Origin of the sequence: Collinsella aerofaciens (assembly GCF_001404695.1) — a bacterium.
Taxonomy (GTDB): domain Bacteria; phylum Actinomycetota; class Coriobacteriia; order Coriobacteriales; family Coriobacteriaceae; genus Collinsella; species Collinsella aerofaciens_E.
The window spans coordinates 1-40,898 of record NZ_CZAQ01000020.1 but is presented as its reverse complement, the minus strand read 5'-3'; the positions used below and the strand labels follow the sequence as shown (position 1 = coordinate 40,898).

31 protein-coding genes are annotated in these 40,898 nt (G+C 61.3%); 9 read left to right on the top strand and 22 right to left on the bottom strand.

The window, feature by feature from the left end:
• Positions 1 to 595 precede the first annotated feature (595 nt).
• The gene (locus AQ996_RS06275) at positions 596 to 2,239 is read right to left on the bottom strand and encodes an amidohydrolase (protein ID WP_055252005.1); all 1,644 of its coding nucleotides are present in this window, start codon (positions 2,237 to 2,239) and stop codon (positions 596 to 598) included.
• Between the two features lie 162 nt (positions 2,240 to 2,401).
• On the opposite strand from AQ996_RS06275, the gene AQ996_RS06270 reads away from it, so the two are divergent.
• On the top strand, positions 2,402 to 3,865 hold the full coding sequence (locus AQ996_RS06270; protein ID WP_055252003.1) for a M20 family metallopeptidase: 1,464 nt from the start codon (positions 2,402 to 2,404) through the stop codon (positions 3,863 to 3,865).
• A 140-nt stretch (positions 3,866 to 4,005) separates the two neighbouring features.
• Here AQ996_RS06270 and AQ996_RS09820 read toward each other — a convergent pair whose 3' ends face one another.
• From AQ996_RS09820 to AQ996_RS06215, 11 genes are all read right to left on the bottom strand, one after another.
• Positions 4,006 to 5,322 (bottom strand): DUF4013 domain-containing protein, encoded by a 1,317-nt coding sequence (locus tag AQ996_RS09820; protein WP_055252001.1) that lies wholly within the window; start codon positions 5,320 to 5,322, stop codon positions 4,006 to 4,008.
• Positions 5,323 to 5,472: 150 nt separating this feature from the next.
• Entirely contained in the window at positions 5,473 to 6,495 is a 1,023-nt protein-coding gene (locus AQ996_RS06260) for a YitT family protein (protein ID WP_082435553.1), read from the bottom strand.
• Between the two features lie 206 nt (positions 6,496 to 6,701).
• The gene (locus tag AQ996_RS06255) at positions 6,702 to 7,217 is read right to left on the bottom strand and encodes an Asp23/Gls24 family envelope stress response protein (protein WP_055251999.1); all 516 of its coding nucleotides are present in this window, start codon (positions 7,215 to 7,217) and stop codon (positions 6,702 to 6,704) included.
• A 44-nt stretch (positions 7,218 to 7,261) separates the two neighbouring features.
• A complete protein-coding gene (locus tag AQ996_RS06250) occupies positions 7,262 to 7,639 on the bottom strand; it encodes a DUF2273 domain-containing protein (RefSeq protein ID WP_055251997.1) in 378 nt (125 codons plus the stop codon).
• Positions 7,632 to 8,177: an Asp23/Gls24 family envelope stress response protein gene (locus tag AQ996_RS06245; RefSeq protein WP_055251995.1), complete on the bottom strand. Its 546-nt coding sequence runs from the start codon at positions 8,175 to 8,177 to the stop codon at positions 7,632 to 7,634. The genes AQ996_RS06250 and AQ996_RS06245 overlap by 8 nt, the downstream gene beginning before the upstream one ends.
• 167 nt (positions 8,178 to 8,344) lie before the next feature.
• Entirely contained in the window at positions 8,345 to 9,151 is an 807-nt protein-coding gene (locus AQ996_RS06240; protein WP_055251993.1) for a YebC/PmpR family DNA-binding transcriptional regulator, read from the bottom strand.
• 165 nt (positions 9,152 to 9,316) lie between these two features.
• Positions 9,317 to 11,500, bottom strand: a complete 2,184-nt coding sequence (locus tag AQ996_RS06235) for a DUF6020 family protein (RefSeq protein ID WP_253274616.1) — start codon at positions 11,498 to 11,500, stop codon at positions 9,317 to 9,319.
• A 77-nt stretch (positions 11,501 to 11,577) separates the two neighbouring features.
• The gene (lgt, locus tag AQ996_RS06230) at positions 11,578 to 12,399 is read right to left on the bottom strand and encodes a prolipoprotein diacylglyceryl transferase (RefSeq protein ID WP_055251991.1); all 822 of its coding nucleotides are present in this window, start codon (positions 12,397 to 12,399) and stop codon (positions 11,578 to 11,580) included.
• Between the two features lie 110 nt (positions 12,400 to 12,509).
• On the bottom strand, positions 12,510 to 12,788 hold the full coding sequence (locus AQ996_RS06225; protein ID WP_055251989.1) for a NifU family protein: 279 nt from the start codon (positions 12,786 to 12,788) through the stop codon (positions 12,510 to 12,512).
• Between the two features lie 177 nt (positions 12,789 to 12,965).
• Positions 12,966 to 13,490: a deoxycytidylate deaminase gene (locus AQ996_RS06220; RefSeq protein WP_055251987.1), complete on the bottom strand. Its 525-nt coding sequence runs from the start codon at positions 13,488 to 13,490 to the stop codon at positions 12,966 to 12,968.
• Positions 13,491 to 13,574: 84 nt separating this feature from the next.
• Positions 13,575 to 14,426, bottom strand: coding sequence for a type III pantothenate kinase (locus tag AQ996_RS06215; protein WP_055251985.1), 852 nt, complete (start codon positions 14,424 to 14,426; stop codon positions 13,575 to 13,577).
• 192 nt (positions 14,427 to 14,618) lie between these two features.
• Between AQ996_RS06215 and AQ996_RS06210 the strand changes: the two genes are divergently transcribed.
• Positions 14,619 to 16,322, top strand: a complete 1,704-nt coding sequence (locus tag AQ996_RS06210) for an OPT/YSL family transporter (protein WP_055251984.1) — start codon at positions 14,619 to 14,621, stop codon at positions 16,320 to 16,322.
• A 202-nt stretch (positions 16,323 to 16,524) separates the two neighbouring features.
• Here AQ996_RS06210 and AQ996_RS06205 read toward each other — a convergent pair whose 3' ends face one another.
• Positions 16,525 to 19,989 (bottom strand): CAP domain-containing protein, encoded by a 3,465-nt coding sequence (locus AQ996_RS06205; RefSeq protein ID WP_055251982.1) that lies wholly within the window; start codon positions 19,987 to 19,989, stop codon positions 16,525 to 16,527.
• A gap of 307 nt (positions 19,990 to 20,296) precedes the next feature.
• Between AQ996_RS06205 and AQ996_RS06200 the strand changes: the two genes are divergently transcribed.
• Complete coding sequence (locus tag AQ996_RS06200; protein WP_055251980.1) at positions 20,297 to 21,436, top strand: DUF389 domain-containing protein; 1,140 nt, start codon at positions 20,297 to 20,299, stop codon at positions 21,434 to 21,436.
• A 373-nt stretch (positions 21,437 to 21,809) separates the two neighbouring features.
• On the opposite strand, the gene AQ996_RS06195 is transcribed toward AQ996_RS06200, so the two are convergent.
• From AQ996_RS06195 to AQ996_RS06155, 9 genes are all read right to left on the bottom strand, one after another.
• A complete protein-coding gene (locus AQ996_RS06195) occupies positions 21,810 to 26,591 on the bottom strand; it encodes a 2-hydroxyacyl-CoA dehydratase (RefSeq protein WP_148315870.1) in 4,782 nt (1,593 codons plus the stop codon).
• Between the two features lie 11 nt (positions 26,592 to 26,602).
• Positions 26,603 to 27,313 (bottom strand): TetR/AcrR family transcriptional regulator, encoded by a 711-nt coding sequence (locus tag AQ996_RS06190; RefSeq protein WP_040358972.1) that lies wholly within the window; start codon positions 27,311 to 27,313, stop codon positions 26,603 to 26,605.
• A gap of 121 nt (positions 27,314 to 27,434) precedes the next feature.
• Positions 27,435 to 28,298 (bottom strand): HAD-IIB family hydrolase, encoded by an 864-nt coding sequence (locus AQ996_RS06185; RefSeq protein ID WP_316242508.1) that lies wholly within the window; start codon positions 28,296 to 28,298, stop codon positions 27,435 to 27,437.
• A 109-nt stretch (positions 28,299 to 28,407) separates the two neighbouring features.
• Positions 28,408 to 29,670: an MFS transporter gene (locus AQ996_RS06180; protein WP_055251977.1), complete on the bottom strand. Its 1,263-nt coding sequence runs from the start codon at positions 29,668 to 29,670 to the stop codon at positions 28,408 to 28,410.
• A gap of 100 nt (positions 29,671 to 29,770) precedes the next feature.
• Positions 29,771 to 30,433 (bottom strand): TetR/AcrR family transcriptional regulator, encoded by a 663-nt coding sequence (locus tag AQ996_RS06175; protein ID WP_055251975.1) that lies wholly within the window; start codon positions 30,431 to 30,433, stop codon positions 29,771 to 29,773.
• Between the two features lie 74 nt (positions 30,434 to 30,507).
• Positions 30,508 to 30,846 carry a P-II family nitrogen regulator gene (locus tag AQ996_RS06170; protein WP_055251973.1) on the bottom strand — a complete coding sequence of 113 codons (339 nt, stop codon included), beginning with the start codon at positions 30,844 to 30,846 and terminating at the stop codon, positions 30,508 to 30,510.
• A 212-nt stretch (positions 30,847 to 31,058) separates the two neighbouring features.
• On the bottom strand, positions 31,059 to 32,336 hold the full coding sequence (locus AQ996_RS06165) for an ammonium transporter (protein ID WP_055251971.1): 1,278 nt from the start codon (positions 32,334 to 32,336) through the stop codon (positions 31,059 to 31,061).
• A gap of 198 nt (positions 32,337 to 32,534) precedes the next feature.
• Positions 32,535 to 33,554: a putative ABC transporter permease gene (locus tag AQ996_RS06160; protein WP_233505172.1), complete on the bottom strand. Its 1,020-nt coding sequence runs from the start codon at positions 33,552 to 33,554 to the stop codon at positions 32,535 to 32,537.
• A gap of 3 nt (positions 33,555 to 33,557) precedes the next feature.
• Complete coding sequence (locus AQ996_RS06155; protein WP_055251969.1) at positions 33,558 to 34,094, bottom strand: HD domain-containing protein; 537 nt, start codon at positions 34,092 to 34,094, stop codon at positions 33,558 to 33,560.
• Between the two features lie 228 nt (positions 34,095 to 34,322).
• Between AQ996_RS06155 and AQ996_RS06150 the strand changes: the two genes are divergently transcribed.
• The 6 genes from AQ996_RS06150 to AQ996_RS06125 all read left to right on the top strand — a co-directional run bounded on the left by AQ996_RS06150 (position 34,323) and on the right by AQ996_RS06125 (position 40,767).
• A complete protein-coding gene (locus AQ996_RS06150) occupies positions 34,323 to 36,104 on the top strand; it encodes a 1-deoxy-D-xylulose-5-phosphate synthase (protein WP_055251968.1) in 1,782 nt (593 codons plus the stop codon).
• Between the two features lie 341 nt (positions 36,105 to 36,445).
• A complete protein-coding gene (locus AQ996_RS06145; RefSeq protein WP_055251966.1) occupies positions 36,446 to 37,441 on the top strand; it encodes a glutamate ABC transporter substrate-binding protein in 996 nt (331 codons plus the stop codon).
• Between the two features lie 138 nt (positions 37,442 to 37,579).
• Entirely contained in the window at positions 37,580 to 38,239 is a 660-nt protein-coding gene (locus AQ996_RS06140; protein WP_022094657.1) for an amino acid ABC transporter permease, read from the top strand.
• Positions 38,236 to 39,069 (top strand): amino acid ABC transporter permease, encoded by an 834-nt coding sequence (locus AQ996_RS06135; protein WP_055251964.1) that lies wholly within the window; start codon positions 38,236 to 38,238, stop codon positions 39,067 to 39,069. Before AQ996_RS06140 ends, AQ996_RS06135 begins: the two co-directional genes overlap by 4 nt.
• Before the next feature lie 36 nt (positions 39,070 to 39,105).
• The gene (locus tag AQ996_RS06130; RefSeq protein ID WP_055251962.1) at positions 39,106 to 39,870 is read left to right on the top strand and encodes an amino acid ABC transporter ATP-binding protein; all 765 of its coding nucleotides are present in this window, start codon (positions 39,106 to 39,108) and stop codon (positions 39,868 to 39,870) included.
• Positions 39,871 to 39,957: 87 nt separating this feature from the next.
• Positions 39,958 to 40,767 (top strand): gamma-glutamyl-gamma-aminobutyrate hydrolase family protein, encoded by an 810-nt coding sequence (locus AQ996_RS06125; RefSeq protein ID WP_055251960.1) that lies wholly within the window; start codon positions 39,958 to 39,960, stop codon positions 40,765 to 40,767.
• Positions 40,768 to 40,898 lie beyond the last annotated feature (131 nt).

Sequence of the window (40,898 nt, the reverse complement as noted above, 5' to 3'; positions counted from 1 at the left end):
CGTCGCCGCACTCCTGCCAAAGCCTCGCCGCCTCGAGGGCCTCGTCGCGGCCGAGGCGCAGTACACTCTCTTCTTGGGACATCGCCTTTCCTTCCATTCGTCACCTTCATTACTCCAACGACGAATTCTAGGCGGTGTCCCCTCCCTTTCAAGAAAGGGCGGAGGCGGGGCATGCCCCGCCTCTTACACCACATCTCTGCGCGCTACCAACCCCGTCAGGACAAAAAAGCGTGCCTCGCGCCGCACCGGACCCCAAAATGACGTCGATCTCCGCAATGCCACCCGATTGCAGCGGCACCGGCAGAGCTCACGGTGCTGAATACTCCATTTTTTGCACGGCCCAGGCGGGGGTACATCAGGACCGGAAAGAACATCTCAACTTTTTTTGCAATCTGCAACTGGAAGTATGCAAAACGCTAAGAGAAAGCATCGCTGATGTCCCAATTGAGCGCGCGGAGCAGCAGCGCTTCCACCCTGCGCCCAAATCCAGCAGAGAGGGGACGCTCCTAACGAACCCCCATCGGCAAACAAACGCGGCTCGAGCGCCATCCCAAAATAGGCTGCCCGAGCCGCGTTTAACGGTACGGCATGAATATTAGCGCTCGTAGATTAAGTTGCCCGCCAGGTAGGTGGCCTGAACCTTGGTGGCCTGGAGCTCTTGGGGGTCAACGGTGAGCAGGTTTTGGTCCAGGACTACCAGGTCGGCGTATTTGCCGGGTTCCAGGCTGCCGAGGTTTTGCTCGTCGCCCGCTGCGTACGCGCTGCCAAGCGTGTAGTTGCGTAGGGCCGTTGCCGCGTCGATACGCTCGCTCGGCAGCCAGCCGCCCTCGGGCCAGTGGCTGCGGGGATCTTGGCGCGTGATAGCCGTGTAGAGCACGTTCATGCTGGTAACGGCCGTGATGGGGCTGTCGGTACCGAAAGCTTGACGGATACCGCGCTGCTGATAAGTTGCGAACGGCCACATGATGCGGCTGCGTTCCAGGCCCAGGTCGCGCTCCGGGCCACCCGGGTCGAGCGTGATGTGGCAAGGCTGGCTCGAGGCAATGACGTTGAGTTTGCGCAGACGATCGATGTCCTGAGGCAGCAGATTCTCCAAATGCTCAAGCGTATTATGGCCGTGCTGGGGCAAGCCGTAGAGCTCTGCCGCCTCTTCAAAGATATCGAGCGCAGCATGGATGGCGCCGTCGCCGATAACGTGGATGCGCACGGTGTGGCCGCGCTCGGCTGCCGCCAGAACCAACTTGCGCATGCGCTCGACAGGAACCGTCAGGCGACCCTGATCGCCCGGGAAGCGTGGATTGGTATAGGGATCAGTGAGGTATGCGGTATGCTCGCTCGACACGCCGTCGAAGAACTGTTTAAAGCCTGGCGCCGAGAGCAGCGCGTTGTTCGCGTAGCGGGTCTGGAGTTCTTCCAAGCGCGATTGGTCATCCAGCAGCGTGGGAAACAGATGGGCGCGGATGCCCAGCTTGCCGGCGGCCTGCAGCTTGTCGTAAACATCGTCGCGAATAAAGTCGCAGCCCGGCATGGGCATGAGCGACATATCGCAGATTGAGGTAATGCCTTGCTCGGCCATACGCTTCATCTGGTCGGCGTATGCGCTCGCGATGCGGTCCTCGCCCAGCCACTCCAGGCAGCGCGGCAGCAGCTGCATAGCAGCCGCCTCGTGGGCGATACCCGTAAGCTCGCCATTTGCATCTTTGTCGTAACTGCCACCCGCCGGAGGCTCGCTGTCGCGCGTAACGCCGAGCGCCTCGAGTGCGCGGCTGTTAAGCCACAGCGTGTGCCCGTCGCCCGAGTACATAACGCAGGGACGATCGGGAAATGCCGCATCGAGGGAGGCCTTGGTAGGGTGCTCGGGCGGATCCCAGCGGTAATCGCGCCAACCCTGGGTCACGACCCAGGCGTCATCTGGCAAGCCTTGGGAAAACTCGAGCGCATGCTGCACCAATGCTGCCTCGGACGTGCCCATATCTATGAGCATGTACGGCGAGGAGCCAACCGAAGTATGGAAGAAATGCAGGTGCGCATCGTGGAAACCGGGGCAGACAAACTGCTCGCCGTAATCGACCACCGGCGTGGCGGCAGGTGCGGCGTCAATCACGTCATCGGGCGCGCCGACTGCGACGATGCGATCACCCGCGATGGCAATCGCCAGCTCGCGGGCGGTATCGATGCCGTCTTGCGCGGTAAAGACGTTCTTGGAGCGGATAATCCGATCGATATGTTGCATGGGCATCCCCATCTCTGGCAGGAAATTCAACACCCCCGAGTGTACTCCCCCGCCCCTGTTACAAAACGGCAAGCGGCAAACGGCATCTTTGCCAGGCCAAGTGGCAGGTGGCATACTGGAGGGAGTCTGTACGAATTGCGCGATGGCACAGCAAGGAGCAAATCGACCATGACGAAGACCAAGGCACAGCAGATTATGGCGGCGACCGAGGCTCGCGCGGCTGACGACGTCACCGCAGCCATCAAAGATATCGCTACCGAGTTTGAACCCTATATCATCAAGCAGCGCCGGCACTTCCATAAGCACCCGGAGCTGAGCCTTGCCGAGGAGCGCACGACCTCCGACATCGCCAACCAGCTCGACGCCATGAATATCCCCTACGAGCGTCCGCTCAAGACCGGCTTGGTGGCAACGCTTCGCGGTACCGCGTCGGATGCCTACCACGAGGACGGCACGCCGCGCCGCCGCATCCTGCTGCGCGCGGATATCGACGCCCTGCCCGTCACCGAGCAGACCGGCGAGGAGTTTGCCAGCGTCAACGAGGGCTGCATGCACGCCTGCGGCCACGACTGCCACATCGCCATGATGCTCGGCACGCTGCAAATCCTGCGCCATATGACCGACGACATCCACGGCGAAGTCCGCATCGTCTTCCAGCCCAGCGAGGAAAACGGCCAGGGCGCCAAGCTCATGATCGGCACGGGCGTGCTCGACGGCGTCGATGGCGCCTACGCCGCGCACATCTGGAGTGAGGTCGACGCCGGCACCGTGAGCTGTGAGCCCGGACCGCGCATGGCCAATACCGACTGGTTCCGCATCGACGTCCGCGGCACCTCGTGCCACGGCGCCATGCCCCAGCGCGGTCACGACGCCGTTATGGTTGCCGCCGAGATCGTCAACGCTCTGCAGACCATCGTTTCGCGCGAGATCAGTCCCTACGAGCCGGCCGTCATTACCGTCGGCGAGCTGCACGGCGGCACCGCGCGCAACGTTATCGCCGGCACGGCCTACCTCGCCGGCACGGTGCGCACCTACGGAGATTCGACCCACGAGGAAATGCCGGAGCTCATGCGCCGCATCGTGGAGCATACCGCGGCCGCCTTGGGCGCCGAGGCAGAGCTCACCGACTACACCATCGCCAATTACAAGGTCGAAAACGATGCCGCCTCGAGCGAGCGCTGCCGCCAGGCAGTAATCAAATGCCTGGGCCCCACCGGCCAAGGCCATTATCGCGGCACACTCTCGGGTGAGGATTTTTCGGAGTACCTGCGCCGCGTACCGGGCGTGCTCGCCTTTGTTGGCACGCGCAACCCCCAGATTGGCGCCACGTACGCCCAACATTCTTGCTTCTACAAGATTGACGAGTCGGTACTGGCCAAGGGCTCCATGGTGGCCGCCCAATATGCCATCGACTTTTTGGCCGAGCCCACACAAGAAGAGCTCGACGGCCCCACGATTGCCGCGGTCGCCGAGACCAATCCCGACCTGGCAGCCAAACTGCGCTCTGCCAAGGCCACGGCCGCCGAGGCCCGCGACGCCATGCACGATGCCCGCACCGCCCGACACGCCGCAATCAAGGGCATCCACGACGCTCGCGCCGCCGCCCGCCGCGAGGAGAAGCACGACGAGTAGTCGATCCACGACCATCTCGCAGTCATAGCCGCATCGCGATATCAAAGCGGGGGCGGACGCTTCGGCACGTCCGCCCCCGCTTATTTGTCAAGCGCTATTTCTACCGTTTCTACCCCGTCCCCAAATGGCAGGTGGCAGGGTTACTCGTCCTGCGGGTCCTCGTCGGAGCTTGGCGCAGGCTCGGGCTCAGGTGCAGGCTCGGGCTCCGGTTCCGGCATGGGCGCGGGCTCGGGCTCAGGCACGGGCGCGGGCTCAGGCTCAGGCTCAGGCTCAGGCTCAGGCACGGGCTCGGGCTCGGGCTCGGGCGCAGGCGCCGGCGCCGCAGCGGAATCGGATACGGGCGCTGCGTCGGCGCTAAAACCAGCCGGAGCAGACTTCTTCTCAAACGGCAGCACAAAAGTCAGGACGTCGTCCTTGTCCTCGTCGGCCCACTCGCTTGCGTAGCGCGCAACCCAATAGCCAACGGCACGGTGCTTGAGCATCTTGCCAAAGACCGTGAGGAATACCGTGACAAACGCCGTCAGCACCAAGAACAATACGAGCGTGATGCCACCGCCGGTAACAAGCGCCTCAATAGCCGTAGGACGGTAGTAGTAGCTATACATACCGACAGAGGCAATGGTGCCAAAGACGAGCGTCAGGATCCATGTGACAACGTTGGCGACCAGACCCGTCAAAAACTCGGGAAGGAACGAAGCGCAGAACAGTTTGGTCTTGTTGTGCTTAAAGGCCGCCCAGACCTTATCGAGCGAAAACGCGCTCTCGACACGACCGGTCACCGCAAAGTGCATCACGGCAATGTCGGCGAACATCTTAAAGAAGACCCCCAAGACCGCCGTGACAATCATAGCCAGGACAAGCAGGCCAAGCGAGCCGAACAGCGCTGCCTCGAGTGCATAAGAGCCGTAATACGAATACGAGCCCGCGGCGCCAATTACCACGCTCTCCACCAGCGAAAGCGCCACACCGATAACGGGAATGGCAGCAATAACCTCGAGCACGACCGAGATAACGCTCGAAAAGACTCCGAGGCCAAACGACGTGGAGCGCATCAGCGGACGATCCATGCCGTCATCGACCTTAAGCGACAGGTCGCGGCCCCATTCGATGCCAAAGCCAGAACCGCATGCGCTTGCCACACAGGCAGCCAAAAAGCCGATGGCAGCCGCGATACCGCCGATAACGGGAATGAACAGCACGAGCACTGACACGACACGGATGAGCGCCGGCAAAAAGGCGATCTGGCACACGCGCTGCAGCACGCCCGGCGTCTTGGTCATGTCCTCAAACGCCTGAGCCACACAGCCCTTGGACGCATTCGCCACGGGCGGTTGCGGAACAAACTGCTGGGGCTGACCCTGAGGGGCAGGGGCTGCGGCACCGGCATTAGGAGCACCGCACGCGCCACAGAACTTATCGTTGTCGCCCATGGGGGCACCACACTGCGAACAGAACATCGAGATCATCCCTTCGTATCTTGAGCGAATCATCTGGATCGCAAACGATGTCTTTGGCATCATTATCACCCAATGTGGGGACAAATACTCCAACATGACGCATTTGCAATGCGCAGGGCGCTATTCGATTGTTTGATGAGCTCGACCGCGTTAGTTCGTTCCGCGGAAACCCTTGCCGACGATCTCGGAGCTGTCGACGATCGTGATAAAGGCACCCGGATCGATCTCGCGCGCGTAGCGACGCAGTTGAACGGCCTCGCGACGACTCAGCACGCTCATGATCACCGTCACGCACTTGCCCGAGAAAGCACCGTAGCCGCGGCTGATAGTCGCCGTACGGTTGAGATGCTTGACGATAAACTCCTCGACCTTAAGGGGCTCGGAGCAAATGACCGTGCAGACTTTACGCAGGTGAATGCTCTCGATGGCTTTGTCGACCACAAGCGTCTTGGCAAACAAGCCGAGCACGCAATACAGACCGACGCGCGGACCGTACAAGAAGGCCGCGATGGTCACGATGCCGATATCGACCAGCAGCAGGGCGCGGCCAATCTCGAGCGTCGTGCGGCGCTTGAGGATCATGGCAAGAATGTCCGTGCCACCCGTCGAGGCGCCAATATCAAAGACGATGGCGCTGCCGAGCGCCGGCAGAATCACGGCAAAGCACAGGTCGAGCCACATATCGCCCGTCATCGAGACATCGGTCGGAATAAAGAGCTCAAACAGCGAAACATAGGCGGACAGCGCAAACGAGGCGAAGACACTCCACAGGATTGCCTTGCGCTCCAAAAAGATAAAGCCCAGAACGACCAGGACCGCATTGATAATCCACATAAAGACGCCGACGGGCAGGGTCGGGAACAGCGTGGACAGAATGACCGACACGCCCGAGGTGCCGCCAAAAGCAAAGTGATTAGGGGTTTTAAACGCGACGATGGCAAAGGCCGTGAGGATCAGGCCCAAATTGAGCTCGGCAAAAAAGCGCGGAAAGCCCGGCTCCTGGCTGCGCTTGCGACCAGCGCGCTCGCCCCGCTCGATAACATCGCGATCGACCACGCGCTCCATCGGCACTACGGGAGGACGATGCACCTCCTCGGCAGCACGCGACGCCGCCTCTGCCGCAGCGGCCTCAATTGCCCATGCCTTGCTTTCTGTTTCGTGCTCGTCGGCCATTACGGCAACCCCTCGTTAACAATTTGGAAACAATGCGCCCATTAGAGTAACGCGGAACGTGGGGATTGCAACCCTTAGTTAGACGAGCGGTATGACTATATCGGGAGCGTACAAAAACGACCGGCCACGCTTTTGCTTGCGCGGTCGGCCGTTTAACGTTTTCGCAGATAAAACCTACCAAAACAAACCTGTCCCTTTTTGGAAGGTTATTCGTGCTGGCTGGTGCGGTGCTCGTACTCCTCGGGGGTGATGACGTCCTCGATACGCAGGTTGACGCCCGCCACCTCAAGGCCGGTCATCGCGGCAAGACGCTCGGTGACACGTGCCTTGACATCGTCGAAGATCGCGGGCGCATAGGCGCCGTACTCGATGATGACGGAGATGTTGACGACCACGCGATTGTCATCGGTGACCTCGACCGTCACGCCCTTGGTCAGATTCTCGGCACCAAACTGCTCCTGCACAAAGTGCATGAGGTTACCCTTCATGCCCAGAACGTGCGGAACCTCGCGAGTGGCCATGGCAACGATCTTCTCGATCACGCCGTTGGAATAGGTCAGCGAGTCCTCGGACTCGTCTGCTTCCTCGTCGTCCTCATCCGTATCGGACTCGGCCTCGACGAGAGCCTCATCCTCGAGCGTCACATCCTCAGCTTCGGCGACGACCGCCTCGTTCTCCTCGAGCTCGGTATCGGCCACATCGACCTTCGTGTTAAAAGCCATGGTTCCTCCTTATGCCTGCCACGGATGCGACAGTCGAATACATATTAGCGGCCGCTAAACAGACGGCCGAAGAAGTTAACGATACCGTTCTCGCCGTCGCGAATCTGGCCGATCACGGCGCCGATCAGCACAAAGAATGCAATGACGAGCGTGTCCCACAGGCCCAACGTAAGTACCAGCACGGCGAGGATAAAGCCTGCCACGGCGCCGAGCGTAGTGTTGGGGTGGCGCACGGCGTAGCTCCAGATAGCAGCGCCCGTACCTTTGATGAGACCCATGGCCTCGTCAAAGTCGTTGGCGGCGCTGTCGTGCTGCTCGCCGGCCTCGGGCTTGGTGTCGGCGGAGTCGCCTGCCGGCATAGCGTTCTGATCGATCGTCAGGCGCGGCGTGCGGGCGGTCTTGTCTTGGTTGGTATCACTCACCGGAAACCTCCACGGTCTGGACGGTAGTCTTGGACGGCAAAAAACGGACGCGCGCGGTCGTACCCGGCGTGCCGAGCATGGTATCGCAGGCCTCCTCGATACGCTGCTGCATCGCAGCTGCAAGGGAAGCCACATCGTGATCGTCGAGCGCGATGGCGTCGACCTTAAAACGGACGTGCGACTCGTCGGAGCCCTGGACACGCGCCTCGATATGCTCGACCATCACGCGGTCGTCGCGCTCAGCCGCAGCACGGGCACACGAGGAGAGGGCCGCAAGGGTGACCTCGATATTGCGCTCCCCCGCCGGATGCACGCAGGACGGCTCGCGGCGAGCAAACATCAGGCGGAAGAAGACCGCCAGCACGCCGAGCGCCACGACACCGGCGCACACCGTAACGACAATGCGCGGCATAGGGTCACGCATCAGCAGCATAAAGCGATAGGTATATGGCCCCCAAAACTGGCAGACCAACGTGCCCAACGCCACGACGGCGGCGGCAAGATACACGATCGCTAGGGCTCGTTTGAGCACGCGCATGCGGCGCTCCTTTCGGGTCTCGGTCCACAGATTGCAAAAAGATTCGCATCATTATAAAAGAGCCGGGTCCGGTGCTATAACGCACGCGGATCCGGCTCATCTATTCCACGAGGCTTGCATGCTCGCTTCATTATGCCCAGATATGCACGGCTTAACCCGTGCGGGCGCTACTCCTCCTCGAGGGCAGCGATGACCTCGTCGGTCATGTCCATGGTGCTGTAGACGTCCTGGACGTCGTCGAGCTCCTCGAGACGGTCGATGAGGCGCTGAACCTTCTTGGCGTCGGTACCGGAGACCTCGGTCGGGGTGGTCGGAACCATGGTGGTCTCGGAACCCTTGACCTGGACGCCCTGCTCCTCGAGTGCCTTGGAGACAGCCATGACGTCGTTAGCAGCGGTCCAGACGATCCACTCCTCGCCGGCGTCCTCGTAGTCCTCGCCACCGGCCTCGGCGATGGCCATCATGAACTCATCCTCGTCACCGGCAGCACCGTTGGCGATCATGGTCTCCTTCTTGGCGTTCTCGTCCAGGATCTCCTTGGCGACGACGATCTGGCCCTTGCGCTCAAACTGGAAGGCGACGGAGCCGGAAGTGCCCAGGTTGCCACCAGCGTGGGAGAAAGCGGAACGGACATCGGCGGCAGTACGGTTGCGGTTGTCGGTCAGGCAGTCAACGTAGACGGCGACACCGGCGGGACCATAGCCCTCGTACACGATGTTCTCGTAGACGGCGGCATCGGCACCCGAACCAAAGGCCTTGTCGATAGCGGACTTGATCTTGTCCTTGGGCATGGACTGAGCCTTAGCCTTGGCGACGGCAGCAGCGAGGCTGGCGTTGTTCTCGGGCAGCGGATCGCCACCGAGACGGGCAGCAACGGTGATGTTGCGGCTGAGCTTGGAGAAGAGGGCGGAACGCTTGGCGTCCTGCGCGCCCTTACGATGCTTGGTTGTGGCCCACTTAGAGTGTCCGGACATACGTGTCTCCTATCGGTTTCGACCTAAAGCCCAGCGTGAATGCTCGGGCAATATAAACAAACGTCGTTATGATATACCTACCGGCCTGCAAGATAAACCCCAAAATGAAGGCGTCGTGATGATGCAGCCCCTTGGCGCAAAAAGGCCTGACCCCAATGAGCCAAATTAGGTCCACAGAAGGTCGCTGCGGGTGATCGTGGCACCGATGGCAAAAGGCATGCATGCAATGACTGGGTACAGGTAGCGCATGTAGGTCGATCCGTTACATGGACCGATCAGGCACACGGCGAGCACGCCCAACAGCGGCACCCAGATCGCCAGTGCACGCCATGAATGACGACGCAGCAGGTAGACCACCACGGCAATCATGATCCACACATAGGTGGCCGAGCTCATGGTGAGCGAAATAAACGGGATGCGCTGCACCGCCACACGGTACAGGTTGATCAGATGGTCGCACCAGCGCACGGCTTTGCTATCGACCGGATGGAAGTCAAAGTACTTGAGGTTATCGGGCTTAGCCATGATCTCGGCACTGCGTGCCGTGCTGTAGACCCATGCATCACGAGCACTCGGATAGAAGTACCCGTAGTAGTTATTGACGAGTGCCGAGATATAGCACTCGGGGTCCTTTTTGAACATCTGGGCCCACACCTCAAAATAGGCGTCGATGTCCTCCTGCGAAGCATACTCGTTAAAACAGTTTTTGACGGCATCCGACTTGTCGGGGTTGTAGCGACGGCCCAGGTTCTCGTACTTAAGCACGCGATCGATCACAGCGCGCTCCTCATCGGTCACCAAGCCGTCGCAGGGAGCTTCCACGATGGTGCCGTCCTCCTTAACCGTGGGGTTGACGCCCGAGTTGAGGCCATCGTGCTTTTGGACGAAGCGTGCCGTCTGTTGAAACGGAATCGAGAGGATCTCGCGCTTGGAGCCCGGCGTGATATCGTGCGCCGGCATAAAGACCTTGGTGAAGTACATATTAGAGGCAAGGCAGAGTGCGAGCACCGCGAGGACGCCAACCCAGCGGAAGCGCGGCGTGGCGCATGAGACCGCGGTGCCCGTCTGCTTAGCCGCACGACGGGCGACATGTACATCCCATGCGCAAAACGCCGCCGCAATCACGCAGGCCGCCAACGGAAAGACCAGACCGCCATTGCGCAAAAACGTGGAACCCATGGCAGCCAGCGCAAGCAACAGCCAGTCGTGGCGCGCAAAGAGCACGGGCCTCTGTTCGCCCGCACGCTCGGCATTGGCATCACGACGGGGCAAGCCACATGCCACGAGCTTGACGGTCTGTACCAGCAGCACCAAAAACGCGTCGGCAAAGAGCACGTCTTTGGTGAGCAACGCCGCGTAGTTAGAGAACATCGGCATAAACGCAAAGAACAGCAGGATCGCACCGCGAACCGGCAGGCTCACGCCCAGTTTGCGCAGCGACGAAATGGAATAGGCCATGCAGGCAGCCGTGATGACAAATTGAGCGCAGGTATAGATGATGAGGCCCGCGTTAGCGCTGTTGAACAGCGAAAGCCCCAGTTGAACGCACGAGCCGATAATGGCCGTGTGCACTACGGGATGATGCCCGTTGAGCAGCACGTTGGGGTTGAGTAGGCGCAGGTAGTCGCTCGTGCCGTTGGGATAGTTGAACCACTGGCGAATCTGCGCACCCGTATCACCCATAAAAAGGCCGGGCAGCGAAGCGATGAGCGTGGGCGCCCAGGCGATCATAAGCACCAGGAAGGGCCCGGCAAAGGGATGGACCGAGAGCACGGCGTGAGCCACACGCCATATACGGCCAAAGTGCGCCTCGGAAAACGGGATGCGCCGAGAGCTCAGCCAATCTAGACACTCAAAAGCCAGATAGAAGGCCACGATCGCTAGGAGCATCCAGCCCGCGCCGCCAATCCAGGCGCAGATGATGCGGGCCTTGTCGCCAAGAACAATCTCGGCCGAGTCGGTGAGGTCGTAGCTGCGGCCGAACACCATGCAGATGGCGAAGAACAGCGACGGCAGAATGATCGACGGACGCCAGGTGTCGCCACGGCCAAAGAACACGTAGCGAAACGGCAAGGTGAGCAAGCAGGCAAGCGCAAGCAGCATGACCGCGTCGGTGTGGCCGGCAAACGAGAGAAGCACCTCGTAGCACACGTACAGCATGCCCGAGGCTTTGGGATCAATCGCCAAGACTGCGTTGCTCGACACCGGGGCGGGATCGATGGAAAACGCCGTGGTCGCCAACAGCGCGAGCAAAAATGCGATGAGCGTCTGCTTGGCGGGGTAGCGTTTGAACCAGACGATGCGGGCAGCGTCGCGCGCAGCCGTTGTGGAGAGGTCGGAATCCTTCACAGTCCAAAGAGCCTTTCTAGAAACCTATCAAACTCAGCAAAACCACCACAAAGGTGCCTGTGTCCCCTTTGTGGTGGTTAGGCGTCGAGGTAGATGCGCTGGGGACGGTTGCGGTGTCGCGCGAAGATGATGAGCGCCAGGCCGGCGATCACGAGCGGAAGACTCAGCAGCTGCCCCATCGTGATGACGCCGCCCAGCAGATAGCCAAGCTGGGCGTCGGGCACGCGCACGAACTCGACGAGGAAGCGGACGATGCCGTAACCCATCACAAACACGCCCATAAACGTGCCCTGGGGCAGCAGCGGCTTTTTGCGGCTGAGCACCTGCAGGATGCAGAAGAGCACAATGCCCTCAAGAAATGCCTCGTAGAGCTGGGAGGGGTGACGCGGCATATCGCCCGCAGTCCCGCCAAAGACCACACCCCAGGGCAGATCGGTCGGCTTGCCCCACAGCTCACCGTTGACAAAGTTGGCACAACGGCCCAGGCACAAGGCCAGCGGCGCGCCGATGACGGCAAGGTCTGCCAAAGTCCATGCGTCGAGCTTATACATGCGGCACACGATGATGCCGCCGATAATACCGCCCACCAAACCGCCATGGAAGCTCATGCCGCCCTCGTTGGTGGCAAAGATCTCGAGCGGGTGCGCCCAGTAGTAGCCATCACCGTAAAAGACGACGTAGAACAGGCGCGCACCGATAATGAGGCCAAAGACCACGCCGACCACGACACTCGTCAGGTCGTCAATCGTGATGTTAAAGCCCCAGCGACGCTGCGTGCGGTACATGACGACCGCCGTGAGCAGGGCGCCGACCACATAGGCCAGACCATACCAGTAAATCGTGATGGGCCCCGCCGAAATCGCGACGGGATCAAGCATATGGTAGAAGTCGTTGAGCATGTCGACCCTCCTACTCCCTACATACCAAATGCGGCCGCGGGCCTTGCGCTCGCAGCCGCATATTTGGGCGTAACGTCTATGCGGAGTATGCCGTCCGCAGCTTTCGCAGCTTAGAACGGCGCGTACTCGTCGTACAGGTCCTCGGCCTCGCCGGAGGCATTGACCTGCTCAACTCGTGTAACGCCGGGCACATGCTCCTTCAGGATGCGCTCAATACCCATGGACAGGGTCAGCGAGCTCATGGGACAGCCGGCGCAAGCGCCCTGAAGCTCAAGCTGGACGACGCCCTCGTCGTCAACGCCCACATACTCCATATCGCCGCCGTCGGCCTGCAGGTTGGGGCGGATCTCCTCAAGAACCTTCTTAAGCAGCTCTTCGTTAACAGCCACAGGGGCTCCTTTCTCACAATTACGCGGGCGCGCCCGCGGACAGAAGCTATGTTACTACAGCCGTGTACCCGCTCACGAGCCGTCCATGCGCGCAGACGCGACTTTCATGAGTAGTCAATTTGGGACGGGGCTCTTTTAGCTGCTTTTGCCGGCGCCCGACGCTAACACAGGCTGCTGCTACTGCTGAGCCTGTTCCCCGGTGCCAATGTGTACATCGACGATAACTTGGCGGTAGCTAATACCGCAGGAGTCGAGAATGCGGCGGCTGATGCGGCCGTCGTCGGTGTCGGCGTACTTGTTGTCCAGGTAGACAACCTCGCCCACACCCACCTGCGCCAAAATCTTGGCGCAGTCGTGGCACGGGAACAGCGTGACGTAGACCGTGGAACCCTCGAGGTCCTTGAGCGAGCCACGGTAGTTGAGCACGGCGTTGGCCTCGGCATGGACCACGTAGTTGTGCTTGTCCTGCAGCGGGTCGTCGCTCGTACCCCACGGGAAAAAGTCGTCGTTGAGCGCCGAGGGCGTACCGTTGTAGCCCACCGAAAGGATACGGTGGTTGGTGCTGGCGATGCACGCACCCACCTGCGTGTTGGGGTCCTTGCTGCGGCGCTGCGCGGCGATGGCCACGCTCATAAAGAACTCGTCCCAGCTAATGACGTCCAGACGCTTGCCTGACGAAGTTTGATGAAGATCGTCCGACATGGCAGACACCTCCGTAATCGCAATAGTTTGACCCATTGTAGCAAGTGAAAGGTGGAGGCGTTTGTCCCACCGGCGCCCTCACTTTTACACGCGGCGGGGCTTTTGGTTGATGCGGTAGAGCTCGGCGAGACCCCGCAGCGTCAGTGCGTCATCTACCGTCAGGCTGTGGCCAACCAACGCCGCGAGCGCCTCGGCATCGTCGCCGGTAATGACGATGGGCACGCCATCCTCCCCCGCCGCCTTGGTCGAGCGCATCTCGGCGAGCACCATGTCGAGCATGCCGTCGATGCGGGCTACCTCGCCCAGAACCACGCCCGAACGCATGGCCTCGCGCGTGTTGCGACCGATCACATGCGTGGGTGCCGAAGGCTCGACCTGCGGCAGGCGTGCCGCAGCAGCCGAGAGCGAGCGGGCGCCGAGCGCCAGACCCGGCGCGATGACGCCGCCGACAAAGGTGCCGCGCGCGTCGATGACCTCGATATTAGTCGTCGTGCCCAGGTCAATCACGATGCACGGCGATCCGTAGACGGCGCGGGCAGCCACGGCGTCGGCGATGCGGTCGGGGCCGATCTCGGCCGGATCGTCGTAGTGCACGGGCATGCCGGTCTTGAGGCCCGGCCCCACCGTGAGCACACGCCCCGTGCATGTACGGGAAAGCGCCGCCTTCCACGGGCGCTCGAGCGCGGGGACCACACAGCTCAGTACAGCAGCCGCGGGCACAAGCGCACCCGGCATGCCCGCATCGGCCGCCAGTGCGGCCATGACCTGCGCGAGACGCATGCGCGCCTCGTCGGCTGTGATGCTCAACGGCGTGGTGATCTCGCACGTCGCGAGCGGGCATTCCTGTGCCGCGGCTGAATCCTCGGCAAACAGGCCAAAGCGAATGAACGTGTTGCCCACGTCGACCGTCAATATATATGCACACCCATTAAGCATCGTCGGCGCTCCTTTCGTCTGCCCAGCAGTATATCGCCTACCTAAACCAGCCGTCCCAAAATGACTACCTTGCGGTTATACTGGTGCGCGGTCGTTTGCGAGCTCACGCGGCGGCCCTTGGTAACCCGACTTCCCGCGCCGTATCCGTAACGGCGCTCCCGGGGGAAGCGGATATACGCAAAGGAGTTTTATATGAGCAATCCCTCGAACCGCGCCTCGATGCGCGGGCAACTCATGCTGCGCGGCGTCGTCATCGGCGTCCTTGGCTGCGTGATCATCACGGCAAGCTCGGCCTACACCGCCCTCAAGATGGGCGCACTCCCCTGGCCGATCGTCTTTGCTGCCGTCATCTCGCTGTTCTTCCTCAAACTCATGGGCAACGCCAGCCTCAACGAGGCAAACGTCACCCACACCATCATGTCCGCAGGCGCCATGGTCGCCGGCGGTCTGGCGTTTACCATCCCGGGCGCCTGGATGCTGGGCTATGCCGACCAGATTAGCTGGCTCGACATGTTTATCGTGGCACTCGCCGGCACTATCTTGGGCCTTCTGGCGACAGCGCTCATCCACCGTCACTTTATCGTGGACGCCGCGCTTGAGTTCCCCACCGGTAACGCCGCGGCTCAGACCCTGCGCGCGACCGAGGCCGGCGGCAAGACCGGCAAGCAGCTCTTTGGTTCCATGGCCATCGCCGGCATCTATAGCGTGCTGCGCGACGCCCTGGGCGTGGTGCCCGGCATGCTCTGCACGCTCAATATTCCCGGCGTGACCTTTGGCATCTACAACTCGCCCATGCTGCTCTCCGTCGGCTTCCTCGTGGGCTTCGCCCCGGTCGCCTTCTGGTTTGCCGGTGCCCTGCTAGGCAACTTTGGCATCATTGTGGGCGGCACCGCTGCCGGTCTGTTCGACGTTGTGACCGCGCAGGGCATCGTCAAGTCCTTGGGTATGGGCCTCATGATGGGCTTTGGCGTCGCCGTCGTCCTCAAGGACATCCTGCCGCAGGTCGCCGGTATCGTCCGCGGCCTCGCCGCTGACAGCTCCACCGACACCGACGAGCAGTCGCTCATCTCGGGCTCCCTTAAGCTCGACGCCGGTATCATCGGCCTGGGCGCTGCCGCCATCGCCGTGATCATCGCCATCGTGCTTGACCTTGGCCCCGTTCCGGCCGTCATCGTGACGCTGTTCACCTTTGTCACCACCATCATGAGCGCGCAGAGCTGCGGCCAGACGGGCATCGACCCCATGGAGATCTTTGGCCTCATCGTCATGCTCATCGTGGCCGCCTTCGCACAGATCGCTCAGGTCAAACTGTTCTTTATCGCCGGCATCGTAGCCGTGGCGTGCGGCCTTGCGGGCGACGTCATGAACGACTTTAAGGCCGGCGCCGTGCTGGGCACCAACCCGCGTGCGCAGTGGATCGGTCAAGCCATCGGCGGCATCGTGGGCGCCCTGGTCGCCGCAGCCGTCATGGTCGCGCTCGTCACCGCCTATGGCCCGGACGCCTTTGGCCCCGACAAGAGCTTTGTTGCCGCCCAGGCAAGCGTCGTCGCCACCATGGTCTCGGGCATCCCGAGCGTGCCGTGGTTCGTTGGCGGCTTTATCGCCGGCATCGTCATGTACTGGCTCGGCATTCCGGCCATGATGATCGGCCTGGGCGTGTACCTGCCGTTCTACATGTCACTCACGGCATTCCTGGGCTCCTGCGTCAAACTCGCCTACGACAAGTGGTCCGCCCACCGCGACGCCACCGCTGGTCTTTCTGACGAGGAGAGGGCTGCCAAGGACGCCGCCTTCCAGGAACAGGGCCTGGTTGTCGCCAGCGGCCTGCTCGGCGGCGAGTCCATCGTCGGCGTTATCCTGGCGTTTGTCTCCGTGGGCTTAAGCCTGCTGGGCTAAGCTGAGCAGCTGCTCGACAGCAACCATATTGCCTGCGGCTTACCCGGTCGGTAGCTTTTGCGGCTGCCGTCCGGGCTTTTTGATACCAACGCAAAGAAAGGCCGGCGCGCTGCGTTTAACAGCGCGCCGGCCTTATTGGTTTAGCTATCGAAGCGTTCCTGCTATGAAACGAAGTTCGTTTGCAGAATCTACGCCCGAAACGCTACATCTGCTTGCGACGACGATCGCCCAGCGTCACGCCCGCGGCAACGAGCGTAATGCCGCCGATAACGAAGACCTCGCCCGCAAGCGCAGAGTCATCACCGGTCTGGGCGAGCGCGGCAGGCGCGGCCTGTTTCTTGGCAACGGGGGCCTTTGCAGCAGCCTGCGCAACCTGAGGCTTGGCCTGCGGCTCAGCCTTGGGATGATACTTGTCGTACTCGGCCTGCGCGGCAGCCAGGGCATCCTTGGCATCGCCAAGCTCGGCAAGCGCGGCAGCATAGGCGTCGTTGGCATCGGACAGCTTGGCATCGGCATCGCTCAGAGCAGCCTTGAGGCCAGCGGCGGCATCGACGGCGGCCTTATAGCGAGCGTAGGCAGCGTTCAGCTTAACCAGCTTCTCGTTGCCCGTCGTGCCCGCGGCAAGGGATGCCTTGTGGTCGACAGCCTCAAGATCGGCCTTGAGCGCCTCGTCGTTGGCAAGCTCGGCCTTGGCCTTGACGATCTCGAGGTTCGCATCGACGACGGCTTCGTTGGCGGCCTCGAGCTGCTTCTGGGCATCGGCGACACCGGCGACGGCAGCGTCATAGGCGGCCTTGGCGTCGTCGACCGCCTTCTGGGCGCCGGCGAAGCGCTCGAAGGCCTTGTTTGCGGTGGCCAGCTCGCCCTCGGCGGCCTTGGCCTTCGCCTGTGCGTCGGACAGGGCCTGCGTCTTGGCGGCAACTGCCTGCTTGGCGTCCGAAAGAGCGGTCGCGGCATGCGCGTCTGCGGCCTGAGCCTTGTCAACGCCAGCTTGGGCAGCACCGTCGGCCTTCTTGGCCTCGCCTAGCGTGCCCTGCTTGTTCGCAAGGTCCGTATTGGCGGCATCGCGCTTGGCGGTAAGGTCCTTGACCGAAGCCGTGGCGTTGTAATACGCCTCATTGGCCTGATCGGACTTTGCCTTGGCGGCATCGCGGGCGCTGCGAGCCTTCGCCTTGTGAGCAGCGGCATCGGCTGCCTTCGTCTTGCTGTCAGCAAGCGTGGCGTTTGCCTTATCGAGAGCTGCCTGGGCAGTAGCGGCCTCGCTCTTGACGGCGTCGAGCTTGGTCTTGGGCGTCTTGACGTCGATACCCTTGAGTTTTGCTTCGGCGGCGTCATATGCCGTCTTTGCGGCGGCGGTTCCGGACTTAGCCTTCTCGTACTCGCCCTTGGCGGTGTTCATGTTCGTGTCGGCCGCGGTATAGGCGTCTTGCGCGTCTTTCTGATTATTGAGAGCGGTGAGATATGCCGTATCAGCCGTTCCCATCGCCTTCTGCGCATCTGCCAGCTTGTTCTGAAGCTGCTTCAGCTGCTCCTTCTGCTCCTGCGTGCCGCCTGCATTGTAGGCGGATTCGATGTAGTCGTTGACGAGCTTCTTGAACTCGGAGACAGTGAAATCCTTCTGCCCCGTGCTCCCGCTATAGTCGAAAACGGTTACCTCGGAATCGGTATTCTTACCGCTACCGGTCGCGATGCCGATAGCCTTCGCGCCGGCATCGATGATGTTGAGATAGTGCCCGCACTCATCGTAGATTTTGTCGTCCTTGTTGTAGTGCTGGTAGATATAGTAGGAATCATATCGATGGCTTTCAAGTGCGTCGCCATATTGCTCGACGTACTTATCGAATGCCTTTTTCTCCTGGGTGTAGAGACCGGTATATGGCCAGCCAAGCGTATCCTCGGTCTCGCCTCCGGTGTATGCTCCGCCGCCGCCTGCAAGGTTCTCACCTTGATCGAAATAGCAGTTCGAGTGATCCCAAATATTCGATGAATATGAGGCGTTGAGTGCAGCTGCTGCGGTCATGCGGAGGCTGACGCTAAGCTCCGACTGGCCGTTCGCCTTGCGGAGGTTGTTCTGGGTATCGAGGTAGGTCAGGGCGTTGCGCATCTGCTCCAAGGAGAGCGGATTGGTGTCTCGAGACATGTCCTGATCGACGTAATTATCATACCAGTCCTGTTTATCTGTCGTCCCCATGAGCATCGACGCGGCAGTGCTTGCATTCGACTTCTGCGTGGCTGTGAACTGGCTGCCGCCAATGATGTAGTTCAAGAAGCCGAACATACCCTGGTTGATGACATTCTGGTCTACGGTCATGTTCGACTTGAGGTCTGCAATCTGCTGCTCAAGAGCCTCAACCTGGGCATTAGCAGCGTCATAAGCCTTTTCCGCGGCGTTCGAAGCGGCGCAGGTTGCCTCCCACTCGCTACGCTTCTGCTTGCGAACTTCGACAAGCTTATCGTACGCGGTCTTCTTGTCGGCCTCGGTCTGCTGGGCCTGCTCGTATGCCGTCTTCGCGGCGTCACGCTTACTGGCCGCGTCCTTGTACTCCTTGTTTGCCGCATCGTATGCAGACTGGGCAGATGCCACAGCAGCGTTGGCAGCGTTGGCCTTCTCCTGCGCGGCGGTGACGGTAGTCTGCGCAGCCTGCAGGTTCGCCTGTGCAGTGGCGTCTGCAGTCGCCGCGGCATCGAGCGCGTCCTGCGCGGTCGCGAGCTCGCTGGCGGCAGTGGTCTTGGCAGCCTCGAGCGCGTTCAAATCGATACCCGTGCCCGAGGTCGCGGCATCGAGTGCAGCCTGCGCCTGGTTGAGCTTCTGCTGGGCGTTATCGCGCGCGGTGGTTGCGGCTGCGAGAGCAGCAGCAGTCTCCTGCTTCTTGGCCTGGGCAGTCGTCAAAGCTGCCTCGGTATTCTGCTTTTCCTGCTGGGCGCTGGCCTCGGCAGCCTTGGCCTGGTCCAGATTGGCCTGTGCAGTAGTAACGGCCTTATTGGCGTCATCGAGCTTTGCCTGCGCGTCCTCGACGGCCTTCTTGGCGGCCTCGTACTCGTCCATACCCATGGCCTCGAGCTTGGCCTGGGCATCGTCGAGGGCCTTCTTGGCCTCATCCTGCTTTGCCTTGGCGTCCTTGAGCGCCTGGGTCTTATCCTCGACACTCTTGTTGGCTTGATCGAGCTGATCGTTCAGGTCGCCCAGCTTCTTCTGCTGCTGCTCGGTCTTTTCGACGGCGGCTTTGAGCTCGTCAATCTTCTCCTGGAGCGCGGCGACTTCTGCTGCGTTCTGCTCGATTTCGTTGTCGCTCACAGCCTGCGAGGCCTGATTCTTTTGCTGCTGCGCCTGCTTTTGAGACTGGCCCGCCGCGTCGGCCTTCTTCTGGGCGGCATCGTAGGCGGCCTGAGCGTCCTTGAGCTGCTTTGCCGACTCCTCGGCCAGCTGGGCAGCCGTCTTTACGACCGCTTGGTTACCGGCGGCAACGGTATTCTCTACAGAACTACCCCCCCCCTGAACAGAATCGCCGTTATCGGTTGACGGTGCGGCGATTGCCGCCAGCGGCGACATGAGCGGCTGAGCGATGAGGCCCGCCGTCAAAACGGTTGCGACGGCGCGGTTGGCAACGCCCTTGACGTTGACGGCCTTGGCCCGAGGCTCAAAGTGTTGTGGACTGTAGTTTGCCATGGCTTTCTCCCTTTGACACGGATGTATCCATACGTATCAAACGGTAGCTGTCGATTTTTGAATTCTGTTGCGCAACATTGGCGACCAGCGGATTTTTTGAAATTAGCGCTCTCGTGCTTCACAATTTCGTCACATATGTAGGAGCTGGTGCATCATATTCTTGCGGGATCGAATTGAGCCTGTAATTTGCATTTGCTCCCGCGTCATCCGCCCTATCGGATTCCGCATCCAACAGACACCCCGCCCGCCACGGTGTAGAGTTAAGACAACGGGCGCGTTGCGCGGACCGCGCTGGAACGAGGTGGACATGGAACTCGACAAACAACAGATCAAGCGACTACGCGAACGCCATCACCGGCGCCACGGCATCCGCCCTGCTCATAGCGAAGCCATGGAAAACATCACCCGCTTCCTCAAGCGCGCGTCCAACATTCGCGAAGGACGCGCGCCCTATCACGTGATCCGCAAGCGTTTTGTAAACGGGGCACGCCTGACCGGCTCTCACCTGTGCATCCTCATCATCGCCATGCTCATCGCAAGCATCGGCCTCGATATCGACTCGGACATCGCCATCGTGGGCGCCATGCTCATCTGCCCGCTCATGGGCTCGGTCCTTGCCATGGCATACGGCATCGCCACGCTCGACCGCGAGATTACCGTCGAAGCCGTCGCCAGCCTTGCGCTGCAAATGGCCTTTTGCCTGGTCACCTCCACGTTGTACTTTAAGCTCTCGCCCCTTGGCGCCACCACAGCCGCCATTATCGACAACTCGACGCCCACCGTGTGGGACCTCGCTGTCGCGCTCGCCGGCGGCTTTGCGGGTGGCCTGGGCAACTCGCGCGACCAGGAACCCGCCACGCTCATCGCCGGTGTGGCCGTGGCAACCGCGCTGATGCCGCCCCTGTGCGCAGCAGGCTACGGCATCGCCATCGCAAGCGGATCGCTGTTTCTCTCGGCGCTCTACGAGTTTGGCATCAACGTCGTCTTTATCGCGCTGGCGGCCGAAGCCGTATTGCTTCTTTTGCGTGTGCCGCTCAAGCGCGACCTCAACGGCGACGGCATTGTGACCGCCGAGGAAAATGCCGAGGTCGACGAGCTGTCACGCAAGGTGCGCCGCCGCATTATTGTGGGCACGGTGATCTTTGCCATCCCCTGCATCGTTATGACCGCGGGGTCTATTGGCTCGGCGCAGGCCGGCGTGCAGGACGGCTACGGCGTCACCGAGACCACGCGCGAGCTTGCCGCGGTGCTGCCAGGCTTTAAGGATTACACCGTCGCCGTCGAGACCTCGGCTGCCGAGGGCGAGGAAGAGGGCATCGTCGAGCGCGAGGTTGTCGCCCATGTGACAACGAGCGAGGCGCTCGGGGCGCACGACCGCCACGTCGCCCGCAAACTCATCGACCTCAACGCACCCGAACTCGATCGCGTGGAGTTCGATGTGAAGTGATGCGGGACGCGAGGTGGACCCGGCACGAGAGCGCGGCCGCGGGGCACAGGCACAGCCAAGCGCGGCCCTACAGCTCGTACTTGTACACGCGGTAGATATACTTTTCGGCTTCCATCTCGTAGGTGGCGATGGGCAGTCCGCAGCGATCATCTCGTCGTTTGGCAGATAGGTCACGCTGTGCTGGCCCGCGTTGAGCGAAAAATCGCCCTGGGCTTGCAGCAGCTTGTCCTCAAAGCCCGAGCCGGCCCAAAAATCGGGCAAGCCCACGGAAGGCTGTAGCAAGGTCATTTGCGCAACATATGTCCAGCAAAAACGGGTAGTAGCCGGCACGGCTACCACCCGTTTGCCTCATATCTAGCCCAAAGCAGGCCAACTACTTCTTAATGCCGCGTCCCAGACGCTTGGCGACCGATGCAACGGCCTCCTCGCTGGCCGGTCCGCAGCTCACGCAGCCATCATGGGCACGCATCTGGCCGGTGACCTCGTCCATCGCGAGCGGCGCCACCTTCTCGAGCTTAAAGCCCTTGCCGGCGCGCATGTTTTCCTTGGCAACGCTGATCATGAGCTTAATACGGTTGAGCTGGTTGACCTCGGACGCACCAGGATCATAGTCCACCGCGACGATGTTGCTCTCGGGATGCTGGCGGCGCAGCTCCTTGATCACGGCCTTGCCCACCACGTGGTTAGGCAGGCACGCGAAGGGCTGCGTGCAGATGATGTTGGGCGCGCCGTGGTCGATCAGGTCGAGCATCTCGGCCGTGAGCAGCCAGCCCTCGCCCATGTTGTTGCACACCGAAAGCACCGTGCGGGCCTTGTCGGCCATGGTGCCGATGCGCTCGGGCGCCTCAAAGCGGCGGGACTTCTCGAGCATCTCCTCCACCGGCGTACGCATCCAGTCCACCAGCTTAATGAGCGCCTGCATGCCCGCGCGCGTAGTGGCAGAGCTTCCCAGCTCGTCCTTCTGCAGCTCGGCGTTGCTCATGGAGTACAGGAAGAAGTCGAGCAGGCCCGGCACCACGGCCTCGCAGCCCTCGCGCTCGATGACATCGACCACGTGGTTGTTGGCTGTGGGGTGGAACTTGACCAAGATCTCACCGACCACGCCCACGCGCGGCTTGGTACCCTCGCCCACGAGCGGCATAGTATCGAACGCGCGGATGGCCTCGCGGCACAGCTTGGTGTAGTTGTGGCGGTTGAACTTGGGCGCCAGCTTGCGGGCGCGCGCCATGTACTCCTCGTAGAGTGCGTTGGCGGCACCGGGCGTGGCCTCGTACGGGCGGCAGCGATAGAGCATCTGCATCATCACGTCGCCAAAGAGTACCGCGTAGACTGCCTGCTTAAGCAGCGCCGGCGTAATCTTAAAGCCGGGGTTGTCCTCGCCGAGCGCCACGGCCGAAAGCGAGATCACCGGGATCTCGGGGTGGCCGCTCTCACGCAGGGCCTTGCGGATGAGTGCGATGTAGTTGGTGGCGCGGCAGCCACCGCCGGTCTGGCTGATGACCACAGCTGTCTTGGACAGGTCGTATCGACCGCTCTCGATGGCCTCCATAATCTGGCCGGTCACCAGGATCGACGGATAGCAAATGTCATTGTTCACGTAGCGCAGACCGGCCTCAACGGCGTCGTGATCGGTCGAGGGCAGTAGCTCTAGGTTGTAGCCGGCACCGCGGAACACCTCTTTGACCAGGTCAAAGTGGATCGGCGCCATCTGCGGGCACAGGATGGTGTAGCCCTCCTCGCGCATCTGCTCGGTAAAGGGCACCTTGGGCCACGCGGTCGAGGCGCTTCCACGCTGCGCCTCGAACGTGTACTTGCGGCTCGCGAATGCGGGGGCATCCTTGGAGGGAGCCACCGGCGCAGCATCGCCCTGCTCGTAGGCCTCGCCCGCGGCTGTGGCCTCGGCCAGGCGCTCGGCCTCCTGGTCCTTAAGCGCGGCCATGAGCGAGCGGATGCGGATGCGCGCGGCACCCAGGTTGGATACCTCGTCGATCTTGAGCACGGTGTAGATCTTGCCGCTAGCTTCCAGGATCTCCTGCACCTGATCGGTGGTCAGAGCGTCCAGGCCGCAGCCGAAAGAGTTGAGCTGGATCAGGTCCAGGTCGTTGCGCATCGTCACAAAACGAGCGACGGCGTACAGGCGGCTGTGGTACATCCACTGGTCGACGACGCGGATGGGACGCTCGGGCTTCACCAGATGCGCGAGCGAATCCTCGGTAAAGACCGCAAAGCCAAAGCTCGAAATAAGCTCGGGCAGGGCGTGGTTGATCTCGGGGTCGTTGTGGTAGGGACGACCGGCGAGTACGATGCCGTGGCCGCCGTGGTCCTCGACCCACTTAAGAGCCTCCTCGCCCATGGTCTGGATGTCCTCGTGGAAGCGCGCATCGGCCTCAAAGGCAGCGTTGACGGCGGCATCGACCTCGGAGCGCGTGATCTTGGGTCCGCGCACGCGGCCGCGACCAGCCTCGGCATCGGCCACGCGGTCGACGGCGAGCACCTGGTACAGGCGGCGCTTGAGCTCGGTCTTGTCGTGATAGGGCACGAACGGGTACAGGAACTCGATGTTCTGCTCGCGGATCTCGTCGATGTTGAGCGCCAGCGCCGTGGGGTAGCTCATGACGATGGGGCAGTTATAGCAGTTGCCGGCGGTCGGATCCTCCTTGCGCTCCCAGCGCACGCACGGCATCCAGATAAAGTCGACGTCACGGTCGATGAGGTTCATCACGTGGCCGTGGCTCATCTTTGCCGGGTAGCACACGCTCTCGGACGGCATGGACTCGATGCCCGCCTGGTAGGTCTTTTTGCTCGACTGGTCGGACAGCTGCACGCTAAAGCCCAGGCGCGTAAAGAACGCGTGCCAGAAGGGATAGTTCTCGTACATGTTGAGTGCGCGCGGGATACCCACGGTGCCGCGCGGGGCCTCGTCGGGACTCAGGACCTCGCGGTTAAAGAGCAGCTCGTTTTTCTTTTTGAAGAGGTTAGGGGCCTCGGTCTTTTGCTTTTTGTGGCCGGCACCCTTCTCGCAGCGGTTGCCGGTAATGAAGCGCCTGCCGCCGCCAAAGTCGTTGACGGTGAGCTGGCAGTTGTTGGAGCAACGACCGCAGCGGACGTGCTTTTGCGTCACGGTGAGGTGCGCGATGTCCTCGGCAGAAAGAATGGTCGAGGTGCCATCGGCGCCGGCGCGATCGCGGGCGAGCAGGGCCGCACCATAGGCGCCCATGCAGCCGGCGATGTCGGGACGCACGGCGTGCACGCCGGTGAGCTGCTCAAATGCGCGCAGCGTGGCGTCGGACATAAAGGTGCCGCCCTGAACGATCACCTGACTGCCGATCTCCTTGGGGTCGCGCAGCTTAATGACCTTGAACAGGGCATTCTTGATGACGGAATAAGACAGGCCGGCCGCAATGTCGCCCACCGTGGCGCCTTCCTTTTGCGCCTGCTTGACGCGCGAGTTCATAAAGACCGTGCAGCGGCTGCCCAAATCGACCGGGGCCTTGGCATGGATGGCGGCATCGGCGAACGCGCGCACGTCCATGTTCATGGACACGGCGAAGCTCTCGATAAAGCTACCGCAGCCCGACGAGCAGGCCTCGTTGAGCATGATGTGCTCGATGACGCCGTCCTTGACGCGCAGGCACTTCATGTCCTGGCCGCCGATGTCCAGAATAAACTCGACGCCGGGCAGGAATGCCTTGGCGCCGCGCAGGTGCGCAACGGTCTCGATCTCGCCGGAATCGGCCTTGAGGGCCTCGATGAGCAGCGCCTCGCCGTAGCCCGTGGTAGTCACGTGGCCGATGGTGCAGCCGGCGGGGATGTGGTTGTAGAAATCGGCCATGATGACCTTGGCCGTGCCCAGGATGTCGCCGTTGTTGTTGCCGTACCAGGTGTGCAACAGCTGGCCGTCCTCGCCCACGAGCGCGGCCTTCATGGTGGTGGAGCCGGCGTCGATGCCGATGAACACGCGTCCGGCGTAGCCGTCGAGCTTGCCCTTGGGAACGACCTCGGTGTCGTGGCGATTCTTGAACTCAGCAAAGTCCTCATCGGTGGCAAAGAGCGGATCCAGGCGCTCGACCTCAGCACCCTGCGTGTCGCCCAAGCTGTCGATGGCCTCGATAAGCTGCGGGAACGTGCTGAGCTTGTTGGACTCGTGCGCCATGGCGGCGCCGCTCGCCACAAACAGGTGAGCGTTTTGGGGCACGATACGGTGCTCCTCGTCCAGGTTGAGCGTGAGGTAGAAGCGGTGACGCAGCTCGGAGAGGTACTGCAGCGGGCCGCCCAGGAAGGCGACGTTGCCGCGAATGGGACGGCCGCACGCCAGGCCCGAGATGGTCTGGGTCACGACGGCCTGGAAGATGGAGGCGGCCACGTCCTCGGGACGGGCACCCTCGTTGAGGAGCGGCTGCACATCGGTCTTGGCAAAGACGCCGCAGCGACTGGCGATGGGATAGATGGTGGTGGCGTTGGCCGCGAGCTCGTTGAGGCCGCTCGCGTCGGTGTGCAGCAGGGTTGCCATCTGATCGATGAACGCGCCCGTGCCGCCGGCGCAGGTACCGTTCATGCGCTGCTCGATGCCGTTGTCGAAGTAGATGATCTTGGCGTCCTCGCCGCCCAGCTCGATGGCGACGTCGGTGGCCGGGATGAGGGTCTCGACGGCGCGTTTGCTGGCGATGACCTCCTGGACAAACTCCAGCTCGAGCCACTGGGACAGTAGCAGGCCGCCCGAGCCGGTAATGGCGCAGGTCATTTGGGCCGTCGGCAGCACGGTTGCAGCACCCTCGAACAGGTCGCGGGCGCAGGCACGGACGTCGGTGTGGTGGCGCTGGTACTTGGCGTAAACGATCTGGTTGTCGTCGTTGAGCACGGCGAGCTTGACGGTGGTGGAGCCCACGTCGATGCCCAGGTGCAGGTTCCCACGAGCGTTCTCGGGGTTGAAGATCGCGCCTTCGGGGGCGTGGGCGGCGGCTACGGGCTCAGCAGCGGTAGGGGGCTCGGCGGTGAGGGACGTCTCCCCTGCCACGTTCTTGGCATCGGCAACTGCCTCGGCAACTTTCTCGACAGCCGCGGTCGCGGCCTTCTGCGCGGCGTCCATCACGGTGGGCGCGGCCTCGCGTGCGGCAGCGACCATGCGGTCCTTAATGCCCTCGACGAGTTTGCTCATTGTCTCTCCTCTTAGTTGTTGGACTCGACGGTTGCGGCGGTGTCGGCCGCGTCCTCGAGCTGCAAGTTCAATAGCTTCATGCCGTATTCCGGCACGTTGATATCGATGGGTTGGCCATACAGGTCACCAGGGCGCACAAAAGCGAGCACCGTCATAATGCGCGCCATGGCCTCGGGCGATTCGGTGAGCCCACGCTCAAACCAGCGCTGAATCATGCCAACCTCGGCACTCACGACGTAGGTGACGTAGTAGTCAAAGAACGTGCCCAGCGCCAGGCCCAAAATGCCCGTCTGCGCACGCGGCACCACAGCCTCACGCGCGGTGTCGATGATCCTTTTAATGAAGGCCTGGTCGCCGCCCGGACCCAGCAGCGCACCGATTAAGTCGCGGTTGGCCGCAAGATAACGCAGCAGCTCAACCGAACCGGGCGCCGGCTCGAGCTCGTCGATATTGTGATAGAGATCGGGCAGCTGAGCTGCGGTGATGAGCTCAATGCGCTCACGGATCTCGGCCAGCAAGCCGTCCTCGATTTGATTGATAAAGTCGGGGATATCGCGGTAGTGCGAATAGAACGTGCGGCGCGTAAGGCCGGCGCGCTCGGTGAGCGACGCGACATTAATGCGCGAAAGGTCGCCGCTTTCGGCAAGCTCGCTGGCAAGTGCCTGGCGAAGGGCACGCTGCGAGCGAAGGGACCGGCGATCGCATTTCTCGAGCTGGGACAAGCGTCCTCCTTGTTACTCAGCCTGTGCGCTATTGCACAGTGCGAGTATTATTGCACACCGTGTGCATCAACACGTAAAGGCAATATTTAGATTGTGGCAAAGGGACTGTCCCTTTGTCACATTATTCGATGACGGTGCGGGAATTCTGCTTGCGCATGGTGGCGAGCATGTGTTTGGGGACGGCGTGGGCCATGCAGCTGCCGATGGTCGCGCTCGCGGCGGCCTTAGCTGCATCGTTAGCGTTTTTGGTCGCGTAGCTGTGGCGGAAACGCTTGAGCATGGCGATGTCGTTGCCGCCGTCTCCATAGACCGCGACCTCGTCCTCGGCAATACCGTAGTAGCCCGCCAGCCAGGCCACGCTCTCGCCCTTGTTGCATGCCACGTCCGTGATCTCGAACATCACCGGATCGAACGGCGCGTTGACCACACGGTCCGAGCGCTCGGCAAGATAGGCCTTAAGGTCACGCTCCAGCTCGGGCGAGGTCACGCGACAATTGATCTTGCATACATCGTGGCGCAGGATGTCACCGATCGACTGGTCGAAATACTGCTCCTCGTGATACCCGCCGCGCGCACGCATGCCGCGCATCACGATGCGCTTGATGGGACTGTCCTTTTTAAAGCCCGCCTGATGCATCTCGAACGAACCGCTCGAGTACATGCCATCGGGCGTGGAACAATCAAAGCAAATGTCCGGGAACGCCTTGAGCAGTTCCTCAGTGACCTGCGGATCGATGGTCCAAGTCTTGAGCACCTCGCCATGGCTGTCGCGCACGATGGATCCATTGGAGCAGCAGGCGTCAAGCGCCAAGCCCGTAAAGCCATGCTCGCCGATCGGCAACGTCGAGCGTCCAGTCGCGGGAACCACGTGCAGGCCAGCCTCAGTCAGCTCGCGAATGGCGCGGCGGATGGTCCCATCCGCCTCGTGCAGGGCGTTCAGCAGCGTTCCGTCTAAGTCACTCGCGAACATCTTGATCATGGACATGCCTCTCCTTCGTCTGCCCGATATTGTAGACGAAGGAGAGGCATGTCCAAACAATGCCGTCCCGGCGCGGCGTACCACCGCCTTCACAAATTCACGGTGCCCCAGCGCGTTAAGACAATCGCCGCAATCGATTTTTCAGCCGATAAAACAGAGCCGTCGTCAACGTCAGCACCGCCAACATGGCTGCGAATACAATCGCCGGTGTCCATCGATCATATGCAACCCCGTACGTCAATTGGCCGATAGGTGTTGCGCAGGAAAGGACCATGTAAACGACCGAAAGCACTTTTCCGCAGAGCTCAGTCGGCGCTACCCGCTGAACAAACGCGATGATTTCAACCGACGTAATGCTCGCCCACACCATGACCCATGCCGAACCAACCGCAAACACGGTGAACACGCATACATCTACGCCGAACAACAGCGTAACAATAATCGGCGCGACTCCAAAACAGATCATCGCAACATATCGGCATATGCCATTGAAAGAAAAACGATGCGGCCAAATGCCGACCAAGCCACTGCCGGTAAGACCACCCAGGCCCAGAGCAACCTCAACTATCCCAACGCAGGACGATTGCATGCCGAGATGCTTTGTAACAATAATGGGAGCGCCAATCGTTAGCCCAACCAACGCAAGGTTCAAAACTGCCGCAAGCAAAATCACAGCGACCAATGATGCATTTTGCAACAGATACTGAATCGACTCCCGAAAATCGTTTCGGCATGTCGTGCGAGTCGCGCCGTCTCTCATCGTTTCAGATGAGGCGTTTTGCTTGAGTGCGACCCCAAACAAGAGAGCTGAAATCGCAAACGCCACCGACGCGGTTGTGCAAAGAGCATCGATGCCAAAGCACCCATAGACTGCCGTCCCGACCACAGGACCCAAGATATTGCTCACCATGGTCATCTGCGAAACCAATGCAGTGGCCCGCTCAACCTTCTCTTCACCCGCCATACGCACCGTCTCAATTTGGAGCATTGGCTTTAGCAGCGATTGAACACCATATTGAACACAAAGTATCGCTACTACGACGACCGCAAGAGGCAACGAGCGCTTCATGGGGATAGACAGCAGTGATGCAGTCATCAGAGCAATGCCGAGGGACACGAAGACCTCGCGGTGTCTTCCCCGATCCGCTAAGATCCCACCAGCCGGAGTTGCGAGTACGCCGGGTATGAACGCCGTCGCCACGACGGCGCCATATAACGTTGACGATCCACTGCAATCGAACAAGTAAAGTGGATACGCAAAGCACAGCGCCGACAGCATCGAATACGTGCACAGCTGCGCAACCAGAAGTTCCGCGAGCCTGATTGACCGCACTGTTTTTGATTTCAACGAGACGCCGACGTCTCTCAGCCCAGCCATAAGCCCACCCCCTATACATACCACTAGTATGTATTTAATGACTTGAAAAGGGCAGCCGTGGCTACCCTCACAAATCAATTACATACCGTTGGTATCTATATTACCACCCGGCGCGGTCCCATACGTCCCAAATCTGCGCCGTTGTCTGAAGCACTTCATTACCCAAATCGAGCCCCACCGCGGCAGCCATCTGCGCCAAACATTGTGCGCGAGCGAGCATTCGCTCCTTGGGCTCGAGCGGACGGAACAATGGCAGCAGCCAAAGATTCGCCAACAACGATACGGCCTCCGCCGCTTCGCGCGGGCATTCGCACGCAATGGAGCCGTCGGCGATGCCCTCCTCGATCACTGGCAAGAGACAGCCATCGGCCGACTCGTCAAATGAGCCCTGGTACTGCATCGCCAGTAGGCGCGAGCTTTTTACCGGATCTGCTGCAGGACGCATACGTGCCCATAGCTCAATTTGTGGAACAACGGACTCGGGAGCGTACAGTCGCTTGAGCTTTTGGGCTCCGGTCATATTACCGACGCCAAGCATCGAGCGGCGGTGCTCAACAATCGGAGTCATCGCCCGATCAAACGCGGCGTTGAAAATCTCTTCTTTGCTCTTGAAGTGGTGATAGACAGCGCCCTTGGTCATGCCGTCGAGACGGTAAACGATATCTTGAATACTCGTCCCCTCATAACCCTGTGCGCAGAATAGCTCCAGTGCCGCGTCGAGAATCTTCGCGACCGTCTCCTCGGGATATTTATTGCGACCCATAATCCGCCCATCCGCAACGCAAGTCTTGTGCCTCATTGCAGCATTTTAACGTTGCGGATGGCAGACGGTCGATTCTACACCGCGGCCGGGCCGTGTTCGCCGGTGCGAATGCGGATGACTTCTTCGACCGGCTCGACCCAAATCTTGCCGTCTCCAACGGCACCGGTGCGGGCGGCATTGCAGATGATGTCGACAATTCCGTCAACGTGCTCATCGGCGCAGATGAGGGTGAACTGCACCTTGGGGATGGTATTGACGAGCAGCTCGTTGCCGCGCACGTATTCCTTCCAGCCATGCTGTGCGCCGCAGCCCTGCACCTGGTTAATCGTCATACCGCGAACATCGGCAGCAAACAGCGCGTCTTTGAGAACCTCAAGCTTCTCCTGGCGCACGGTAGCCGTAATTTTCTTCATAGTGAATTCCTCTCTTCAATAAAAGAAATGAATTGTCCTTCACATGGCACGGGTTTTCCAGGTGCCGCAAACCAACCTCAGAAATCAAAAAGTTCAACTGACTGGTCTTAGCAGGTTTCCCAAGTGCCGCAGATTGCCGTGAAAGAGGAGCGAAGCGTACTTAAGTACGTGAGCGACGATTGAACGGCAAGGTGCGGTGCTTGGGGAAGCTGCTAATCGAGTCCGGAGAAAGAAGGATAGGCGCTCTCGCCGTGCTGGCTGGCATCCAAGCCCAGCGCCTCGTCGGCCTCGCCCACACGCAGGCTACCGTGGAACAGCGCTTTGACCACCGCGGCGATTGCCAAGTCGAGCACCAGCACAATAGCGACCGTCACCACAATGCCCAGGACCTGCGAGATGAGCAGCGACACGTCGCCCGTGTAGAACAGGCCGCCCTTACCGGTCCACGAAAGCTCCGGCACGCAGAACAGGCCCGTGAGCACGCCGCCCAAGATGCCGCCGATACCGTGGCAACCGAACGCGTCGAGCGCATCGTCGTAGCCAAACTTGGTCTTAAGATGGCTGATGGCCAGGTAACAGACGGGCGAGACGATCAGGCCCATGACCAGCGCTGCCCACGGCTCGACAAAGCCCGCACCCGGCGTGACCACCACAAGGCCCGCAACCAGACCGGTGCTGGCACCCACCAGCGTGGGGCGACCGGTGTGCACGCGCTCGACGGCAAGCCACGAGACCATGCCCGCCGCGCTGGCCGTCACGGTGTTGAGGATGGCGAGCGCCGCCACGGCGTCGGCCTTAAACTCGCTGCCGCCGTTAAAGCCAAACCAGCCAAACCAAAGCAGGCCGGCGCCCAGCGCCACAAACGGCACGTTATGCGGACGGTAGCTCATCATGCCAAAGCCGCGACGACGGCCGAGCATTAAGCAGAGAATCAGGCCCGTGAGACCGGACGAAATGTGTACCACGTCGCCGCCGGCAAAGTCGAGCGCGCCGATGATGTCGCCGATAAAGGAACCATCGCCGCCCCAAACCATGTGGGCGAGCGGCGCATAGACCACGAGCAGCCAAATGCCCAGGAAGGCCGTCATGGCACCAAACTTAACGCGGCCTGCCAGACTGCCCGTAACGATAGCGGCGGTGATCATGGCAAACGCCATCTGGAAGGCGATGTTGATGATCTGAGGGTAGACGGCACCATCCGCAGCATTGCCCTCGGCCGCCTGCAGCACCTGGTTGAGCACCGGCAGGCACAGCAGCTGGTCAAAGCCGCCAATAAACGGGTTAGAACCGTCGCCACCGTAGGCCAGCGACCAGCCGGCAACAATCCACAGCACACCAACCAGGCCAATGGCGCCAAAGCACATAAGCATGGTGTTGATGACATTTTTGCGCCTGGACAGGCCGCCATAGAAAAACGCCAGACCCGGTGTCATTAAAAACACGAGCATGGTGCAGATGAGCATAAACGTTGTCGATCCCGTATCGTACATTCGCTCCCCCTTGGTCGCATGAACGTTGTCGGCGCTCATGATGCGGCCGAGGGCCAACTGGTGTAGACCAGATACGGCGTTGTTAAACGCTGCGTTGTCGAATGGAAACGGTGCCGCAATCTTGGAAACGGCACGGCAACGGGCGCGAAACGAACGGGAAACGTGCGAACGAGAAGGGCGCGCTTGGCTCCGCTCTGGCTAGCGCCGGAACAGCTCGCGGGCTCGGTCGCGGAGGTCGGTAGCTCGGATGACGCCCTCGTAGCGATTGATGCGCAGACGCGGGAAGGCGTTAAAGAAGCGCAGGTCACGACGGCTGAGCGACACACTCGGCACCGGACGGCTCATGCGCTTGCCGGCAAGGCGACGACTGAGCGACGGACGCGGCATGCTCGGCGCGACATCGGCAACGCGGCGGGCAGCGAGCGCCAGGCCGCGAGCACCATCCGAGATAAACGTCGGCATCGAAGCCTTCTCGCGCAGGGCATCGAGCGCCGCGTCGCCCAGCTCGGCCAGCCAAGCGTTAACGGCGCGACCGCGGATATGCGTCTGCGCCACCGAGTCGATCGCCGAATCGGGAATACGTTCGAGCATAGAGTCGGAGGCGTCGGCAAGCGACTCATTGATGCGGTCGGCAAGGTCGGCACGCACACGCTCAAGCTGATCGGACAGGCGGCGCCAGCTGGCCAACGAGCACACCGCATCGACCATCATCGCGACCGCGACGATAAAGGCGGACAGCCGCACAATCAGCACCGGCAGATGGCCAAGCAGCCCCAGCAATGCCGGCTCCACTAAACGGCAAATACACAACGCACCCAAGCCAAACGCGCAGGCCCAGTACAGGCAGATGCGTCCGTGCAGGTTAAACGGCAGATGCGAGTAATCCCAAAACCGGGCACCCGTCGTTTTTTCCAACAGCACGCCCACACTATATTCGATCACGCTGCATACGAGCGCGGCAGCGACAAACTGGCTCGAGGCGTCTGGGATTCCACGCAGCAGCAACCAGCACGCGATGCCGCCCGCACCGTAGATGGGACAACACGGCCCTAGCAAAAAGCCGCTGTTGGCAAAGCGTCCGTGGTTGAGCATGGCGCAGACTGTCGACTCCCATACCCAGCCGCAAAAACCGTAGAAGGCAAACGAGAGTACCAGCGCCGAGAGCGGACAGGCGGCAAGCGTCGCGCCGTCAAATGCCATGTCGATCGCGGTTCCCACCGTCTACCCTCTCCTCTTTTCGTTCGATTCGCTGCTCACGTCATCGTCCGCCCTGTCTTTGCGCGGCAGACGGCCGGCAATCGTCTCGCGCAGCGCGCACCATTTATCCGCCAGGCACACAATCCATGCCTCGCGACACGTCGGCGGCACCGGTACCAGCGGAAACATATGGCGCGCGATGATATTCCGCTCGCGCGACGTCAGCTCATAATCCTCTTCGGCACGCGCCAGGGCAAAAAACGGATGCCGAAAGCCATGCAGTCGATGGCTTGGGTCGGGATCGTGCCAGTCATAGAGAAAGTAATCGTGCAGCAGGGCCCCGCGCAGCAGCGACAAGCGGTCGACGGAGATACCGACGCGGCCCAGGCGCTCGGCAAAGGACAGACTTGCCCGCGCCACCGAGGTCACATGCGTATACACCGTCACATCGCCATGCTGGATAAACTCGCGCGTCAGGTCCAAACGGCCCTCCTGTGCCAGTTGACGGGCAGCATGGTCTACTTCGCACGCGATTTTCTCGGCACGAACGGTATCGGACATGCGGCCTCCTTCCGGCGGCGCTCGGCGGCAAGCCACAGCCTGCACGCAATGAATAAAATCATCATGGAACTTATCAGTATGGCATCGGACAAAACGTTTTGCCCCACCAGTTGGCGAATTACCGCGCCGCCGTCACATATCAAACGCCAAAATGTGCGAGACTGTCTTGTGCAATTGTGCCGGCCGAGGGAGTGCCGGCGCACGATTCGCATGGAGTAACCCACAACGATGCTGCTTACGCAAACGACAACGCCCGAGGACGTCAAGGCTCTCGATCGCGCCGAGCTTCCGCTGCTCTGCGGCGAGATCCGCCACGCCATCCTCGAAAGCTCCGCCGCCGTCGGCGGGCACGTTGCCCCCAACCTGGGCGTCGTTGAGCTTACGGTCGCGCTCCATCGCGTGTTTAACTCCCCCACCGACAAAATTGTCTTTGACGTGTCACACCAGACCTATGCCCACAAGGCGCTGACTGGGCGCGCGTACACTTATATCGACCCGGCACGCTACGGCGAGGCCTCTGGCTTTGCCAATCCCAACGAGTCCGAACACGACCTGTTTGCCATGGGGCACACCTCCACATCGGTGAGCCTGGGCTGCGGCTTGGCGCACGCTCGTGACCTGGCGGGCGATGCGTACAACGTCATCACCATCATTGGCGACGGTTCGCTTTCGGGCGGTCTGGCGTTTGAGGGCTTCAACAATGCCGCCGAGCTCGACAGCAACTTGATCATCGTCGTCAATGACAACGACCAGTCCATTGCCGAGAACCATGGCGGCCTGTATCGCAATCTGGCCGAGCTGCGCGCCAGCAACGGCACCTGTGAGCGCAACGTTTTCCGCGCGATGGGGCTCGACTACCGCTATCTGGACGCCGGTAACGATGTGTTGGCCCTAGTCGACGTGCTGCAGGAACTGCGCGATATCGATCATCCCATCGTGCTGCACGTCTCCACCGCGAAGGGCAAGGGCTTTGAGCCGGCCCAGAGCGACCCCGAGCGCTGGCATCATGTAGGTCCGTTTGACATGGCGACTGGGCGCAAGCTCTGCCCGGGCCATCCGAGCGAGCCTGCGCCGCGCACCTATGCCGACATTACGGGCGAGGCCCTGAGCGCTGCCATAGAGCGCGATCCGCAGGTTGTGGGCATCACGGCCGCAACGCCCTACATCATGGGCTTTACGCCCGAGCTTCGCGCCGCGGCAGGCAAGCAGTTTGTTGACGTGGGCATTGCCGAGGAGCACGCCGTGACCTTTGCCACCGCGCTTGCGCGCTCGGGCGCCAAGCCAGTCTTTGGTGTGTACGGCACGTTTTTGCAGCGCGCCTACGACGAGCTGTGGCACGACCTGTGCCTCAACGACGCCCCGGCGACCATTTTGGTGTTTGGTGCGTCGATCTTTGGCACCACGTCCGAGACGCACCTCTCGTTCTTTGATATTTCCATGCTGGGCGGTCTTCCCAACATGCACTACTTGGCGCCGGCCTGCATGGAGGAATATCTGTCCATGCTGAGCTGGTCGCTCGACCACCGCGAGCATCCCGTGGCGATTCGTGTACCGGGCATCGGCCTGGTAAGCCGCCCCGACCTTGCGCCTGCCGAAGACACCGACTACAGCGCCGTTCGCTACAACGTGGTGCGCCAGGGTCGAGACGTAGCAGTGCTCGCGCTCGGCGATTTCTTTGAGCTGGGCGAGCGCGTGGCAAACCGTCTGACCGCCGAGTACGGCATCGAGGCCACGCTTGTCAACCCGCGCTATGCAACCGAGCTCGACCGCGAGTTCCTCGACAGTCTTGCCGCCGAGCATCGCGTTGTCGTCACTCTCGAGGACGGCATCTTGGACGGTGGCTGGGGCGAGCGTGTCGCGTGCTACTTGGCCTGCACGCCCGTGCGCACGCGCACCTTTGGCATCGCCAAGGGCTTCCCCGACCGCTACGACCCCAACGAGTTGCTCGCTCAGAACGGCATGACGGTCGAGAACATGGCCGCCGAGGCCGTAAGGCTACTGAACGAGTAAAAAACCTCCGCAAGGGAAGCACCCATGCGGAGGTTTTTATTTTCGCGGCGCGAAAAACGAATAACCGTTCATACGCGATCTCCTTACTTATATATGTGTCGCGTTGCCGCCATTATAGCGACCGCCGCGAGCGACCACGCCGTCCGCGAAACGCCGTCTCAGCAGCAATAACCGACGTTTTCCCAGATAAAACCTACCAAAATAGACCTGTCCCTTTTTGGTAGGTAGAATAACCTATAAGACAAGTATGTTTCTGAGTTATTTCGTGTTGACCCATTTGAGCGGGATGGGGTATAACTCTACTCAACCGCTAGGGATTTTATTGAGAAAGGTGTTCTCCTATGAGCAAGAACCTCTCCCAGCAGGTCGTTCTCGACCGCCGCGGCTTCGTTGCCGCCACCTTCGCAACCGTCGCCGGCCTTGGTCTTGCCGGCTGCTCTGACACCAGCGCCGAGGCTGACAAGGGTTCCGCCGCTGGCTCCTCCAAGAGCTCCGAAGATACCGAGGCTTCCACCATACTCGATGCCAAGGCATTCGACAAACTCGTCGACAACGGCCCCAAGGCCGATGACGACGCCATCGCCGCCAGCACCTGGGCCACGGCCGTCAAGGACGCCGGCGTCTTTAAGATCGGTGGCGTTCAGACCTCCACACTCTTCTCTCTCCTCAACGAGAAAGACGGTCAGACCCGCGGCTTCGATGCCGGCATCGCGCAGCTTCTGTCCAACTACATTCTGGGCGAGAACAAGGTCGAGATCACCCAGGTGACCTCGGACACGCGCGAGTCCGTCCTGCAGAACGGCCAGGTCGACGCTGTCTTTGCCACCTACACCATCACTGACGAGCGCAAGAAGCTCGTCTCCTTCGCCGGTCCCTACTACTACACCCAGCAGGCTATCCTGGTGCTCGCCGACAACGACGACATCAAGAGCGTCGACGACCTGGCCGACAAGAACGTCGCCGTCCAGTCCGGCTCCAACGGCCCCGCCATCCTGGAGGAGTTCGCCCCCAAGGCCAGCCAACAGGAGTTCAAGACCGACGAGGAGGCCCGCCAGGCACTTCAGCAGGGCCGCGTTGACGCCTACGTCATCGACAACAACATGCAGCAGAGCGCCCTGGTCCGCGAGCCCGGTAAGTACAAGATTGCCGGCAAGCCCTTCGGCAGCAAGGAGCCCTATGGCATTGGCCTGCCACTCGATTCCGACGGCGTCGCCTTTGTCAACGACTTCCTTAAGAAGATCGAGGATGACGGCACCTGGACCGAGCTGTGGCAGATCTGCATTGGCGACCGTACGGGCGACACCAATGTTCCCGAGCTGCCCGAGATCGGCGCCTAGGCAGCGACCCTAGTAACGGCCGCTACGAAACCATACGGAAACGCACGATGCGCTTTATTGCGCTAAACTGTTTCCTCACTGAGTTGTCGGGGCTTCCGTACACACGGGAGCCCCTTTCCTTACCGGCGGGAGGTCCGCATGAGTCTCTCCGAGCTCTGGTCGCTCTATGGCCAGAACTATATCGACGCGCTGCTAGCAACCTGGGGCATGACGCTTGAGTCGTTTGCCATCGCCATGGTGCTGGCCGTCGCCGTCACTGTGATGCGCGTGTCGCCGCTCAAGCCGCTGCGCGTCTTTGGCGACCTGTATGTCCAGGTCTTCCGTAACATCCCCGGCATTGCGCTGCTCATCATCGTCGTCTATGCGCTGCCGCCGCTCAAGGTCGTCCTGCCCTACCGCACCTGCGTTATCGTCGCCACGGTGTTGCTGGGCTCGGCATTTGGCTCCGAGAACTTTATGAGCGGCATCAACACCGTCGGTGTCGGCCAGGTGGAAGCCGCCCGTTCGCTCGGCATGAGCTTCAGCCGTATCCTCGCCAAGATCGTGATTCCGCAGGCGCTGCGCTCGAGTGTGCTGCCCATGACCAACCTCTTTATCGCCGTCATGCTCACCACCGCGCTCGGCAGTCAGGTGCCACTTAAACCGCAGGAGCTCACCGGCGTGGTGAGCTACATCAACACGCGCTCGCTCGGCGGCGTCGCCGCGTTCTTTATCTCGGCACTCGGCTACCTGGGCACGGCCTTTGTGGTGAGCCACATTGGCAACTATATCGATAAGAAGGTGAGGATCCTCCGATGAGCAAGCACTCCACCTCCGCGCTCACCATGCGCGATGCGCTCTACGAGGCTCCCGGCCCCAAGATGCGCACCAAGATTCGCGTCGGCACCGCCATCTCACTTGTTGCCGTGGCCGCGCTCGTCGTCCTCGTACTGCAGCGCTTTTACGTGACCGGTCAGCTTTCGGTCCACTATTGGTATTTCTTTACGCACCTCACCACCTGGAAATTCTTGCTCGCCGGTTTTGAGGGCACCGTTAAAGTCGCACTCACCGCCGGCGCCATCGCGCTGGTACTGGGTCTGGCCCTCATGCTCGGCCGCACGAGCGACATCAAGCCGCTGCAGCTGGCCTGCCGCGTGCTCACCGATTTCTTCCGTGGCGTGCCGAGCCTGCTGTTCATCTACTTCTTCTTTTTGGTGCTGCCCCAGTACAAGATCGCACTGCCGTCGTTTTGGATGCTCACGCTTCCCGTCGCGCTCGCGGCGGCCGGCGTACTGGCCGAGATCTTCCGTGCCGGCGTCAACGCCGTGCCGCGCGGTCAGGTCGAGGCCGCCCAGGCACTCGGTCTCTCCAAGGCTAAAATCACCTTTAAAATCGTTTTGCCGCAGGCGATTCGCTTTATCATTCCGTCGTTGATTTCGCAGCTCGTGGTCGTAGTCAAAGACACCACCGTCGCCTACGTGGTAAGCTACCCCGACCTCATGCAAAATGCCCGCGTGCTCATTACCAACTACGACGCCCTCGTGTCGGTCTACCTGGTTATCGCGGTCATCTACATCCTCATCAACGTCGCGATCAACAAGGCCGCTGTCTACGTTTCGCACAAGACCGGCGCGACCATCATCCGCTAACGCTTTACCATTTCGAGTCATAAGGAGCCGAGCACCATGGCACAGAGCACCTCTTCCACCGGCAATCAGCCGCTGATCGAGCTCAGACACGTCGATAAGCACTACGGCGACCTGCACGTCCTCAACGACATCAATCTCTCGGTCGACCGTGGCGAGGTCGTCGTCGTGATCGGCCCCTCGGGCTCGGGCAAGTCGACCATGTGCCGAACCATCAACCGCCTGGAAACCATCGACTCGGGCGAGATCCTCATCGAGGGCGAGCCCCTGCCGCAGGAAGGCAAGGATCTTGCCCGCATGCGCGCCGAGCTGGGCATGGTGTTTCAGCAGTTCAACTTGTTCGCACATATGACCGTACTGCAGAACGTCATGCTGGGGCCGGTCGACGTGCTGGGCGTGTCCAAGGAGGAGGCTCGTGAGCGCGCCATGGACCTGCTGGGCCGCGTGGGCGTTGCCGAGCAGGCCGATAAGGTGCCCGCACAGCTCTCGGGCGGCCAGCAGCAGCGCGTAGCCATCGCCCGTTCGCTCGCGATGCAGCCCAAGGCCATGCTCTTTGACGAGCCCACGAGCGCCCTCGATCCCGAAATGATCAACGAGGTGCTCGAGGTCATGGTCCGTCTGGCCCAGCAGGGCATGACGATGATCGTGATTACGCACGAGATGAACTTTGCCCGCCGCGTGGCCGACCGCGTCGTGTTTATGGCCGACGGCCAGATCGTGGAAACCGGCACGCCCGACGGGTTCTTCGACCACCCCAAGACCCAACGCGCCCAGGACTTCCTCAACTCCATCAAGGGCCACTAACCCAATTGCCACGCGGGGCAAATTCATCAACAGCGTTTGCCCCGCGCCGCCCTGCGCCATGTCCACCCGGATTCGAAAGCCACGCCCATGATTGGAACCCGCACCTCATCGTCCTATACCCCGCACGTCGACATCGATCCCGCCGACCGCCCGCTTATCCTGGTGGCGCCACGCTGGGAAGAAGCGAAGCCCTTTTTGAGCGAGACACTCTCCCCCAACGAGGAGATCGCGAGCGTCTTTGTCGACGCTATTCTTGCCGCCGGCGGCCTGCCGCTGCAGATGTCTATTACCGAAGACACTGATGTCATCCGTCATTACGTGGAAATCGCCGACGGTATCGCCATTCCTGGCGGCCCGGACGTCAACCCCAAGCGCTGGGGCGACGAGCGTCCTTACGACCCCACGCTGTGCTGCGAGATTCGCGACCGTTTTGAGTTTAAGCTCGTCAACGAGGTGCTTCGCGCCAAGAAGCCGCTCTTTACCACCTGCCGCGGCACGCAGCTGCTCAACGTCGCCACCGGCGGCACCCTGTGCATGGACGTGCCGAGCCTGGGTGCGCGCGAGGGTCGCACGCAGTGGCGCCATACCCATGTGCTCAACGACCCCGTGCACCCGGTCGAAGTCGTTCCGGGCTCGCTGCTGGAGCGCGCGCTTGGCGGACACAGGCTGATCCAAACCAACTCCGCACACCACTGCTGCGTCGATCGTCTGGGTAAGAGCACGCGTTTGGTCGCCAAGGCAACCGACGGCGTTCCCGAGTGCATCGAGGTCGAAGGCCAGCCATTCTGCTTGGGCGTGCAATGGCATCCCGAGTACACGTGGAAGACGCTCGAGACCGACTTTAACCTGTGGAAGTCGTTTGTCGAGGCGGCGGCAAAGGTTAAGCAGGCCCGCTAGTTTACGAACCACACAGGCTAAAGCCTCACATCATACTAGGGGGGTGTTCCTATAGTTTTGTCAACTGGGAAATGCTCTCCGTGCGACCGAATCGCGGCATGCTGACGCCAAGCCATTAGGCCGGTGGGCTT

Bases quoted from the DNA above. Each gene is read 5' to 3' on its own strand.
- AQ996_RS06130 (WP_055251962.1), top strand. From the start codon at position 39,106: ATGGCACAGAGCACCTCTTCCACCGGCAATCAGCCGCTGATCGAGCTC.
- AQ996_RS06155 (WP_055251969.1), bottom strand. From the start codon at position 34,094: ATGTCCGATACCGTTCGTGCCGAGAAAATCGCGTGCGAAGTAGACCAT.
- AQ996_RS06220 (WP_055251987.1), bottom strand. From the start codon at position 13,490: ATGTCGGACGATCTTCATCAAACTTCGTCAGGCAAGCGTCTGGACGTC.
- AQ996_RS06135 (WP_055251964.1), top strand. From the start codon at position 38,236: ATGAGCAAGCACTCCACCTCCGCGCTCACCATGCGCGATGCGCTCTAC.
- AQ996_RS06215 (WP_055251985.1), bottom strand. From the start codon at position 14,426: ATGCTTAATGGGTGTGCATATATATTGACGGTCGACGTGGGCAACACG.
- AQ996_RS06260 (WP_082435553.1), bottom strand. From the start codon at position 6,495: ATGGCCGACGAGCACGAAACAGAAAGCAAGGCATGGGCAATTGAGGCC.
- AQ996_RS06140 (WP_022094657.1), top strand. From the start codon at position 37,580: ATGAGTCTCTCCGAGCTCTGGTCGCTCTATGGCCAGAACTATATCGAC.
- AQ996_RS06170 (WP_055251973.1), bottom strand. From the start codon at position 30,846: ATGAAGAAAATTACGGCTACCGTGCGCCAGGAGAAGCTTGAGGTTCTC.
- AQ996_RS06200 (WP_055251980.1), top strand. From the start codon at position 20,297: ATGGAACTCGACAAACAACAGATCAAGCGACTACGCGAACGCCATCAC.
- AQ996_RS06255 (WP_055251999.1), bottom strand. From the start codon at position 7,217: ATGGCTTTTAACACGAAGGTCGATGTGGCCGATACCGAGCTCGAGGAG.
- AQ996_RS09820 (WP_055252001.1), bottom strand. From the start codon at position 5,322: ATGTTCTGTTCGCAGTGTGGTGCCCCCATGGGCGACAACGATAAGTTC.
- AQ996_RS06180 (WP_055251977.1), bottom strand. From the start codon at position 29,670: ATGGCTGGGCTGAGAGACGTCGGCGTCTCGTTGAAATCAAAAACAGTG.
- AQ996_RS06205 (WP_055251982.1), bottom strand. From the start codon at position 19,989: ATGGCAAACTACAGTCCACAACACTTTGAGCCTCGGGCCAAGGCCGTC.
- AQ996_RS06240 (WP_055251993.1), bottom strand. From the start codon at position 9,151: ATGTCCGGACACTCTAAGTGGGCCACAACCAAGCATCGTAAGGGCGCG.
- AQ996_RS06275 (WP_055252005.1), bottom strand. From the start codon at position 2,239: ATGCCCATGCAACATATCGATCGGATTATCCGCTCCAAGAACGTCTTT.
- AQ996_RS06195 (WP_148315870.1), bottom strand. From the start codon at position 26,591: ATGAGCAAACTCGTCGAGGGCATTAAGGACCGCATGGTCGCTGCCGCA.
- AQ996_RS06165 (WP_055251971.1), bottom strand. From the start codon at position 32,336: ATGTACGATACGGGATCGACAACGTTTATGCTCATCTGCACCATGCTC.
- AQ996_RS06270 (WP_055252003.1), top strand. From the start codon at position 2,402: ATGACGAAGACCAAGGCACAGCAGATTATGGCGGCGACCGAGGCTCGC.
- lgt (WP_055251991.1), bottom strand. From the start codon at position 12,399: ATGCTCAACGACTTCTACCATATGCTTGATCCCGTCGCGATTTCGGCG.
- AQ996_RS06145 (WP_055251966.1), top strand. From the start codon at position 36,446: ATGAGCAAGAACCTCTCCCAGCAGGTCGTTCTCGACCGCCGCGGCTTC.
- AQ996_RS06210 (WP_055251984.1), top strand. From the start codon at position 14,619: ATGAGCAATCCCTCGAACCGCGCCTCGATGCGCGGGCAACTCATGCTG.
- AQ996_RS06245 (WP_055251995.1), bottom strand. From the start codon at position 8,177: ATGCGCGTGCTCAAACGAGCCCTAGCGATCGTGTATCTTGCCGCCGCC.
- AQ996_RS06150 (WP_055251968.1), top strand. From the start codon at position 34,323: ATGCTGCTTACGCAAACGACAACGCCCGAGGACGTCAAGGCTCTCGAT.
- AQ996_RS06125 (WP_055251960.1), top strand. From the start codon at position 39,958: ATGATTGGAACCCGCACCTCATCGTCCTATACCCCGCACGTCGACATC.
- AQ996_RS06185 (WP_316242508.1), bottom strand. From the start codon at position 28,298: ATGTCCATGATCAAGATGTTCGCGAGTGACTTAGACGGAACGCTGCTG.
- AQ996_RS06175 (WP_055251975.1), bottom strand. From the start codon at position 30,433: ATGGGTCGCAATAAATATCCCGAGGAGACGGTCGCGAAGATTCTCGAC.